Below are 55,493 nucleotides of genomic sequence, written 5' to 3' on the forward strand. Positions count from 1 at the left end.
GGAGCGGTTAAAATCGTTTTGACATCCCGGATTCGCAATGCTTCGTTCCCCGCCATGGCTAACCTCACCCTTTGCTAATTTAGTTTTCCCCAAATATTGTCGGGGTCCTGACGCGGGCTTTCCGGCATTCCCGGCAAAATCAATCCCCCGTCGACCCGTAAAGTAATGCCTGTAATATACTCCGCTTCTTCCGAGCATAAGAAGACGGCGGCCGCGCCGATGTCGGCCGGAAGCCCCATCCGTCCGATCGGTATCCGTCTGCCCAGCTTCTCGTGGTATTCTGTCGGCGGCCTGACGGTAATCGCACCCGGCGCCAGCCCGTTGACCCGGATGCCGTAAGGCGCCAGCTCCAGGGCAATCGACTGGATCGACCTGCTCAGCGCGCCCTTCAGACCGCCGTAAATGGCGTCATTAGGATAGGCGCGGGTGCCTCTTGATGAAGTGGTAAAAAGAATGCTGCCGCGAATTCCCTTCTCTATCATATGCTTGGACACCTGGCCGGTCAGCAGCATCGGCGCTCGGTAATTCAGCTGGTACAGCAGATCAATCGCATCCGGGGTCAGCTCCGCTACCTTTCCAAGCCTTGTGATTCCCGCATTGTTCACGAGGATATCGATACGGCCGAATGCCGAGATAGCGCTTTCGACCAGCTGCGAAGCCGTTTCGGCCGCACAAAGATCCCCTTGGTATACAACACACTTTCTGCCATGAAGCTGTTCAATCGTGCGGGCGACCTCACCGGCCTCCTCCGGCTCATTCAAGTGCGATAGGAAAATATCGCAGCCTTCCGCCGCCAGCTTCAAAGCGATCCCCCTCCCGATTCCCGTGCTGGCTCCCGTGACGATCGCCGTCCGTTGCGATTTCATTGCAAAACCTCCCTTATTTGCGGTGAATCCCCTTATGATTCATCTATATTCACCTTGTCCTCTTTGCATTCGAAAAGAAGAACAAGCCGGCCCGCAGCGAAGGCAATACAAGCCCTGCCCGGTCGATGATGGAATCACAAAAAAACGCCCTTGCTTTCAATTAAGAAAGCAAGGACGTCAACAGCATCCGTTTCTACACTCCGTTAGAGGAGGACTGCTTTACCGCTTCGCGGACGAAGCCGTTCGCATCCTTTAATACCTTCACCGCTTCAGCGGCGTCGAGCCCGACCAGCAGCATCACGATGGCCGTTTTGACATGGCCCCCGGATTCCTCGTACGCGCGTTCCACCGAGGCAGCGTCCGCCCCGGTCGCCATTTCGATCAACCGCTTGGCGCGGTGTACGAGCTTCCGGTTGGTCGACTGCATATCGACCATGAGATTATCATAAACCTTGCCGCTCATAATCATCGATGCCGTAGTCAGCATATTCAAAATAAGCTTTTGCGCCGTGCCGGCCTTCATCCTCGTAGACCCGAGCACCACCTCCGGCCCCACTACGGCCTCGATGATGATGGAGGCGTATCCGCGCATAGCCGATTGCTCGTTATTGGAGATGCCGACAACCGTCGCACCGAGCTCACGCGCCCGGGACATCGCTCCCAACACGTAAGGTGTCCGGCCGCTCGCCGCAATACCGACAACGACGTCCTGCGGACCTACCTGCAGCCGGTCTACATCCCCTGCGCCGAGCTCCTCGTTGTCTTCCGTTCCCTCCACAGCATTCTGGATCGCTTCCGGCCCGCCGGCGATGACGCCAACGACAAGAGCCGGATCCGTACCATAAGTCGGAGGACATTCCGACGCGTCCAATATCCCCAGCCGGCCGCTCGTTCCGGCCCCGAAGTATAACAGCCGGCCGCCGTTTTTGAAGCTCTGCACAATGGCCTCCACAGCTTGGGCGATCTGCGGAATGCAGGCTGCGACCGCATCGGGCACGAGGCGGTCTTCATTATTAATCAGCTTCAGAATTTCCACGGCCGATTTTTGGTCGATATGCCGGGTACGTTCATTGCGCTGTTCGGAAGTTAAGCCTTGTAAAGATAAATCCATTATGGTTCCTCCTCAGTCCAACATCGATGTTATTGGGCCTTTCCCTTATTCCATTCTCTTGCAGCCAGCAGCGCGGCCCCGTAAGCAGGCTTGCGCAGGGAAGGAACGATGTGCAGCCCTTCAGCCACCGTCTCCATCCGCTCCCTGTACACCCTCCCGAACAGCGCCGAGTACCGGAAGATCGAGCCGGTCACCGCGATCGGCAGACTGCTGAAAGCATCCTCCTTACGGAGCATCGCCTCAGTCAATCGGACCAGTCCGGCTGCCGCATTCTCAATAATTCCGCAGGCCGCACCATCGCCGGACTCCGCCGCTTGAATACACAGCTCTGCGAATTTGGCCACATGCTGCTTGTCGATATGAGGCTGATAAATGTACGTGCGGAGATCGACCGGAGAATCGAAACCGTAGGCATTCAGAATCAGCTCCGTCAAGGCGGTGGCCGGCAGAACGCCGTCGTAGCTCAGCATCACGGTTTGCAGCGTTTGCAACCCGATGTCGTAGCCGCTGCCGTGGTCGCCCAGCAGATGCCCCCAGCCTCCGGTACGATAGCTCTTACCGGACGGCGACAGTCCGTAAACGATCGAACCCGTGCCGGCAATGGCGATAATTCCCTGCGTGCTGCCTAATGCCGCCATCAATGCGATTTCCGCATCATTCATAATCATAATATCCGGAGCCTGCCAGCCCCGTTCCACATAATACCGGGCCAAATGCTCCTGAACCCGCCGCTTTTCCGCTTCTATATAAATTCCCGCCATACCCAGACAAATTCCCCGGCATAGATGGGGCGGAAAAGCTTCCAGCTCATGTAATGCCTCCAGCATGCTCGTTAAATGAAGTATCACCGTTTCAAAGGGGACCGACTTGGGATTGCTCGCGCCCCCAACGGAGGTCATCAGCTCTGCGCCGAGAAGATCGGTTGCGAATAATTCGGTTTTGGTGCCTCCGCCATCGAAACCAAGCACATATTCCACACGTTCACCCGCTTTTTTTGTCGAATTAACACGAATGTATCATAGCTTCATGAATACTCTTAGAATAATCGATTACGCCAATTTTGTAAAATAATATTTTAAGACGTGTCTCTTCATCAGTTAAGCATAAAAATAATTAATCTTGTAAAAATTCATTGATTTATCGCGTAAATCAAGATATTATAAGCATAACGAGCTGACATAAAGCGCTTTCTTGCTGATTACGGTACACAGCGAAGAAACTTATTTTCCTAAATTATTTCAGATAACTTTTAAAATAAAATTTTATCTTGAAATCATATTTCATGATGCTATAATGAAATATGTAAGGTATCCTAACATTTATGTATCATGATTATAAAAAAGGGGGACATACGATGCGTCAGGTAGTACAGGTCGGAGCCGATCAGCTGCCGTCCATAGGCAGCAAGCTCTTGAAGAACAAGCGCTTCGGTCTGCTGACCAATCCAACGGGGATCGATGCGAAGTTCAGATCAACCATTGATCTGTGTCATCAAATCGAGGGTGCCAAGCTGACAGCTCTGTTCGCTTGCGAGCACGGCCTGCGCAACGAGAAACAGGCCGGGATTTTGTTCGAGGATGAAATCGACCCGGTCTATGGCATTCCGGTCTACAGTCTTTATGGAAGCAATAGAAAGCCTACTGCAGATATGCTTCGTGAGATTGACGCCGTTGTGTTCGACATTCAGGATTTAGGGGTTCGGTTTTATACTTATTTAACGACATTAATTTATGTGATGCAGTCGTGCGCCGCCCATCAGGTCGAGGTCATTGTACTGGATCGCCCGAATCCTCTCGGCGGTTACCGGATTGAAGGCGGCATGCTGGAGGAAGCCTTCTTCTCCATGGTAGGCGCCTGGAAGATGCCTGCGATGACCGGAATGACGATCGGGGAATTCGCCCGTCTAGTGAACGGCCAGATGGAGAAGCCCTGCGAGCTGCAGATCGTCCCGCTGATCGGCTGGCGAACTGTTCCATGGAATTTCCCGAAACCGGGCTGCCTTGGATCATGCCTTCGCCGAACATGCCGACGATCGATACGGTACGCGTCTACGCGGCCAACTGCCTGTATGAAGGTACGAATGTATCGGAAGGACGCGGCACGACCCGCCCCTTCGAGATGATCGGCGCTCCCTGGATGCAGCATCAGAAGCTGTGTGAGGCGATGAATGATATGAAGCTGCCCGGCGTCTGGTTCCAGCCTGTGACCTTCACTCCCTCTTTCAAAAAACATACAGGCCTTCTGTGCAACGGGGTCCTGACCTATGTGACCGATAAGGAGCAGTTCCAATCGGCAGAAACCGGCCTTCGTCTGCTGCATCAGATTCAATCGATGCACCCGGACGATTTCGACTGGTACCGGGGCAACGAGGATGGGCTTCCGTTTATCGATATTTTAACCGGCAGCGACAGAGTAAGGACTACGCTCCATCAGCCGCAGGCTCTCGAAGCCATTATTGCCTCCTGGCGGGAAGACTGCGAAGCCTGGAAGCAGATCCGCAAGCCTTACCTGCTCTATGAAGAAACAGGTGACGGCCGTCATGGCTGAGCAGACGGATTACGGGCCGGCAGGGCAGCTTGAGCGGCTGGGACTTTCCCCCGCCGCACTGGATGCGATGTGGGAGCCCCTGCGGCAGGCAATGTCCGCCAAGCTGATTCCCGGCGCTTCCGCCGCCGTGCTTTATAAAGGAGCACGAATCCGGTACGCCGGGGGCCTTGCGCTCGATACGCCGGATGCCCCCATCCCGGCCGCATTCGATACGCGGTATGACTGCGCCTCGCTCACGAAGGTGACCGTCACCCTGCCGCTTCTGCTGCTGCTCCTGGATCAGAGCCGGCTGCAGCTGGATGAACCGGGCCGCCTTCTATCTTCCCGCGTTCGATCGGCCGGATAAAAGAAACATCACCATCCGCCATCTGATGGCGCATATTTCCGGGCTGCCTGCCTCCTATGATTTTTATACGCGGCCATGGAGCACGGAAGACATCGTTACCTGTCTGGCGGAGGAGCCTCTCGCTTATGAGACAGGCACGCAGTGCATTTACAGCGATCTGGGATTTATCCTGCTCGGGGAAATCGCGGTCCGGCTGTACGGCTCGACGATCGATGAGGCGGCGAGCCGGTACCTGCTCGGACCGCTGGGAATGAAGCACACCGGTTTTTGCCCCGACCCATCCGAGCGTCCGCGTATCGCAGCGACGGAATACGCGCAGGAAATCGGGACGCACTGGCACGGTGTCGTCCACGACGAGAACGCCCGGGCCAGAGGCGGCATCAGCGGCCATGCCGGACTGTTCTCCACGGCAGGCGATCTGCTGGCCTACGCGGGGATGTGGCTGGCCGCTGTCGGCCGGAGCAGCGCAAGCTCGACGCCCGCTGACGGGGCGGCACCGCGCCTGCTCTCAGCGCGTTCCGCCGAGCAGGCCGTCGCAACCCAGACGCCTCAGCTGACCGGGGTCAACCGGGGGCTCGGCTGGGTGCTCAAGGGCGACAGCGCCGACGTCTCCGGCCCCTTGTTCTCGCCGCGTTCCTTCGGCCATACCGGCTTTACCGGAACGAGCCTGTATTTAGATCCGCAGCAGGATCTAGCCGTCGTGCTGCTTACCAACCGCGTCCACTATGGACGCCAGCAAAACGTGACGCAGCTGCGCACCGATTTTCATCAAGCAGTCGCTGCTGCCGTTTCAGGAAAGTGAATCCATACCCTAAACCCATTTTGATATGATGCGGAGGAGCATACGTATGAGAAAAAAACCGATCACCTTATCTGTATTAGGTCTTTCCCTGGCGGTTGCAATGACAGGCTGTGGCGGCGACGCCGGGCAAACGAAGGATGCAGGTAACACAGCACAGCCGCAAGCCCAAACGCCTGCGGCCAATAAAGTCAAAGTCAGCATCGCTTCCTGGAGATCGGAGCAAACCGAGGTTGAATTGTACAAGAAAATTCAGGCGGAGCTCAACAAAACGAGCCCGGAGATCGAGATCGACTTCAAGCCTGTGAAATCGACGGAGTACAACACTTCCCTGAACGTAGCGCTCAAAACGGACACGGCAGCCGATATCATTCAGCTTCGCCCTTATGCGGGAGCTACCGCCTTGGCGGATGCCGGCTACCTGGAGCCGATCGACGGCTTGAAGGGACTGGAGAACTTCAGCAAGGACCAGCTGATCGCCGCACAGGGCTCGGATAAGAAGCAGTACGGCGTTCCTTACATGCTGAGCTCCACGCAAGTTTTGTACAACAAAAAAATATTCGCCAAATACAACATTCAAGAACCCAAAACATGGGATGAGCTGATCAAAGCTGCCGAGACGCTGAAGCAGAACAAAGTCACGCCGTTCGCTTTCGGTTCGAAAGAAGGCTGGGTGCTCTCCCTGATGCACGGGGCCATCGCACCGCAATTTTACGGACTGGATTTCGTAGATAAGTTCTTAAAGGGCGAAGCCAAAATCGACAGCCCTGAATTCCTGAAATCCGTTGAAGCGCTGAACAGTCTCGCTCCTTACTTCCCGGCTAACTTCGAGGGACTGGGCATGGAGGACGTCCGCACCATGTTCGCCACCGAGCAAACGGCTATGGTTATTGACGGTCACTTCGAGATTGCCTCCATCCTTGCATTGAATCCGAAGCTTGAATTGGACGCCTTCCCTGTGCCTCCGGTTGACGCAAGCGGCAAGCCGACCGTGTCCACTTGGGTAGACGGATCGTTCGGGATTAACAAAAATTCGAAAAACAAAGAAGCCGCCAAAAAAGTGCTGGAGTTCATGACTACGAAAGCTTACGGCACGCTGATCGTCAATAATACGAAGTCTCCGTCCCCGCTTGCGGGCGTAACGACGGACGATCCGGTGATCAATAAAATTGCGAAGCTGTCTACGACGAATGCAACTCCGTACTTCGCCGTAACTTATCTGAACTCGGGTAATCCGACCGGCAAGGTTACGTTCGAAGGTTTGCTGCAAGGCATGTTTTTGAAGAAAACAACACCGAAGCAAGTCGTTGAAGAACTGCAAAAGAACGTAGACACCTGGTTTAAACCCGCTGCTGCAGGCAAATAATCCTGCGCCCTGCTGCCTCACTCAGGCTGCCGCCGTTTGAAACAGGTCCCTCTCTCAAGTCCCGGGGGGCCTGCGGCGGCAGCCGTTTTTCCTATTAGCCCATCAATCATCGTGAGGTGAATTTATACTATGGAGCACGCCAATAACGTCAGTGTGAACCGGAAGAAAAAGAATGGATCCAATTGGATCATTCATGCTTTTCCGATTCCAGCCGTCGTCGTATATACACTCTTCTTCGTTTACCCTATCTTCGCCGCCTTCGCTTACAGCTTGTTCGACTGGAAAGGCATGACGATGGGCAAGTTTAATTACTTCAATAATTTCGTCAAGCTGTTTACCCAGGAGCCGTTCAACGGCATGTTCTGGAATGCGCTCAAGCACAACGTTTATTACTTTGTCGTGGAGATGATCGTTCAGAACGGCATCGCCTTCCTGCTCGCTTATATCATCTTTAAGAAAGTCAAAGGCGCGCAGTGGTTTAAAGTCGCTTATTTTATTCCTCGGCTTTTGTCGATTATTGTTGTCGGCTTTATGTGGAAGCTGATTCTTAATCCGAACACCGGTATTGTGAATGTCATCTTGAAAAAGCTCGGGCTGGACAGTTTGGCCCATGCATGGCTCGGGGACCCGAACACGGCGCTAACTTCCGTCGTGCTGGTGAACTGCTGGTTCGCCATCGGTTTCTTCATGCTGATCTTTCTTGCCGGACTGCAGTCCGTTTCTACGGAAGTGCTGGAAGCTGCAAAACTGGACGGTGCAACGGGCTTCCGCCTTATCCGTTCCGTCGTGCTTCCGATGATGTTCCAGCCGATCGTCATTGTGATCGTCATGACGTTTATTCAGGCCTTCGAGGCGTTCGAGCTTGTGTTCGCGATGCAGGGCTCGATGGGTGAGCCTTATTATTCGACAGACTTGATGGCCGTCTTCTTCTACCGTACCGCCTTCGGCAGCGGCGCCGGAGATTCGGGCGAGCTCGGGGTCGGTTCCGCGCTGGCCGTCGTCATGTTCGCTATCATCGCAACGATTTCCGCTGTCTTCATGTCTTACGTCAATAAAAAGAACGCGGAGTAGAAAGGGAGGATCGGCCGATGAAACCAAACCCAATTGTTCGCTGCCTGCTGTATATCGTATCGATCGGTTACGCGCTGCTGTCGCTCTTCCCGATTTTCCTGATGCTGATTTCGTCAGTGAAGCCGAACATCGAAATATTTACGAAGCCGCTGTCGCTCCCTTCGGAGCTGAGCTTCACTTCTTACCAAACGCTGTTTGTCAAACTGAACTATGCCGATTATATTAAAAATAGCGTGTTTGTCAGCGCCGTGACGCTGCTCATTCTGCTCGTCTTCAGCGTCATGCTTTCTTATTACATCGCCAGATTCAATTTTAAATGGAACGGCGCGCTGTTCTTTTATTTTCTGATCGGGATGATGCTTCCGATCAAGCTCGGACTCGTACCGCTGTTCCTGCTAATCAAGGATTTGCACCTGGTCAACTCGTTATGGTCCATCATCCTTATCCATGTTGGCTCCGGCATTCCGATGGCCGTACTGATTCTGACCGGATTTTTCCGCACGCTCCCTAAGGAGCTCGAAGAAGCAGGACGTATCGACGGCGCCTCCAATATGGGATTGCTGATGCAGATTCTGCTTCCGCTTATGCGCCCTGCGCTTGGAACGGTGACCATCGTCAACTTTATCGGCGTATGGAACGACTTCTTCTTCCCGATGATCTTTATTCAGGACGAAGCTAAGAAAACCATTCCTGTAGGGATGCTGAAGCTGTTCAGCGAATTTACGACCGACTGGAGCGTACTGTTCGCCGGCTTGACCTTGTCCTCGCTGCCGATGATCATTATCTTCATCTTTGCTTCACGTCAATTTATGGACGGACTTACGGCAGGGGCCGTGAAATAATATAATGAAACAATACAAGTAGAAGGAGCAAGCATATGAACGGTGGGTTAGTGAGACTCCGGGAAATTCTGGATTTGATTACTCCGTCCGAACGGAAGGTAGCGGAGTTCATTCTACAGGACCCCGAACGCATCATCGGCTTGTCCGTCGCCCAGCTCTCCCAGGAAAGCGGCGGCAGCCAGGCCGCTGTTATCCGGCTGTGCAAATCGGCCGGGTTCAAAGGCTACCAGGAGCTGATGCTGAAGGTAGCCGGCGACTTGAAGGATGAGCGCAGCGGCACAGGCTACCAGGAGATTAAAGGCGAGGATTCGATTGAGCGCATTATCGAGAACGCTTCGAACAATAACATCCAGTCGATCCGGGATACGCTGAAAATTTTGTCTCCTGCGAATGTGCAAAAGGCGGTCGAAGCGCTGCTTCGCGCCAAGCGCATTTACTTTTACGGTATCGGCGCCTCCAACCTGATCGCTACCGATGCCCAGCATAAATTTATGCGCATTAACAAAACATGCTTCTCCTTCGTCGACTCCGACCTGCAGCTGGTTTCCTCGGCGCTGCTGACCAAGGACGACACCGTTGTCGGCATCTCTTACTCAGGGGAAACACCGACCATCGTCGAATGCATGAAGCGCGCCCGCGAATCCGGGGCTACGACCATCTCTATCACACGGTACGGCAGCACGGCCGTCAGCCAGCTTGCCGATATCCCCTTATTCATCTCTTCGACGGAAACGGAAATACGCAGCGGCGCCACCTCCTCCCGGATCACCCAGCTGAATGTGATCGACATTTTGTATTTGGGCGTCGCAAGCAGAGAATTCGACGAATCCGTTCACTATTTGGAAAAAAGCCGCGGCGCGGTCAAAAAAGCCAGAAGATAACAGCCTCCCTTTCCCCGGATGGCTGTTTTTCTTTGTTTCCCCGCATCCTCCCGGGAATGGCCTCTCAAGATCAAGGGAAAGCTATGGAATAATAAGGTAACGAGGAGGCGGCAAGATGAACATGAACGCCGCAAGCGCACAGCACAAGCCGAACGGAATCATCATCGCGGGATTGCTGCTTGGCATTCTGATGGCTTCGATGGATAACACAATCGTATCTACCGCTATGGGCACGATCGTCGGCGAGCTGGGAGGTCTGGATAAGTTCGTATGGGTGACCTCCGCTTACATGATCGCGGAAATGGCCGGCATGCCGATCTTCGGTAAGCTGTCCGATATGTACGGACGCAAACGATTTTTCGTATTCGGCATCATTGTCTTCATGCTCGGCTCCATCCTGTGCGGAACCGCCGGATCGATTGTCGAGCTGAGCGCCTATCGGGCGGTGCAGGGCTTAGGAGGCGGCGCCCTGGTGCCTATCGCCTTCACGATTATGTTCGACGCCGTTCCCCTTGAGCAGCGCGGCAAGCTGGGCGGCCTGTTCGGGGCGGTTTTCGGGATGTCGAGCATCTTCGGCCCTCTGCTGGGGGCCTACATTACCGACTACATTAACTGGCAGTGGGTTTTCTACATTAACCTGCCGCTGGGGCTGATCGCTTTTATTCTCATCGCCTGCTTCTACAAGGAGTCCCACCAGCATTCGAAGCAGCCGATTGACTGGTGGGGAGCGTTCTCCCTGGTCGGCGCCGTAATCTGTCTGATGTTCGCTCTTGAATTCGGCGGCAAGCAGTACGCATGGAATTCTGGGATCATCCTCGGTCTATTCATCGCCTTCGCCGTGCTGACGGTTCTGTTCATTCTCGTGGAACGACGGGCCGAAGAGCCGATCATTACGTTCGGCATGTTCCGCAAAAGGCTGTATGCTACAAGCAATGCCATCGCCATTCTCAGCGGGGCCGCTTTCATTACCGCCTCCGTCTATATCCCGATCTTCATCCAGGGGGTGCTCGGGGGCTCGGCGACAAACTCCGGTCTGGTGCTGCTTCCGATGATGCTGGGCTCGGTCGTCACCGCGACCGGAGGCGGGATGCTGCTGTCCAGGATCGCCTACCGGTCTATCATGATCCCGACGCTGCTTATTCTCACGGCCGGACTTGCGCTGCTGACGACCTTGTCCACTGCATCGACCCGCTGGATCGTCACGATATATATGATTCTGGTCGGCCTGGGGATCGGCGCCTCGTTCTCCGTGCTCAGCAATGCCGCTATCCAATCGTTCAGCGCCCGGCAGCGGGGCTCCGCGAGCTCGACGCTCAACTTCCTGCGATCACTCGGCATGACGGTAGGCATTACGATCTTCGGGATTATCCAGAGCCATTCGTTTACGCGGCAGCTGACGGATGCCATGGCTGCTTCAGGGCTTGGCGGCAGCGGCATGCAGCTGCCGCCGGGCACGGAGCTGAGCGATCCGCATGCCCTGCTGTCCCCGGAAGCCCGGGCGCTCATTCCGAAGCCTATCCTGGACCAAATTACGGCGGCATTGGCCGATTCGATCGCCCATACGTTCATCTGGGCCATCATCCCTGCCGCCCTGGCTCTTATCGCCTCCTTCTTTATGGGAGGCGACCGCCTGGAGGAAGCCGCAGAAGAGCCCGGCGCTTCGGGAGCGGCATCGCATTAAGGCTGCGGCGCAGCGCGCGTCTGGCATTGGCCCGCGTTGACGAGAAGCGCAGCCGCGGCCGCTCCCCGGCTCGCAAAAAAGCACCCCGAGCGAGGGCACTGTGCTGCAGCAGTCAAGCTGCTGAGCGATGCCCGTTCGGAGTGCTTCTTATTGTTCTATAGAAGAAGTGCGGCGCAGCTTACCACTCGGTAACAGTGCCGTCTTCGTTGCGCCATACCGGATTGCGCCATTGATGTCCGATGGCGGCCATCTCACGGACCTTCGCTTCATTGATTTCGATGCCGAGCCCCGGCTTCGTCAACCGCTTCACATAGCCGTTCTCGTAATCGAACACGCCGGGATCGACCAAGTAATCGAGCAGATCGGAGCCCTGATTATAATGGATCCCCAGGCTTTGCTCCTGGATAAACGAATTCGGCGTGCAGAAATCAAGCTGCAGCGAGGAAGCGAGCGCAATCGGTCCAAGCGGGCAGTGCGGCGCTACCGCGACGTCGAAGGCTTCGGCCATCGCCGCGATTTTGCGCACCTCCCAGATGCCGCCGGCGTGGCTCAGGTCCGGCTGGATGATGTCCACGCCGCCCTGCGTCAGCAGGCGCTTGAAATCCCAGCGCGTATACATCCGCTCGCCGGTCGCAATCGGCACGCTGCAGCCCTTGGTAATCTCCAGCAGCGCCTCGTTGTTCTCGGAGAGCACCGGCTCTTCGATAAACATCGGCTTGAACGGCTCCATCTCCTTGATCAGCACCTTGGCCATCGTCTTGTGAACGCGGCCGTGCAGATCGACGCCGATCCCGTTGCCGTAACCGATAGCTTCACGCACGGCAGCCAGCCGCTCGACAGCCTCCTGCACCTTCAGGTGCGAGTCGATCCATTCCATCTCGGCGGTGCCGTTCATTTTGATAGCGGTATAGCCCTGCGCAATCTTCTCGCGGGCGGACTCCGCAACGTCGGACGGCTTATCTCCGCCGATCCAGGCGTACACGCGCATCTTGTCGCGAACCGGGCCGCCTAACAAATCGTACACAGGCACGCCGAGGCTTTTGCCTTTAATATCCCACAGCGCCTGCTCGATGCCCGAGATCGCGCTGGTCAGGATCGGACCCCCGCGGTAAAATCCGCCGCGGTACAGCACCTGCCACAAGTCCTCCACATGGCCTGGATCGCGGCCGATCAGAAATTCGCTCATTTCCTGCACGGCGGCAGCTACCGTATCCGCCTTGCCTTCCACGATCGGCTCGCCCCAGCCGACGATTCCGTCATCGGTCGTAATTTTCAGAAACAGCCACCGCGGCGGCACCTTAAACAGCTCCAACGATTGAATCTTCATCCTAAATCTCTCCTTCTCCCTTTTGAAATTCAACAAGCATATCCTCCAGATGGCATTTCATTAAAGCTCTGGCCTGGGTCGGATTGGACTGAACAATCGCCTGCGCGATCAGGTAGTGATAAGAAGACGCTTTCTCGTCCATCCCTTCCCATTTCATCGATTTGCGCCGGCTGTCGACCAGCAGATCGGTAATCATCTCAAGCATCCGGTACATGATTTCATTGTGCGACGCTTTCGCGATCAGCTCATGAAACCGCATATCTTCCTTGAGAAAGTCCTGTCCCTTCTCCACCTTCCGCTGCATCGCCCGGGCAGTCTCCATAATCTCGGCCGCCTCTTCGTCCGAGGCCTTCGCCGCCGCCAGAGCCGCAAGCTCCGGCTCGATAATAAGCCGGGATTCGGTTAGCTGCAGCATGGTAGCCCGCTCAAGAAAATCGATCCGCGACGCAGGAGCCGCAGACAAATCCTGCTCGACATAAGTCCCTCTCCCCTGCTCGATGCGCAGAATCTTCTGCTTGCCGAGAATCCGCACGGCTTCCCGCACGGAAGAGATACCGACTCCAAGCTCGGCCGACAGCTGTTCGAGCGGCGGAAGCTGTTCCCCCTGCTTCCATATGCCTTCTTTAATGTTCTGCTTGATCTGGTCGTAAACGGTTTCATAAGTAAGTTTCTTTCCCACTGCCTTCACCTGCTTCTTGCCTCATTGCATCTGATCGGTTCGTATATTCGCTTAAGTCATCTGATGTATATTAAATATAATACAATTCATATGATGTTTCAATTGTTTTTTATAAAGGTGCGAACCGATTTGTCCGGCTGATCGCATGCGCGCCTAAATAGATGACGATATAAATCGGGAACGAGTAATAATGATGCCATACAATAGGGGCATAGTAATCCGCCCAGGTGAACAGCGGTTCCCCTATCATCGAGACGCCTCCCCCGAACACAACCGCCTTAAGCCATGGATTGACCTGCGGCTTGACCTGAAGCAGCAGCATGACCGTAATCGGAAGGTAAGTGAAATCCCATAGCAAAAAAGAGGGCAGCGTAGGCAGTTCTACCATGTGATATCTCCACCAGCCCATAGAAACACCGAGGAAATCAAACCAGGACGCAATGACCAGCACAAATAAACCGGATAACATCAGCCTGCCGGTCGCGTCCTTTTTTCTGAATTTAAACCAGACCGTCCACAAAACGATCATCATCACCAAGGCCATCTGAAGCTGCCAGCTGTCCAGGATGCTGTTCAGCCACAAGCTCGTCAGCTCTCGATGTATATTATGGAATTGTTCGAACAGCTCGTCCATCCGCCCGCTGGTTTGGGGGTTCATTTTCATTGTTATCATCCCGTTCAAATCATCTTTCAAGCTTTAAAATAGTATATGTCCAGAATTTCATATCATACGCATACAGGTCCAAGACTGCACGCGCCGGGGGATGCGCAATAATTTCGCCCCACCCATCACATACTAACTTCAATCGATAAAGTGTTGGGGGATAAGATGAAACAACAAATCTTGGTTATTGAGGACGAGGAAAAAATCGCACGGATCTTGCAGCTGGAGCTGGAGCATGAAGGCTACGGTGTAGAGTGCGCCGATAACGGCAGAGACGGACTGGAGATGGCCTTGTCGACGGAGCGCGATCTGGTGCTGCTCGATATTATGCTGCCGGAGCTGAGCGGATTGGAGGTGCCTGCGCCGGCTGCGCCAACAGGGCAGCCAGGTGCCCGTCATCCTGCTGACCGCACGGGATGCCGTACCGGACCGGGTCAGCGGGCTCGATTTGGGCGCTAACGATTACGTCACCAAACCGTTCGCGATTGAGGAGCTGCTGGCCCGCATCCGCAATGTGCTGCGGATGTCCGTGCAGCAAACCAGCTCCGCCGCTTCGGCGCTTGCAGCCGATGACGAGGTGACCGTGGACAGTCTGTCGATGAACATCCGCACCCGGCAGGTCGTCCGGGACGGGAATCTCATCGAGCTGACTCCGAAGGAATTCGATCTGCTGTATTTCCTTGTCAGCCGCCAAGGAGAGGTGCTTTCCCGCGAGCAGATTTTATCCGAGGTCTGGGGCTACGACTTCATCGGCGACACGAATGTCGTAGACGTGTATATCCGGTATTTGCGGCAAAAGGTTGACCAGGGCTATCCATGCAAGCTTATCCATACGCTGCGCGGCGTCGGCTATCTGGTAAAGGACTGCGAAACGACGTCATGAGGCTGCGCACGCAAATTACCCTGCTTATCGTTTCCTCCCTGCTGGCCGTCCTGTTCTTTTTCAGCGTTTTTACGTATTATACCTTTGTGCGGATCACCACCAAAAGTGAAATTGGCGTGCTGTGGAACGCCACCCAGACCATTCTCGAGCTGCCCGGCATTACGACGCCGGAGCAGTGGAATTATACGGGCTGGATTCGTTCCTCGCTCATGCCTCAAGAGCTGATCCGAATTATCGACACCCAGTCTACGGTGAAGCTTCAGCTCAAAACCGACAATGAGCTGCTGCAGATTCCAGCGCAATTCAGTACGCAGACCTTTTCCAAAACGTTAAAAACGAGCGAAGCCTTGATGGTCTATGTCCAGGTGCCGATCACCGACGAGGAGCAGCATACGATCGGGGTGCTTCAGCTCGGCCGCAAGCTGGACGCGCTCGACGACTATATGAGCGTCCTGCTGGCCGTGCTGTCGTTTACAACGGCGGTAGCCGCGTTGTTGTCGCTTGTCGGGGGCATGTACTTTGCCCGCATTATTCTGAGGCCGATTCATGAGCTGGCTCAAATCATGGAGTCCATTCAGCGCAGCGGCGTCTTCAAGCGTGTGGTCATGCCGCCCTCGAAGCGGCAGGACGAGCTGGGGCGGCTCATTCATACGTTCAACGCCATGATCGGCAAGCTGGAAACGAATTTTTTTCAGCAGCGCCAATTCCTGGCGGATGCGTCGCACGAGTTGAAAACACCGCTGACGATTATCGAAAGCTATGCCAACCTGCTCAAGCGGTGGGGCGGCAATGACCCCAAGCTGCGGGAGGAGGCGATTGAAGCGATCCAATCGGAGGCTTCGCGCCTTCGCAATCTGACGCATACCCTGCTGTCGGTGGCGGACCCGAATCCCCTTCCCAGGAGGAGACGACGGACTTCGACCTGGAAGAAATGGTGCTCAGCACCGCCGCTTCCCTCCAGCATGCCTTTCAACGGGAGCTTACCTGCGAAATCCGCTTGGAGGAGCGGATGATGCACGGTAACCCGGAGCGAATCAAGCAGCTGCTCATCATATTAATGGATAACGCCATTAAATACAGCGATGAACGGGTCATCGTCACCTTGGAGCCCGATCCCCGCGACAGCCAGATTGTCGTGCTGAAGGTGATCGACCGCGGAATCGGTATCGAGGCGTCGCATATCCCCCGCTTGTTCGACCGCTTCTACCGGGTCGATCAGGCAAGGAACCGGTCCACAGGCGGAAGCGGCCTCGGACTTGCCATCGCTCAAACGATCGTCCGCGCCCATCGGGGAACGATCAGCGTGACGAGCGCCCTAGGCGTGGGAACCCAGGTGACCGTTATCCTTCCGCTGCGTTAAAAACCGGATCTCTTACATCCCCTTTCGGGGAGAGATCCGGTTTGATGCGTGCGAATTTTATCTGATCAATCCCATATTGAGCGTTTTCAGATGAACCTGCACGTCAATATCCGCCTCGGCAAACGCCTTCCCCCACTGGTCTTGGACCCGCTTCCACGTATCATATTCATGGGCTCTGGCATACATCCCGAGTCCGATCGGATCGAGCTTTATTTGCTGAAGCCGCTTAACCAGATCCCTGAGATCCTGCCCAAGCTGCTGCTCCAAAGCCTGTCGAAGCTTTCCCTCATCTTTTCTCATATCATACGGAAACAATCGCTCCGTCTGTAAAGCGGAGACCTTAAATATCATTTGAAACCGGAAACGGCCGTCCTTAAATCCGGTTTTGATGGAACGGTGTATATTTTCGACATAATAGCTGATCCGGTTACGGTGAAACCAATTGTCTTTGACGCCAGGCACGGGAAGCGTTAATGAGAGCTGGCCCTGTTTATTGTCCTGCAGTATGCGCAGCAGCTCCGTCTCTTGAAGCAGCAGCGTATCCACGTATCTGCCCCGCCTGTCTAACAGAGCGGTCCCGGCCACCTCCAGGCTGTTCTCCATTTTCAATTCCGTTACAGCAGGCGTCATTCCTTTCTCGTAAAACTGGGTGTGAAGCGTGGCTAACGACGTTTTGACCGTTAAATTCCTCCGGTCCGCCGTATCGATAAGCTTCGTCATATGAAGCGGCAGTCTCGGTTTGTCCTTAGGGTAGTAATTAATGAATTTGGAGACCGGACCGTCTACTACCGCTACTTTGGCATTCAACGTCGATTTGGCGTCGCGAAACATGACATCGAGCATCGAGAACCAATCCGGATGCTCCACTACTTTCTTGCCCAGGAGAAAAACCTGAACTTTTCCTTTACTGGTCAGCGCGGTAGTGACCGCATCGAACTCCTCTCTCGAATATCGCAAAGTAGCCGACTTGACCCCATACTCCTCCGTCTTCTTCGTAGCTTCCTTGCTGAACACCGGGCTGGAGGAATAAAATAGCAGTTGGTTATCCTCATCCAAATCAATGCCCAGCGATAAGGTTAAAGTAATATCCTCGAGGTCAATCCGGTCTCTGCAGCCTGGGAGCAGCAGGAGACTCACGGTGATAAGCAGCACCAGGACCAGCCGCCGATGTCTCATACAGCACGCCTCCGCTTGAATCGATGATAGACCCATCCGTACCCCCATAAGAATAAGGGCAGCAGGTAGGCAAAGCAGATGCCGCCGGTGCTGATCGCCTTAATTTGCCGGTCGCTGTCGTGAAAAGACGGATTGAGCCACAGCGTCACGAGAACAAAGCAAGCAATAGCTATCGAAAAGTACTGCACCGGCTTCTGCTTGCCCAGAATCAGCCCGCTGCAGTAGACCCCGATATACATAAACGGCATCCATGAGGTAGACAGGACGAATAAATAAAGCGCCAGAGCGATGACGTCGAAGCGCTCCACATATCTTAATTCGATGGTCTTCAGAACGGTTAACGGGGGATCGTTGAATTGAACAATCTCATCGGGACTGAAATGAGTAAAGCAGACCATCGTTATAAACAAATAGAGCAGCAGCGTTAAAGTATTCGCGACAATAATGCCTCTGACGGCATGCTGTTTTTGCTGCAGCGCCGGGTAGCAAAAAAACGCAACCTCAAAGCCTAAATAAGACAATACCGTGGAGGTGACCGTATTCAGTACGGGCCCCCAGCCCTCCTTGAGCACAGGAAGCAGATAAATAAATTTCCCTTCGATCAATGGAAAAACCAATATCAGCACAATCATGATCTTCATCAGATAAGCGAGCTCGGTATACCTGCCCAAAATCTTGAACCCGCCCGGCACGATAAAGATGGCAGGCAGCAGAAGCAGCAGCATGATCGTGTATTGGGGCGTCTCCTGCAGCATCCAGCTTTTAATGTACAGCACGGTTTTGGTAAGCATGATAAAAGCGAACACGACAAAATAACTGCCGCTTAGAACGATGCCAAGCCACCTGGCCCACCGGCCGAAAAACCGCCCCAGCAAATCCCCCAGATGATCGTTAGGGTAAGACTTCATCGTGTTGATAATGAGCAGGCTGGCCGTCACAGAAGCCATCCAACCGAAAAAAAGTGCGATCCACCCGTCCGTGCCCGCCCCTTCCGCCAGCTGCCGCGGCAAAGAGAGCACTCCTACCGCCACCTGTGTGCCGTGGATCAGAAATATGTACTGCAGCAGCGTCAAATGCCGCGAATCGGGCTGTCTCATCAGCTCAAGAGCTCCCCCCTTCCGGCGGCTTCGTCGCCATCCGCTGCTCATCGAGCGGCAGAACGCCCTTAGGACGGGTCTGCATCTTCCATAACGGCAGACGCATAATCGTGTCCTTCCAGTCGGCATATCGGATGGGCGCGAACGGAGAGCCGTAAGGCGTCCCCAGCGACTCCAATGAAATAATGTGCCCCAGCAGCGCCATGGCTCCAACGACGATCCCGACAATGCCGAACATGGAGGACAGCAGCATGATGGGGAAACGGACAAGCCGGATTGCCGAGGCCAGATCGTAGTTCGGTAAAATAAAGGAAGCGATAGCCGTAGAAGCCACGACAACCACCATGACGTTGCTGACCAGTCCTGCCTGAACCGCCGCCTGCCCGATAACGATACCGCCCACGATGCCAACCGTCTGCCCGATAGGCGTGGGCAGGCGCACTCCGGCCTCTCGCAGCATTTCGAGCGTAATTTCCATAATCATCGCTTCGACCAGAGGCGAGAACGGTACGCGTCCCCTGTATTCGCCGATCGATAGGATCAAATAGAGCGGAATGACTTCATGGTTAAAGGAAATCAATGCAATATAGATGGCGGGCAGGAACGCCGCGATGAAAAAACCCGCGCAGCGCAGCAGCCGGATAAACGAAGCGACAGGCCAGCGGGTGCTGTAATCGTCGATATTCTGGAAGAACGACACGATTGAAGCCGGACCGATCAAGACGCTTGGAGAACGGTCCAGAACGACGCAGATACGCCCCTGCAATATTTGGGAAGCCGCCCCGTCCGGACGCTCCGTCAGAATAAACTGCGGGAATGGCGAATATGGGTTGTCCTCAATGTATTCCGCGAGCTCCCCTGTGTTTAATATGCAATCCACGTTCACCTGCTGGAGTCTGTTTTCCATTTCTCCGACAAGCTCCGGATTCGCAATATCTCTAAGGTAGACGATGCTGCACTTCACAGGCGCCCGCTTCCCTACCATCATTTCTTTAATAACGAGCTCCCGGTTCGGAATATACCGGCGGATCATCGCGATATTCTGCCCGAGGGTTTCGATAAAGCCTTGATGCGCGCCCTTCAAGGAAGCTTCCAGCTGCGGGTCCTCAAGCCCGCGCTGGGGCCATCCCTGCGTGTCGTACATTTGTGCGGCTGCCATACCGTCCAGCATCAATACACTGCGCCCATGCAGGAGGGCATGCTCCAGATGATTCCATTGGTAGATCTCTCTGACACTGCCTACATTTACCTGCACATTAGGCTGCGTTTCCAAATCAGGAGCTTGATCCCCGCCGTCTGTCGGAAACATCAGCGGACGCAGCACGTTATTATTCACGGCATTTTTATCCGTCATGCCTTCCAAATAAGCCAGCGCTGCCGTACGACCGCTCTGGGCATGAAGAAACGAACGTATGACCAGATCCGGGGCATGTAGAAACCGGCTGCGCAGCTCCGCAAGATTATCTGCGAGCAGCGGACCGATGGCAGCCTCCTGATTCCCGGACTCAGGGGCTGCTTGTTGTATAGACGCTTGTTGTTTCGCCGACTTGTATTTATTAAATCGTAACCATTTTCGGATCAACGGCATACGCCTCATTCCTCGTACGGATTACACGGTTGGATTCGTATATTTTTGCAGAAAATACCGGAAATTATACTACTGCAGGGGCATCGGACTTTGGAGAATTGACGCGTTCGCAGAAGCTTTACGGAAGCACAACAAGAAGACAGCGCTTTCGCTGTCTTCTGTATCAGGAGCTATGAGGGGTTGTATATACGGGGATGAGACTACTACAGTACACGGCGTGCTGTTTTGTAGCTTTTCTTCCAAGTGCTTGCGTTCATATCGGAGATTCTTACGCCGCCTTTGCCGTACGTATTGATCATTTTACCGTTACCGATATAAATGCCGACATGGTGAATCGGGGAATAGAAGAATACCAGATCGCCCGGCTTCAAGTCGCTTTTGCTTACATATTTACCGACCTTAGCCTGATCGTCGGATTGGCGAGGCAGGTTAATGCCGTATTTTTTAAACACGTATTGTGTAAAAGAAGAGCAATCGAAATAACGGCTCGACCCGGACGGCGCACCAAATTTATATGGCGTTCCCAAATATTTCTTGGCAGTTTTAATTACACTCTGCGCCTTCGATGAGCTGTACGCGTAAGCCGTGTTCGATGGAATCAAGGCTGTTCCAGAGAATAGCATTGAAAGAGTGACAGTGGCGACCATCATTGTTTTACCCAACTGCTTATTTTTCAAAAATTTCATAGATGCCTCCCATGATGTAAAAAATTTTTTTGGTACTGAAGATGATGCAACGCTCCTACCAGGTATGTCTCTATCGAATGCTGCTGCATGCGATGTTGTCTCCCTGACCACATTTCGAGTATAGCACAAGAAAAAAAACCAACATGTACCAGGCAGGGCGGAACCTGCTGGTTTGGCTGGTTTTCTTGCTGTTTATTAGAAGAAAATAAGAAAATTTTAATCTTTACAGGGTTGACAAGCCCATTTCTCTAAGAAAGCAGCAAAAATGCTGTATTATCAAGGGTTTTTAGTATATACCAAGTGATATACTCATAGATATAACCGATGATATACCGGTCTATTCCCCCTTGGCGGCCGGCTCGGTCTGCGGTCCATATTTCTTCTGCAGCCCGCGGATATCGTTCATAATTTCCTTTCCGATCAGCCCCTCATACTGCTTATAAAGAGGCTGCCAGGCCCGCATCCATTCTTCCCTTTGCTCCGGAGTCAGCGAAATCACATTCATATGCGCGCTCTGCCGGATTTCGTTCAGCTGCTCCTCATTCATGCGGATGGCATTCTGATTCGCCCATTGCGTCGTCTCTTCCATCGCAGCGGTAATCTCGTTCTGAAGCTCCTTCGGGATGCTGCGCCAATAGTCTTTGTTCATTAATACCGCATAGCCCAGATAAGAATGATTGCTTAACGTCATATACCGCTGCACCTGATACAATTTCTTCGAGTTAATGTTGGAGACGGAATTCTCCTCTCCGTCCACCGTTCCCGCTTCCAGAGCTCTATACACCTCATTAAACGGAATCGGCACCGTCTTCACGCCAATCGTGTGGAAATACAGCTCGATCACCTGGCTGGGCAAAATCCGGAACCTCAAGCCCTGGAAGTCCGCGGGATGAAGCAGCGGTCCTTATTGCTCGTAATCTGCCTGAAACCGTTGCCCCAATAGGCCATGCCGACCATATGCTCCTTGTCCAGCTTGGCAAACAGCCGTCTGCCGATATCTCCGTCAAACGCCTCCTGCAGCGCTTCATTGCTTAGAAAGGCGAACGGCACGTCCCACGCCGCAAAGGCGGGAACGACCTCCGATACATTCGAAAACGCCGGGGCAATCATCTGCACATCCCCCCGGTTTAATGCCTCGAACTCATCGCTTTCATTGTACAGCACGCCGTTAGGAAACACCTCTACCTTCACCCGTCCGTTCGTCTTCTCCTTCACCAATTGAGCGAACCGCTGCGCGGCAAGTCCCTTGGGCGTATTCTCCGCCACCACGTGACTGAATTTAATGACCAGCTCCTGGTCGAAGCCCTGCTGCTCGTCGTCCCTCACAACCGGAGTAAAGGTAAACGAAGGGTAAAAGCCGATCCCGGCCGCGGCCGCCAATCCGAGGCAGACGAACAACAGAATACTTAGAATCGGTTTCATGGCCGTAAGCCCCCTCTTTCCTGCCTGCACTTAAAATGTAAGCCTATCTTAACATAAAGCGGTTCGCGGAAAATACGGCGTCAGGTTGAGTTCGCCGCCGTTTTCACTTATTGTAGGAGTTAAATCGTTCGAAGGAGCCGTGGAACCGTATGCTGTCGCGTCTGAAAATCAACTGGAAAATCGCGCTGCTTTCCTTCGGCATCGTTCTTTTCTCGCTGTGCATCGGCGGCACGATCCTCCTCGGCGGCATTGTCCGCCTCAAGGAGGAGGAGCTCGGGCGCCGGCTGCTCGTCACGGCGCGCACGGTTGCGCAGATGCCGGAGGTCATCGCCGGCATCGAAAGACCCGATGCGCGGGACGGCGTCCAGACGGCCGCCGAGCGCATCCGCATCATCAACGACGCCACCTACGTCGTTGTTATGGACATGCACCGGGTGCGGCTGTCGCACCCGGTGGAGTCCGTCATCGGCACCGTATCCGAAGGGGCCGATGAAGGCTCCGCCTTTGCCGAGCACACTTACGTGTCCAAGGCAAAGGGGGAGCTGGGCACGGCGCTGCGCGCCTTCGTGCCCATTATGAACGCCGACCACGTACAGGTCGGCGTAGCGCTCGTCGGCCGGATTCAGCCGACGGTCGGACAGGTGCTGCTTGACCTGAGCGGTCAAGCTTACATCGTGCTGCTCCTCTCGCTGCTGTTCGGCATCTGGGGCTCCTGGAAGCTCGCACAGCATATCAAGAAGCAGATGTTCGAGCTGGAGCCTCACGAAATCGCCCGGCTGCTCGTCGAGCGCACGGCCACCTTCCACGCCCTCCACGAAGGCGTGATCGCGATTGACAAGGAGGAGCGCATCACGATTTTCAACGACCGCGCCAAGGAAATGATGCGCATCTCCGGCGACGTGATCGGCAAACCGATCCGGGAAGTGCTTCCCGATACGCGCCTCCCTGAAATTCTCGATCTGAACGCCCCTGTCTATAATCAGGAGCTGTTCGTCGGGGGAGCCCAGATTATGAGCAACCGGATCCCGATCAAGGTCAGCCATCAGACGATCGGTGCCGTTGCCGTCTTCCAGGACCTGGACCGAGGTCACACGGATCGCCGAAGAGCTGACCGGCGTCAAAGCTTTCGTCGACGCGCTTCGGGTGCAGAACCATGAATATATGAACAAGCTCCATACGATCGGCGGGCTGATCCAGCTCGACCGCAAGGACAAGGCGCTGCAATATTTGTTCGAAATTACAGAGCAGAAGGAAGAGCTGACCCGTTTCTTAAGCCAGGCGGTACGTAACGACAGCTTAAGCGGGCTGCTGCTCGGCAAAATCAGCCGCGGCCGCGAGCTCGGCATCGAAGTAACGGTAGACCGTCAAAGCCGGCTGAAACGGTTCCCGCCAAGGCTCGACCAGCATGACTTCGTCGTCCTGCTCGGCAACTTGATCGAGAACGCGTTCGACGCGCTGCATCAGACGCCCCGCGGCCAGCAGGACCGGCGGATCTTCGTCAGCATCGAGCAGGACGACGATATCATCTCCGTGCTGGTCGAGGACAACGGCTGCGGCATGGATGAAGCGACGAAGGCCCGCATCTTCGAGCGGGGCTTTACGACCAAAGCCCCCTCCGAAGCGGATAGCGGCCGGGGCATCGGACTGTATTTGATCGCGTCGATCGTTAACAAGGGCGGCGGTTCCGTACAGGTGGAATCGGCTCCCGGCGAGGGCACGTCGTTCCTGGTTTCGTTCCCGATGCAGCAGGCAGAAACGTGACCTTTGCGGGGTAAAGATACCCGGCATGGGATCCTTCCTTTGGATGCATAGATGCGTTGGATGCTTTGGATTCCATTGCGCTTACCGGCATGTCCGCTCAATGGCTTGACCGGTACCGGTGGCGGTGCCTGTGCCCATACTCTTGCTCGCCCCGCTGCCCTGGCTCGGGTCCGTTTACGGTCCCCGCATGCCTGCAATAGCAGCTCATAGCATCGTTCGCCAGCTCGCAGGGATTCGAGTGCTCCATGCTGAACTTTAGTCTTAGCTTCGTATGCCTTCTTTATAGAGATAAAAATTTCACATGATCAAAGCTTTGACATGATAATATTCCTTACGGAGGTGCTGCCCTATGTCTCAGGCCAATAATGATATGGCCAAGCCCGTCTACCGTGTGCTTCTGGTCGAAGACGATCCGATGGTCCGCGAGGTGAACCGGCAGTTTGTCGAGCAGGTCGACGGCTTCCGGATTATCGGGACGGCCTCGAATGGAGAGGAAGGTCTTGACCTCGTCCGGACGCTGCAGCCCGACTTGCTCATCCTCGACATCTTCATACCGATGCTGGACGGGATGCAGACGCTGACGGCGATCCGCTCGGAAGGCTTGCCGGTGGATGTCATCGTGATCAGTGCCGCCAACGACAGGCAGACGATCGAGCATATGCTGCAAAACGGCGCCATCGATTACATCATGAAGCCGTTCAAATTCGAACGCGTCCAGCAGGCGCTGGAGCAGTTTCGGCAGAAGAAGCAGTCGCTGCAGGCGATTCAAAATATTTCCCAGCAGCAGCTGGATTATATTTTGTTCGGGCATGCTCTCTCCGATTCGCCTGCCGCCGGTGCTTCCGGCAGCGCCCCCTCCCACGCTCCCGCAGGAGCGGCAGAAAGCCTTCTGGAGGAGCTGCCCAAGGGGCTGCAGGCGCTCACGCTGAAGCAGATCGTCCAATTTCTGTCCGTCTGCAGCACACCGCTGTCGGCAGAGGAAGTAGCCGAAGGCGTAGGTATTGCCCGCGTCACCGCCCGGCGCTATCTCGATTATCTGGAGAAGCACGGCCAAGTACGGCTCGACCTGCAATACGGTATCGGCAGACCGGTGAACAAATATATTTTGTCCTCCAGATAGAATTTGGTCTTTTCCTTTGACAAACCTGCCGGTCGTTCCCTAAGATAAAGACGTACGCTTTCATTCCAAATAGTGGAGGTAATGTGATGTCGCAGACGTCTTTGCAAGAAGGCTATTTTGGTGAATTCGGAGGAAGCTTCGTTCCCCCCGAGCTGCAGGAAGTGCTGGATTATTTAAGCTCCCAGTTCCAACGGTACAAGGACGATCCCGAATTCAATGAAGAGTTCCGTTATTATCTCAAGGAATATGTCGGCCGCGAGAATCCGCTCACCTTCGCCAAGCAGCTGACCGAAAAGTGGGACGGAGCCAAAATTTATTTGAAGCGCGAAGACTTGAATCATACCGGCGCGCACAAAATCAATAATGTGGTCGGCCAAATTTTACTCGCCAAGCGAATGGGCGCCAAACGGATCATTGCCGAAACCGGCGCAGGTCAGCATGGTGTCGCAACGGCAACCGCCTGCGCCATGTTCAATATGGACTGCATTATTTACATGGGCGCCGAAGATACCCGGCGGCAGGCGTTAAATGTATTCCGCATGGAGCTGCTTGGGGCTAAGGTCGTCCCGGTATCCAAAGGACAAGCCCGCTTGAAGGACGCCGTTGATGAAGCGTTGAACGATTTGGTGCAAAACTATAAAAATACTTTTTACTTGTTGGGCTCTGCCGTAGGCCCTCATCCGTTCCCGACGATGGTCAAGCATTTCCAGTCCGTCGTAAGCGAGGAGTCGAAGCGGCAGATTCTTGAGAAGGAAGGCCGTCTCCCCGATGCCGTGCTGGCCTGCGTTGGTGGCGGAAGCAATGCCATCGGCGCCTTCGCGCATTATCTGGACGAGCCGTCGGTTCGCCTGATCGGCGTCGAGCCGGACCAAGCGGCAACGTTGACTCACGGCGTTCCCAGCGTGATTCATGGCTTCAAATGTCTGGTGCTGCTGGACGAGCAGGGGAACCCGCAGCCTACTTATTCGATCGCGGCAGGCTTGGATTACCCGGGGATCGGACCGGAGCACAGTCATTTGAAGGTGACGGGACGCGCCGAGTATGTGACGGTGACGAACCAGGAGGTGCTGGAGGCGTTCCAGGAGCTGTCGCGCACCGAAGGTATTATTCCCGCGTTGGAAAGCGCCCATGCGGTGGCCTACGCCAAAAAGCTTGCCCCGACGATGAGCAAGGATCAAATTATTATCATTAATTTATCCGGGCGCGGGGACAAGGACGTCGAACAAGTATTCCATATGCTGAAGTCCTAGTTCGTTTTTCACGGGCACGAGGCTTGAATTAATAAAATCGTTAGCTCTTAAAAAATGACTTTCAGACTGATCCATTAAAAAGAAACAGCGGCAGACCCAGACTTAGAAATAAAGTCGGGGTCTGCCGCTGTTGTTATTCAATTAACGTTTTCCTTTAGATTCATCTATGTAATGAACATCGCATGACCAAACTACCTCGAACAGTCCCTTCGCCATAGATTGATCTATCGTTCCCGCTCAGTTAACAGCAGACCTTGCTATTTATTACTTTGAATTGACTAGGAACCCTACCCATGTGAAGAGTAGAGAAATAGCTATTATAAACACAAATAGCTTTAGCCCTGTTTCTATAGATTCTATTGCAAGATTCATAAGCACCTCCGCCTAGAGAAGTTAATATCTTCAATATACCATATATTGGAACCGGCTATAAAAAAGAGACCGATGGATCGTTCCATTTCCTCATGCCTCTCGCCCCCTCTCTCCCATGACCAAAAAGACCAAAACAACCATTATGGTCAAATCATTCCCATGAAAGCATGTAAGCGATATCATATGGGCATATCATTTTGCTCATTGAACGCAAAGGAAGAGAGGGACTTCATGGCCATTCCGTCAGGTGCCAGCACCAGTATTATTCTCCGTTTGGAGATGAATAAAGAAACCAGCTCGTTCGCTCAAGTTGCCGCAGCTGTTGGCGACGCCGGAGGAGATATTATAGCAATTGACGTCAGCCGTTCCGACAAAACGATTACCGTCCGGGATATTACGGTCAACGTGTACGACCAAAAGCAGACCGACCTGATCGTTCAAGCCGTTAACGCTGTGGACGGAGTCAAAGTACTCCATGTCTCCGACCAGACGTTCCTGCTTCACATCGGCGGCAAAATCGAAACGACGCCGAAAACGCCGATCAAAAACCGCGACGACCTGTCGCGCGTCTATACGCCGGGCGTCGCAAGAGTATGTATGGCAATACACGAGAAGCCATCGCGGGCCCATTCGCTTACGATCAAGCGCAATACCATCGCCGTAGTATCCGACGGCTCCGCCGTTCTCGGACTCGGCAACATCGGACCGGAAGCCGCGATGCCTGTCATGGAGGGAAAGGCCGTGCTGTTCAAGCAGTTCGCCGGCGTCGACGCCTTCCCGATCTGCCTGGATACGCAGGATACGGAAGAAATCATCCGGATCGTCAAAGCGATCGCCCCTTCGTTCGGCGGCATCAACCTGGAAGACATCTCTTCCCCCCGCTGCTTCGAAATCGAGCAGCGGCTGATCGAGGAGCTGGACATTCCCGTGTTCCACGATGACCAGCACGGCACCGCCGTCGTCCTGCTTGCCGGATTGCTTAATGCCGTTAAGCTTGTCGGCAAACGGATGGAGGATCTGAAGATCGTCGTCTGCGGCATCGGCGCCGCCGGTATCGCCTGCTCCAAAATGCTGCTCGCTGCCGGCGTTACCAACATCATCGGCGTCGACCGCGCCGGGGCCATCGTCCGCGGCGAATCGTACGAGAACCGCGCGTGGCAGTGGTACGCGGAGAATACGAATCCCGACGGCTTGAGCGGGGCGCTCTCCGAGGTCATCCGCGGCGCGGACGTATTCATCGGCGTATCCGGCCCGGGCGTGCTGAAGGTGACCGACCTGCAGCAAATGGCCCAGGACCCGATCGTGTTTGCGATGGCGAATCCGACGCCGGAAATTTCGCCGGAAGAGGCCGAGCCTTATGTCCGCGTTATGGCGACAGGCCGTTCGGATTATCCGAACCAGATCAACAACGTGCTGTGCTTCCCCGGCATCTTCCGCGGGATTCTCGACTGCCGCGCTTCCCGCGTGACCGAAGAGATGAAGCTCGCCGCCGCCAAAGCGATCGCTTCCGTCGTCAGCGACGAGGAGCTGAACGAGCACTATATTATTCCGAGCGTGTTTAACGCTTCGGTTGTGGAATCCGTACGTGAAGCGGTCATTCAAGCCGCATATGCATCCGGCGTAGCCCGCAAGGCGGCACCGGCCCTGCCGAAGCCAGTAACCGTTTAAAGAAATTCCAGCCCCCTGAAGCCAGTGCTGCATCAGGCTGACGGGGGAGTCCTATTTCATCCATGTGTTCTCCATTCCTGCCGACCTAACTTACGAAAAGAGGGATTGCTATGAGAATCAATCTGAAAAACCTGACCGTGCAGGTGCTGCTCGCTATCGTGCTCGGTATTGCCATCGGTCAATTTTTTCCGGGCTTCGGCGTACAGCTGAAGGTGCTCGGAGATATTTTCGTCAAAATGATCAAAATGGTTATCGCACCGATCGTTTTCTTCACCATCGTCATTGGCTTTGCCAACATGGGCGATATGAAAAAAATCGGCCGCATCGGCGGTAAAGCGCTGCTCTACTTTGAAATCGTAACCACCTTCGCCATGGCGATCGGGGTTGCCGTCATGTACGTGATCCGCCCAGGAACCGGCATGGATGTCAGCAAAGTCGGCAACAGCGCTGCCGAGGTCGCCAAATATGCGAAGCAGGCTGCCGAAACGCCGCACGGCTTCATGGATTTTCTCCTTAGCGTTATTCCTGACAGTATGGTCGGCGCCTTCGCCAAAGGCGAAATGCTGCCGGTGCTCTTTTTCTCCGTGATGTTCGGTCTGGCCATGTCTATGCTCGGCGACCGTGTGAAACCGGTTACTTCGTTTTTTGAAAAGATGAATGAAATTTTCTTCAAGCTCGTTGCCCTGATCATGCGCTTCTCGCCATTCGCCGCAGGCGGCGCCATGGCTTATAGCATCGGTAAATTCGGAATCGGCTCGCTGTTCTCGCTGGGTAAAATGATGGGTTCCGTGTACATTACGATGCTTTTGTTCGTGCTGCTTGTATTGGGCGGCATTGCCCGGATGTACGGCTTCCGCATTATGAATCTGCTTAAATTTATTAAAGAAGAGATTTTGCTCGTGCTCGGCACCTCCTCCTCCGAGTCCGCCCTGCCCCGACTGATGCAGCGGCTCGAGAAATATGGCTGTTCCAAGTCCGTCGTCGGTCTGGTAGTTCCTACAGGCTATTCGTTCAATCTGGATGGCACGTCGATTTATTTGTCCATGGCTGCGCTGTTCATCGCTCAAGCTTATGGCGTGGAAATGTCCTGGGTGCAGATCCTTACGCTGCTCGGCGTACTGATGCTTACCTCCAAAGGCGCCGCAGGCGTTACCGGCTCCGGCTTCGTTACTTTGGCCGCGACGCTCGCCGCCATTCCGGGCAACGTTATTCCGATGGAAGGCATGGCCCTGCTGCTTGGCGTGAACCGCTTCATGTCCGAAGCCCGCGCCATTACGAACCTGGTCGGCAACAGCGTCGCAACCGTCGTTATCGCGAAGATGGAAGGCCAATTCGATCCGAACCAAGTCATCGAAACAACGGAGGAAGCTGCCATCGACGGAGCTTACGCCGCAGAACCGAAGCTGCTCGGGTAGTTATCACCAAAAAAACAAAAGGCAAACGGACAGAAGCAGCTGATCCGTTTGCCTTTTTCTTTTGTGCGCCTTGGCCTTGCCTCTTACGTCCTCTTGCCTTAGGCTTGCTCCGCTGCGCCGGGCTCCATATAAAACAATTCCCACAAATGGCCGTCCACGTCTTGAAAGCTCCGGCTGTACATGAAACCGTGATCGGCCGGTTCCTTGGAGGGCTTACCGCCGGCCGCAAGCGCCTTGTTTACAATGTCGTCTACCTGTGCCCGGCTGTCCGCCGAAATCGCTACAATGACTTCCGTGCTTTTGGAAGCGTCCGCCACTTCCTTGGTCAGGAAGGTTTGAAAGAAATCTTCTACCAGAAGCATCACAAACGTGTTGGCGTTAATTATCATGCAAGTCGCCTTATCGTCGGTAAATTGGGGATTGAACTCAAAGCCTAGCGCGGAATAAAAATCGATCGATCGCTTCAAATATTTGACCGGTAAATTTACGAAGGTTTGCTGAGCCTGAAATGCCATCTCGATCACCTCTTCATTAGAATTAGGGTTGTTCACCTTCCCTGCACTTCTCTATTATAAATTTAAACAGCAGGACACATTTCTTATGGATTGCTGGATGCAGCGAGTCGTTTGTCTTTTGTTTTTGTTCATATCGCTCGTTATTTAGGGTAATAATTGTCCATACTGGTTACAAGCAACCAGTTCATCTTATCGGTCGGAGAGGATAATGTAACGATGCGTACAACGGGGCTTTGGTCGGAGCGGTTCAAGCTGCTGCTGTTTAACAACAAATTTATAAGCTTTTTGTTCATCTTACTGCTCGTGGGACTCAATATTTTCGTGCTGACCAAGATTAAATTTATTTTTACGCCGCTGCTTATTCTGCTCAAGACGGTTCTGCTTCCGCTCATTCTGACCGGGGTGCTCTACTACCTGCTAAACCCGATCGTCGATTTTCTTGAAGCCAGAAAAGTCCGGCGCGCTTATTCCATCCTTGTGCTCTATATTGTCATTCTGGGCATCCTTGCGCTGGCAATCGGCACGGTCATTCCGCTGATCAAGGAACAAGTGCTTGGCCTCGTGGAGAATATCCCCGACTATACCCGCACCTTGAACCTGCAGATGGAGCAGCTGATCGGAAGCAACTTTGTGAACCAGCTGACCAGCACGATCGATATCCATACGGACGAGCTGGTCGACACGATCTCATCCCGTCTGACAGCCATGCTGAACCATACCTGGTCCAGCTTGAGCGGCTTTCTCGGTGCGCTGACCGAAACGATTCTGGCCATAGCGACCGTTCCTTTAATCTTGTTCTATCTGCTTATCGACGGAAGATTGCTTCCGCCTTATATTTTATCGTTTCTGCCGATCGCCTTACGCAATACGACCTACCGGGTCATGGAGGAAATGAGCCATCAGATCAGCTCCTACATCCGCGGGCAAATCATCGTGAGCTTCTGCATCGGATTTCTGCTCTTTATCGGTTATAACGTAATCGGCCTGGATTACTCGCTTGTCCTTGCCGTCATTGCCGCTTGCACCAGCATCGTCCCCTATCTGGGCCCGGCTATCGCCATCACCCCCGCCTTGATTGTGGCAAGCGTCACCTCGCCGGTCATGCTGCTCAAGATGGTGGTCATCTGGACGCTCGTCCAGCTGATTGAAGGCAAATTTATCTCGCCGCAAATTATGGGCAAATCGCTGCACATCCATCCGGTCACGATCATTTTCGTCATTCTGACCGCGGGCAATCTGTTCGGGCTTGTGGGCATCATTCTCGCCGTCCCCGGCTATGCCGTGCTGAAGGTAGTCGTCTCTCATTTGTTTCAATGGTTCAAAAAGCGGTCCGGCTTGTACGAAATCAGCCCGGATCGTTGAGTCTTTTGTTGATGCCGTGAACATTTCACAGTATAAAATAGTCCAGCAGCCGCGCCGCCATCCCGCTCGAGCCATCTGACCTTTCGCATAAAGACGCCTCCAAAACCACGATGGACGTGGGTATGGAAGCGTCTTTTTCAGGAAAATCACTAGAGGGCCATCCGCCCATCCAGATTAAATTCTAACCACACGGCCTTCCAGCCGCGAACGCTCAGCGGCAAAACCGATCCGGTGGCCGGAGATGGACTTCTCCAGCGTCGTCGAGCTTGAGGACGCCTCGTCTCCCCGCAGCGTCAGAACAAAATCCTCGGCCAGCCTGAGGTCGCCCCCGCCATGCCCGTCTTCGCTTGCTTCCAGATGAACATGCTCCTCGGTATAGCCTTGCCCGGGAGTCGGATCAAAATGGCGGACGATGAAATGCCCGTCCTCCATCACTCCTTGAATTTCCCCCTTCGTTCCGATGATATGAAGGATTCTACAGGGCTTGGCCGTCGCTCCGATCATATTGTGGCTGGCCGTGCTGCCGTTATCGAATTCGATAATGACGGACTGATGATCGACGACGTCGTTGTCGCAGTGCCATACGCAGCGCCCGTACGGATTATCCGTTCGCAGCGATTCCAGCTTCTCCTCCAGGCTCGGCGATGCTCCGAGATGATAATTGTTCCATACATAAAAGCCCCATCGGCCTTGATCGATGTAATTTTTGCGTGCCGAGTACGGACAGGACTCTTCAATCCCGCAGTCCGACAGACAGCGGGTTCCCGCTCCTGCCGGCGCTTTATCCGCTCGGAACTGCATCAGACTGCCGAAGCTGGAAACCGATACCGGACGCGCGCTGCCGTTGAGCCAGGTAAGCAAGTCGAGATCATGGCAGCATTTAGCCATCAGCATCGAGGATTTGCATTTGGCCTCGGAGCCCCATTTGCCACGGATGAAGGAGACGGCCATATGGTGGTAGCTCACGTGCTCCGACGTCTGGATGTTGACGATGTCCCCAATTTCCCCAGCCGCAAGACGCTTATAGATCGCCGTGTAGAAAGGCGCGTACCGCAGCACATGGCATATCATCACCGTACGCCCGTACTGCTCCGCCTTCCGCTCCAGCTCCAGCACTTCCTCCTCCGTGACGCCGATCGGCTTCTCCAGCAGCACATCATAGCCCGCTTCGAGCAGCGGAATCGTCGTCGGCACGTGCAGTTCATCCATCGTGCCGTTAATCGCCGCATCGGCGATGCGCGGGATGGAAACCAGAGCTTCCAACGTATCGAAGCAGCGGTCCTCGGCGATGCCGAAACGGGCTGCGGCAAGCCGCCTCCGCTCGGCATCGGGCTCCACCACCCCGACGATTCGAAGCGCATCGGGCTTCTTCTCCGAATAAGAAGCATAAATCGTACTGCGTTGTCCCGCTCCGATCAAAACCGCCGTCAGCGGGGCTGAAGCTGTAGCTGTCAACTGAATCCTCTCCTTTATAGCGATATATTGAAATCATATCGCACCATTATGACTGATTCAATCATTTTTTATGATTTTATCAATCATTTTATAAAGAACCTATTCAGTCTGGACGCCATAGCCTTCCGGAATGACTTGAATCCAGGTCTGCCCCGGGAGCATCTCGGCCTCCTGACCGTTGATGTAACCGCGAATCACGCCGTTCTTCAGCTCCCAGGTGACCTCCTGCATCCGGCCTGCCTGGATCAGATAGCCTTTGCCCTGGCCCCGGACATCCACGGCGCGTCTGCCTGCGTTGTCGAGCACCTGATGCTTGCTCTCGCAGACGAGAATGTTAGCCGCCGTCAGCTGCTTCCCCGTTTCCTTGTCAAGATGGGGTTCACCCTCCATGAAGCGTTGGTACAGGCCGGTAACCGCATCGTATACGTACGAGACGTTATAGCCCAGCAAGTAGTTCATGGTCACCTTATTCGCGGCCGTCCCTGCTTTGGCGGCAGTGCCGGCTCCAGCTTGCGGCGGTGCCGACGCTCCGGCAGGAACCGAGGCCGCAGCTGCCGTTCCAGCGAAGGTGAAGGCCGCCTCCGGCGCCCGCCACTGCTCGCGGAACTTTTTATTCACTGCGCCTTCGCGGATCTTCTCCAGGCTCGTATACAAATTATGCGGCATTTTCCGCTCGCTGGACCGCCAATAATAAGCGCCGTCCCCGTACACCTCGTCCAGATGGTTGAGCTTGTGCTCCGCCATCAGGTCCATCGCGTCCTGGCTCCAGCCCGCATGGACGATCACGGCGTCGAGCGCTTCGCCCAGCTCGACGAAGTACGGCCGAATGCTGCGCACCGGCCCAATCACCTTCGGCGCCTGCGCCTGGTATACCGCCACAAAGCGCGTCACCTCGCCTTCGGCCAGGATCTCGTAAACGAGATCGGCCTGGTCGAGCCCGCTTTGCGGCCGCGCCTGCGGCGCGTTCTCTACCATGACCGCCACCGGCCGGTCATGAACGGGCTTTGCGCTGACCTGGCCCGTCAGCGGGAAGCGGTACGCCGGCTGCTGCACTGCCGCCGGCGTGGATGGCGCGCCCCCTCCCTGCGGGGCAGCCGCGGGGGCGGGAGGCTCCTGGACGCCCGTGGCAGGGGCGTCGCCGCTTTGGCAGCCGGCCGCGGTGCAGGCCAGCAGAGCGCCCGCCAGCGCGAGCGCCCAGCCGCGCCGGGCGATGCCGCGCAGAGCCGGGCGGCGTTGTTGTAATCTCATAACCATCTCTCCTCTCTGCTTGGAAGTAGTCTATTAAACTATATTTTACCAGTACTTGGAATAGAATAGAAATGCTGCCGCTTCTCAAATAAACCACCCTTCCATCCAGAAGCCCGCCACATTCCAGATGCAAGACGGCTTCACTACGTTCCTAATAACCTGTGTATCCTGCATTGCAAATCGATTCCGTCCCAAAGCTCCTCGACTTTTGCAAACTACACCATCGCAAGGCATGCCGAAAAGCCGGGTCTCAAAGTGACCCGGCTCAGCTGCCACCGTCAGCGGCTTATTTCATAAACAAACGGATGACATACATAATCCCCGACAGTACGATACTGACGACAATACAAGTCACCACAGGAAAATAAAACTTGACGTGCTCCTTCTCCACCACAATATCGCCCGGCAGTCTGCCGAGCGGAAGAAGCTTGCTTCCCGCCGCCCACAAAAGGCCCAGCACAATCATGACGGCGCCCCCGACAATAAGCAGCTTGGCTATCGGATTCATCGGTTCAAGAGGCCTCCTTTCCATCTATGGAAGTATCCGTCTGTAGAATGTATCTAGCTCTAGTATACCTGCCCGCATCCGAAAGATAACCCTCCATTTTGGAAAAGCACCGCCGAAGAACGGGGCCTAAGCGGCATCCGTATTGTGCAAAAGAACGCCTGGCATGGCACTCCCGTGCATGCAGCCCCGTCTGAGGCAACCGTACCGCTCCATTGCCGCTATATAGCTGCTTTAAGCGGCACGAACGAGGTTCGTCCTGCGCAGGATGTATAAGCAGTTCCACAGCGAATATTGGCCCTGCAGCCCCTGCTCCGGCCTGGCAGCGATCGTTACCAGCAGAATAATATGGAACGCCAAAGCCCCCGTCCGTCGGAGAAATCCGATGAACAGGGGCTTTGGGCCTTTAGATCGAATAATTCGATTAGATCGAAGCCAAGATCGCGCGCACTTCTTTGCCGTACTGCACGAGCAGCTCTTTGGACTCGTATTTGCAGCTGAAATCCTCGACGCCCAGGTAGCCGTCGTAGCCGATTTCCTTCAAGTCCTTCAATACTTGCTTCCAATTCACGATACCTTCCAGGTTCGGCTCCCAGTAGGAAGTCCAGGCTTGCGAGCCATCCTCGCGAACCTCTGTCTTTTTCCAGCCTGTATTTTTGATGTGCACATGAGCCAGGTAAGGACCAAGCAGCTCCATGCCCATACGATAGTTCTCATAGCCTTCATGAACCATGTTGCCCGGATCGAACAGCACGCCGATATGGTTCGGATCGAATTTGCTGACCAGACGGTAAGCCGCGGATGCGCTGGCCGCAATCGTATTATGGTGCGTTTCCACCAGACATTTGATGCCGTACTGCTTGGCCAGCTTCTCAACGCCTTCCAGGTATTGAATCTCAAGCTCGAACAGCTCGTTAAAATGCTTCGAGCCATCATAGTTCGGCACTCCTACGCGAATCATGCTTGCACCCAGCTTCTGGGCTACCTGCAGCACGCGCTCCGTAGCGGCCAGATCGCCCGCTTGCAAATATGGCGTTACGCTAACCGCCTGCAAACCGTTCGTTTGAGCGGCTTGGACGAATTTCTCCAGCTCGGCATCCGTTGCGGAAGGATCGATGGAGCAGAGATTGTTGCGCCAGAAGGACGGCTTCTCATCTTTAAGCTCAGGTGCGACTTCTTTAAAACGCCATTCGATTCCGTCAATCCCCGCTTCTTTGGCGGCAGCCGCCAGCTCTTCAGGGGTCAGATCAGGTGTAACTACAGTAAACACGGATAGTTTCATGGTTGAACCTCCAGCCTATTTTTAAACTTCATATTAGCTTGTCGTTTCTACTTAAAAGTATAACAGGGGTTCGATTTTTTATCTATGTTAACGTGAACATTCGCAATTTTCAGATTATTTAAAAGGGGACAGCGCTGCTTTTCCATGAGCCTGCCAGCAAAAAAATCCCCCCTGCTTGTCCTGCAAAGCAGCCCTCGCCGGGCAGCCGAACAGCCGCAGTACCTGCGCTCTGCCGCTCTCAGCACGCACCCAAGCGTAGGGTTCGGCCGGCTCGACCGGCCGCCACGCAGAGCCGCAGCAGCGCTCGGGATTCGCTCCCCGTGAAGAACCTTCGCTCTTCCTGCTTCTCCCGTTTCTTTTCACCAGCATGCCGGCCGCTCCAGAGCTGCCGGTTATTGTCGCAATCTCTGCAATGGCTACTTCTCATTACATGGCCATTAACATTCCACACCAGCGCCCTTTCCACTTTTGCCGCGTATGGCCTTCGCCTGCTCCGCCTTCAGCTTCACTGTCATTGAAACATCCATGCCGCAAGGCTTAGCGTCCGGTTCTGATATTCCTGATGCAGCCGCCGCGCCTTGCGTTTGCCATCCGCCGCTCCCATAGCGATAAATAACGGCAGCAAGTGTTCCCCGCTCGGTACGGCGTCCGAGACATAAGGCGCTCTGCGCTCATAATCGAACAGCGCCTCCAGATTCCAGACCTGGATATGCTCAGCGAGCCATCTGTCGAAAGCGATCGCCCAGGCTTCTCCGCCTGTCGTTTCCCACTTCAGCTTGGCCAGATTGTGCACGGTTCCTCCGCTGCTCAGGATCATGACGCCCCTTTCCCGCATCGGCAATAAAGCTCTGCCGATCCGGTACTGCTCCTCCGGAACCCGATTCGGATTGACCGACAGTGCGATAATCGGCACGTCCGCATTCGGATAAAGAAAACGGAGAACCGACCAGGCCCCGTGATCCAATCCGCGCTTTTCATTCAGCTCGCAGCGAATGCCTTCAGCCGTCAGCAGCTCTTGAATCTCCAGACTAATCGGGAGACAGCCCTCCGCGGGATAAACGATCTCGTACAAAGGCTCCTCGAAGCCGAAAAAATCATACATCGTTTCCGGCCGCGGCGCACTCGAGATGAGCTGCACGGCGCTTTCCCAATGCGCGCTGACGACGACGACGGCCTGCGGCTTTGGCAGCAGGATCCCTATATTGCGCAGAAATCGGGTATATGCATTGTTTTCCAATGCCAGAGAAGGCGTGCCATGGGCGACAAACAAGGTGGGGTACATGAATAGGCCGGCTCCTTTTCAAACGAATTTCGGTCATTTACGAATATGCTATCTACATACTTATACGCGCGCGGGTCGATCCATGCCTGTTTCGACCCGAACCGGCGTTGACAGCCGCTGCCTCTTGCCGGAAAGTTTAGCCGGAAAAGCTGCCCCGCCGTACGGGCAGCCAAGCCTGAAGTAACCCTCACGGCGCCTGCCTGCAGCCAAGTCTGCATTCCCGTCAACGTTATCCTTTTATTTTACTCTAAAAAAAGCTCCAGCGCGGCTAAAGCGCCGAAAATAAACGAAGAGTATGGACCGCTTCTATAATCAACAAAGCATTGATTAGAGGCGCAAGCCAGTCGGTCGAACTCCACATACCGGCTTTGATCCGCTTTTATTTGCCCGCGCTGCCATATGGCCTGCGCCTGTTTTTGATACAATAACAGCAGGGAAGCCGAACATCCGGCATGAAAAATTCGCCAATCTGTCGCCCCGTGCTATAAAAACCGGGCGGCCTCCGTCTTATGTATAGCTGCAGCTGAAAGGAGGATAAATCCATTGGAACCAACCGCAACAACCGATTTTTTTCGCGAAACGTTTTATATACATTACCCAACGGTGCGCCGCAAGCTGATCGGGCTTATCCGTGATGAGGCGGCCGCCGAGGATTTGGCACAGGAGGTGTTTTTACGCCTGTACCGCAATCCGCCGGAGGAGCCTGCCACGATGGGCGCTTGGCTGCACCGGGTGCTGACACGCATTGCTTACGACTATTTAGAGAAAAAAGGCCGCGAGCGAGCGCTGCAGGAAAAGCAGACGCTTAACCTGCTCAGCGTAGGCGACGGCGGGCAGCAGCCCTCCAACGAGCAGCTGCTGATGCGGCAGCTCGATCAAGAAGAGGTGCGCGAATGGCTCGACGAGCTGCCGGAGCGCGACCGCAAAGTGCTGCTGCTCCGCTATTCCGGCTACAGCTACGCGGAAATCGCCGAGCAGCTGCAGGTGAAGCCGCCGCTCGTCGGCACGCTGCTGCATCGTGCGACCGCCCGCCTTCGGCGTCATGTCGAGACGCAGGCGCAGGCCCAGCTGGATTAGCCTGGAGCCTGCCGGCCCGGCCGAAGCTATACAAGCCGGAGAAGCAAGGCAGGCAATCGAAGATGCCCGGAAAGCCTGCTCCTTGATTTGCTGTTCATTATCTTCGAGCAGCCGAACACTTTACTGGTGAAGCAGGCTATTGCAAACGCAAACTTTAGGAGGAAACAAACGATGAGCGAATATAACAAGACCGACCGGGAGCTGACCGACGACGCTTGGTCCCGATTACAAAATAAGCTGGCGCAGGAGCCGAAAGCGGAGCAGTGGTCCCGCTGGTCGGAAGAGCGCCCTGCAGAACAGCCCCCGCTGGCAGCAATGGCTTCCGCGACGGCTCTGCCGCTGCTGAACGCGGCCGCGGAACCTTCTGCCGCAAGCGGCCCGGCCTTGCATGGGCTGACCGCCGAGCCGAATACGGCGGCGGTAGGCGATTCCGCCAAGAAGAGCCGCCCGGCCCTCGGCTGGATGCAAAAGCATAAAAAATGGATCGGCGGTGCCGCAGCCGCTATCGTACTGACCGTCGTCATCGCTACCCCTTCGGGGAACGAGGCGCTGGCCGCTATCCTGAACAAATTCCGGATGCAGCAGGTCACCGTAGTGCAGGAGAACGATTTGACGGCGATTCTGAACGGGGCCTTCGAAGACGGCAAGTCACGGGAAGCCGTCAACAAATTCGGCACGTTTACTCATGCTTCTGGTACAGCCTACGGAGAAATGAGTATTGAGGAAGCCTCCAAGAAGCTCGGACATAAGGTATTCATCCCGAAGGAATACGATGCCGCAAACCGCTCCCTTTATGTCTCGCCGTCCAGTTCGATTACTTTCAAAATGAATGTGGATGAGGTCAACAAGGCGATGAGCCGTCTCGGCGCGACAAAGCTTCTTCCCGTTTCGGTAAACGGAAAGCCGATTACGCTGGAAACCGGGGAAGCCGTTCATCTGTATGTACAGAACGATGCCGCGGATAAGCGGTCCCTGGCTACTCTCTGTCCCAGCAGCCTGTACCGACCCTTACGGTGGATCCTTCCATCCCGGTTTCCGAAGCGCTGGATGCGTTACTGCAGTTCCCGATGCTTCCGGAATCGTTGAAGGAAAGCTTGCAGAACGCGAATGTGCTGAACGGCGGCGCCATTCCGATGCCGGTTATCGCAAACGGACAAACCAAGAAAACGAGCGTCGACGGCCGTGACGTCATTATTATCACTTCCAGGTACGGCAAAGAAACGGCCTACAGCGCCACCTGGGTAGACCGCGGCCAGCTGCTGCGGCTGGACGGCGGCAACGCCCTGCCTACCCGCCAAGCGCTGCTGGATAAAGTATCGGAGCTGATCCGCTCGTGAAAATGAACACTCCCGTGATTGAGGCTCAAGGATTAAGCAAGGATTACGGCAACGGCCGCGGCTGCCGCGGCATTACGCTCTCGATCGGCACAGGGGAAGCCTTCGGCTTCCTCGGCCCGAACGGGGCCGGCAAGAGCACGTTCGTCAAAATGCTCGTCGGCTTGATCCGTCCTACGGGCGGCCAGGCTTCGATCATGGGCCATACCATCGGCACGCTGGAGGCACGCCGCCACTTCGGCTACCTGCCCGAGCTGTACCGGTATCAGGAATGGCTGAGCGGCGAGGAAGTGCTCGAGCTGCATGCCAAGCTTTGCGGCCTGGACCGTACCGCTGCCAAGAAGCGCATACGCGAGCTGCTCGATCAGGTAGGGATCGGGCTTCGGGGACGGGACCGCGTCAAGCATTACTCCAAGGGCATGCAGCAGCGTCTCGGGCTGGCCTGCGCGCTTCTGAACGATCCGCAGCTTGTCTTCCTGGACGAGCCCTCCTCCGCCCTCGATCCGATCGGACGCATGGAGGTGCGCCAGCTGCTGCAGCAGCTGCGCCGGCAGGGGAAGACGATCTTCTTGAACTCGCACCTGCTGGAGGATGTGGAGCTGCTCTGCGACCGCGTCGCTCTTTTGAATAACGGACAAATCCTGCACACCGGCACTGTGGCCGAGGTGCTGCAGGAGAAAACCCGCTGGCACCTTCGTGTCGGCGGGTTCACGCCGTTTGTGCTTCCCTGGCTGACGCAAATGACGGGAATCCCGATCGGCCTTGCCGCGGACATGCCCCTTCCGCCATACAGCGACGCCGTATGGCTTGAAGCGGAGTTGACGGACGACGAGCAGGCCGGCTGGCTGAACAGCCTTATTGTGGAGCAGGGAATGACCTTGTATGAAGTGAAGAAATCGAAAACAAGGCTCGACGAATGGTTTAAAAACACCTTATCCGGTCTTAGCCACAGGGGGGAACGCGCATGATGACGATCATCGGAATGACCTGGAAAGAATTGCTGCGCAAGCGCGTTCTGCTTCTGACGTTTTTTATGACGCTTGTTTTTCTGCTGGCCTTCTGGTTTGTTGCCGACACGCTCGGCGAAAGATTGGGCCGGGGCGAGCCGGCGGACCCCACCAGCATGAGCCATCTGATTGAGCTATACCAGATCGGGGCCATTACGCTGAGCCTCGGCTTCTTTTTCGGCGCTTTCGTCATCGCCTTCCTGTCCATCTTCAGCTCGTTCTCGACCGTTGCCGGCGAAGCGGAGCAGGGAGTACTGCAAGCGATGCTTCCGCGCCCGCTCGCCCGCTGGCGCTGGTATATGGGCCGCTGGATCGGCTATGTCAGCCTCGGCGCCGGCTATGCCGCCTTTTTGTTTATCGCCATACTGCTGATTACTAAAATTCATTCCAGCATTCCCGGGGATTTCGTTTCCCTGCTCAAATCGTTCCTGCTGTTCGCTTCCGTCGTACCCATGCTGGTGTCGGTATCCATGCTCGGCTCCTGCGTTTTTTCAGCAATCGGCAACGGCGTATTTATGACCATGCTGTTCGGTGCAGGCTGGCTCGGAGGCATGATCGAGAAAGTAACCTCCACTATGCAGCTGGAAAATAACACGACGCTGAAGCCGCTGCATCTGATTGCCGGTCTCATGTCCCTGGCCATGCCCGCCGATTCCATTCAGCAGCGGATGCTGGCGGAGATGTTCTCCCTGGCCGAGCTGCAGAGTCTCGTCCGGATCAATAACCTGGGTCCGCTTGGACTGGGCGAGATCCCCTCCAACGCTTTCTTGATCTACGCCGCATGCTATACAGCGGCTGCCTTGGCCGCGGGATTGCTCTTATTCCGGCGCAAAGATTTTTAACTGCGTCAGCAAAACGGTTGAGCAGAAGAAACAGAAAACAGCCGCAGTCACCGCCTCCAATGGAGGAGACGTGACTGCGGCTGTTTATCGTGATGCTCGGATACCTTTTACAGGTCCTTGCAATTAATTCAAATGCGGCTGCACCCAAGCCATCATATCCGCAAGCGGCTTGAAGCCTACGACGGAAGAAACCTCGACGCCGTTTTTGTATAGTTTCAACGTAGGAATACTCATGACGCCAAGCGATCCCGGAGTTTCCGGATTGTCGTCCACGTTCATTTTGGCAATGGTCAGCTTATCGCCCAATTGGCCGCTCATTTCCTCCAGTACCGGCCCAATCATTTTGCAAGTGACCGCACCAAGGGGCCCAGAAATCGACCAGCACGACACCTTCCTGCGAGATGGTTTCTTTGAAGTTTTGGTCTTCCACTTTGATCAATGCCATCGTAAACACTCCTTTTTGTAGGTCATAAAATATATATGTGAATCATGTTAGATCCGGTTAATCAATCGTCACTCGGCGTCCGCCTGTACCGAAGGAGGTTCCTCTATCCTTGCCGGTATGCGGCTTCGACTGGAACTGAACCATCCGAAGTGCGGAGTACAAGTCTTCGAACCAGGCTTTGTCGCGGGTCATCAGCGCCAGATCCATCATCGCTTTTAAATCCGCTTCGTCCATCTGGATTTCCTCGCTCATTTTCTCCAGCCGGGCCAGGGAGCTTTCGACGATCTCACCGACCGCTTCGGTATGATCGCATTGCGTCACGCGAACCTTCACCGTTCCGTAAGCGTCAACCGACTCTACGTAACCGATGAAACGTTCATCCTCCTTGGAGGTTCCGCTAACCCAATCGCCGTTGTGAATCCACATATTCATGGAATGTGCCATGCCTTCCACTCTCCTCTCTCTTATGCTTCTCCGTTACCGGATCAGCAGGCCCAACTGAAACTTTATCGATAACAGTTTGGGAACCACGAAGTGCAGCTGCACCTGCCGTTCTTAAGCTGCTACCTGCTGCTTATTACCCGCAACCGCCCATTTCAAAACATGGTTGTCATACTGAAACAAAAACAAGTACAGTTTGTCTGGAAAATCAGCAGCGGCTACTTGCTCTGCTGCTCCTTGCGGACTTGCTCCAGTACATCCCGTATCGTCCACTGACCGAAATAATCGATCAGCTGTTTCTCGGCTCCGGAAAAAATATGATCCATCACCGTGGCCATATTGCACGCGATCATACAATCCTGCTCCTCGTCGCCCGAGCACCAGCCCGGCTTGACGGAGCCCATGGAGGTCAGCCGGTAAATCTCGGCCAGCGTTACCTCATCAGGGTTACAGTGAAGCAGAAATCCCCCGCCGATCCCTTCCTTCGCAGCCACATAGCCCTGCTTGCGAAGCGTGGCCATCACTTTGCGAACGCGAGCGGGATGGGTACAGACATTATGGGCGATCATGTCGCTAGTTGCCATATGGTCAGGCCGATAAGCGAGGAGCACCAAACTATGAACCGCTATGGTAAACTCGCTATTCACTTGAATGACCTCCTGACGCAATCGCTAAAGGATCCGTGTTGTTCCCCTGCTTACTGTTATTATATTAATTACAGTTAATATTGTCAATAGGCGCACCGTAACCGCAGACGTAATGGATCCACGCTATATGCCGCGCGGCAGGCTTGCTACTGCAGCCATCCGTTCTTTTCGGCGATGCTGATCGCTTCAATCCGGTTCTTGGCCTCCAGCTTCTGCATAATTTCCGATACGTAATTGCGCACCGTACCTCCCGACAAAAAAAGCTTGCCTGCAATTTCATTCGCGCTCAAGCCTTGCGCCACCAGCTGCAGCACCTCCTGCTCCCGCTCCGTCAGCGGATTCTCCGCTTCCCAGAACGACAAGGACAGCTCCGGACTGATGGCTCTGCCCCCGGTCTGCACCTTGCGCAGCGCATTCCCCAGCTCATCGATAGGCGAATCCTTCAACAAATAGCCGTGGATACCCGCTTTCATCGCCCTTTGGAAGTAGCCTGTTCGGGAGAAGGTTGTCAGAATAACAACCTTGCACGGATGGTTCAGCTCTTTCAGCTTCTCCGCCACATCCAATCCGGTCAGCTTCGGCATTTCGATATCCATAATGCATACATCCGGACTTAGCTCCAGAATCAGCTGCAGCGCCTGTTCCCCGTCCTCGGCCTGCCCGACGACCTCCACATCGTCCTCCAAATCCAGCAGCGCGCTCAGCGCCCCGCGCAGCATCCCTTGATCCTCCGCAACGATCACCCTCATCTCCCGGTATCTCCCTTCCTGATTCTTGGTATAGTCATATGCAGCGTCGTTCCTGTCGGCTCCCGTCCGTCATGGTCAGAGTCATGAACCGAGTGAAATTCCAGCTTCCCTTCGATCAGCTCCAAACGCTCCTTCATTCCGAGCAGCCCTCGGCCCGAGGAGGAGGCATGCGCCGTTTCTTTGCCGCAGCAGCTGCCGACGCCGTCATCGCTGATCGTCAGCCCGATCCTCTCGGGCATTGCGGTCAACTCAATCCTGCAGTGCTTTGCCTTGCTGTGCTTTACCACATTCGTAACGGCCTCACGCAGACACATTCCCAAAATATTTTGGATCAGCGGCGGTGCGTCCAGGCTTTCTACCGTGCCGCGAACCGTAAGACCGATCCCTGCCGCCGTCAGTAGCTGTTCCGCATGGCGAAGCTCCTGATCGACCGAGATCGCGTTCATCCCGGAGACAAGCTCCCTCACCTGCTTCAGTGCCGCCCTCGATGTGGCTTGAATGTCCTTAACCTCCTGGACGGCGCGCTCCGGATTTTTAGCGATCAGCTTTTCGGCCAGCTCGCTTTTCAGCGTGATGAGCGACAAGGTGTGTCCGAGCGTATCGTGCAGGTCGCGGGAAATGCGCTGCCGCTCCTCGTTCTTGATCAGCCTGGCTATTTCCTCATTGGCTGTGTTCAGCTTCTTCCTCAGCTCTTTCGCACGCATCCCCCAGCGCATAAGCATGGGGAGCGCGAACATCAGAATAGCAGAGGGCAGGAAGATGACCATTTCATCCGCGCTAAATTTATTCAAATGGTAGCCGACCACCCAAGCAAACAGTCCCAGCATGCTGCCCATCCCTACATAAAACTGCGTCAGTGAAGGGAGCAGGGCGATCAGCGGAGCGCAATAGAAGCCCAGGAACCAAAAATTCAAATCATAGTAGATGCAGAAATAAATGATAATAGCCATCATCAGCAGTACATATGCCAGCCGGCGCTTTACATCCCAATAGGCGATAAGCGTCGCCGCTATAAATACGGAGAGAACCGCAAGACCGACCCACATCTGGTGAGCCGGCTGCTGTAAAATGCTATAGATCGGCGAAATCAAATAAACAAGCCACACCATTTGGAAGATGCTGGAGCCTTTCTCGAACGGCCGCATCTTTTTCTCTTGTTTCATGCTCAAACCGCTTCCTGTCGTTTCATGATATACGATGATAGTACCATAAAAAGAAGCACGTATGCCGCAAGTACCGTGACTCCTATCCAATCGACCGCTCCGCCGCCGATGATGTTCCAGGCGCCTTGGCCGTAACGGTAAGACGGAAGCCAGAGCGCTATTTTTTGCATCAGCACCGGCATCGTCTGCATCGGCATCCACAGGCCCCCGAGCGCCGACATCGCCATAAACAGTATTTGCGAAATGACCTGAACGGCCTCTACGCTGCGAATCGTCCCTATGAGCGTCCCGAGCGCCAGAAAGGGCATCACCCCGAGCCAGATCCAAAGTCCGCTGCCAATCCACTGCCACGCCGTTAAATGAACGCCCCGAAACAGCGCCCCGATCAGGAACATCAGCACGATCGTGCCGAGATTAAGCACGAGCTGGGCGGCTATTTTTGAAAAAATATACGTTGCCGTCGGCAGCGGCGTAATTCGGAGCAGCTGCACCCAGCCCTGCCTTCGTTCCTGTGCGAAACGAATGCCGATCGTATTCAGGCTGCCGCCAATAACTCCGAACACCGTCATGGACATCAAATAGTACGCCTTCCACTCCACACCGCCTATATCTGTATCGGCATCAATCGTGCTGGTAAAAATAAAGTAAAAAATAATCGGCATCAGCAAAGCCATCACGACAAATTTGCGATTGCGGACCGTTCTCAGCAGCTCCGCTTTGCATTGAGCCAGCATTGCTTGCATGGATATCCCTCCTTAGTATGGATCGGCATGGATGAATCATTCCATCCGGTAGGCTTGTAAAAGCTCAGGAACCGCTTCAGCTGCGGATCAGCGACTGAAACGCATCCTCCAGCCCGCCGCTGTATACCTCGATATCCTTCACATCCAGACCGGATTCGACGATAGCCCAAAGGATACGGTCCGTATCTCCGCTCCACAGCTTTACCCGATTCCCCGTCCATTCGGCTTGAATTACGCCGGGAAGCAGCTCGACTTCTTCCTTGCTTACCTGCGGCGAAGCCGTAAACGAGACCATTCTCCTGTTCGTCGAAGCTTTAATCTCCGTCGGCGTACCGTCAGCAATCAGCTTGCCTTTGTTCATCACGATCACCCGATCTGCGATCGCATCCGCTTCTTCAAGATAATGCGTGGTCAAAATAATCGTCCGTCCGCTGCCTGCCATGGCCCTGGACCGTGTCCCAGAACAGCTGACGCGATGTGACGTCCATCCCGACGGTCGGCTCATCGAGAAAAAGCACCGCCGGGTCCCCTGCCAGCGCCAAGGCAAAGTTCAGTCTCCTTTTCTGACCGCCGGATAAGGCCGACGCCATCTTGCTCCGCTCTGCTTCCAGACCCGAAACCTTGAGCAGCGTATCCAGCGGCAGCGGGTTCGTATAATAGCTTTGGAATAGCCCGATCGTTTCTTCCGCCTTCAGCCCGTCGATCACATTCACCTCCTGAAGCATAGCGCCCAGCCGGTTGCGCACTTCACGATCCTGCGGACTTCCGCCCAGCAGCCGGATTGCTCCTGAGGTCGGCTGCTGCAGGCCGAGCATCATCGAGACGGTTGTCGTTTTGCCGGCCCCGTTAGGTCCGAGCAGTGCAATGACGCTGCCCTCATCTATCGTCAGAGAAAGATCCTCTACCGCCGTCTTTCCTTTAAACAGCTTGCTCACACGGTCTAACTGAATTACTGGCTTCATAGGATAATCACCTCGTTATCGTTGATAGATTCAGCTTACCTTTTTCGCAGCGGCGGCGGTATGCAACAATGTCATTTCTTTCATATGACGTTTGTCATCCGGGGCTTGTCCGCAGGCTCAACATGGCCTGGCCATGCAACTTTTGCAGAAAATGGTTCGTCTATAGTACGATAAGTAAGCTATGCAATTCAGTGGAAATCAAGATAGAGAGGATCCTGCATCATCATGACACAAAAGAAATCCATCGTAACCGCACTGCTGTTGGCTTCATCCCTGCTTCTGTTTACCGCTTGCGAAGACAAACCCGCTCCGGCCGGCGGTACGGCAGGCTCCACGCCTGAGGCGCAGAGCTCGTCCACCCCGGGAGCCGCGAGTGGAACCGCCGCTACTGGCACGAACGGCTCCACTGACGGCTCAAACGGCAGCACAGGCGCCGCTACGTCCAATACGCCTGCAGGAGACAAATCCGCCGCTTCTGGCAGCGGAACCGGCAGCGATAAAGGCAAGACCGGAGCCGATTCCGCAAAGGGCGGCGCGGAGCAAGTCGTGGCGAACCCGGAAAGCGTCACGGTGCTCGTGAACAAGCAGTACTCGCTCCCTTCGAGCTACGAGCCGAAGGATCTCGTGTACCCGAACGTGCCGTTCACGTTCAAGGAGCAGATCGAGAAGCGCAAAATGCGCAAGGAAGCCGCGCAGGCATTGGAGAAATTGTTCGCCGGAGCGAAAAAGGACGGCATCTTCCTAGCCGGCGTATCCGCCTATCGCTCCCACGCCACGCAGACGAGCGTGTATAACAACTACGTCAAAAAGGACGGCGAAGAGAAGGCCCGCACCTACAGCGCCGTTCCCGGTCACAGCGAGCATGAGACCGGACTCGCCATCGACGTGTCCGGCAGCGACGGCAAGTGTGCCGCGGAGGACTGCTTCGGCAGCACGAAGGAAGCAAGCTGGCTCGCCAAGCACGCATCCGAGTATGGCTTCATTATCCGTTACTTGAAAGGCAAGGAATCAATTACAGGCTATCAATACGAGCCTTGGCATATTCGCTATGTCGGCACGGAAATAGCAAAAGAAATCACAGCTAAAGGCATTACACTCGAAGAATATTTAAATGCCGTTCCGGTATCCAAATAAATCGCCATTACCCGGTAAAATTTAAACAGCCGGTTCAAACAAAAAAGCCCGGAACCCTCAGGGGCGTTCCGGACTGCACATTCCCTCCGTTCGCAGAGGCCACTGAAAAAGGTATCGCTCCGAGTACGGAACATTCTTCCGATCGCTGTTGTCCCTGGATTTCTTTGATTATATCCCGCTTGTAGCGGTTGAAATCCAAGGACAAAGGCGAACGCTTTCGCTTCTACAGAACGATTCCGCACGCTCCGCTAGTTTTTCAGTGGCCTCCGTTCGAGGCCACTGAAGAACTTACGTTTTTTCGGTGAGTCCAGGCGTTAGGCGAAAAAAATGCGGCACCTGTTCCGATTTTCTCGGAGGGTACCGCATTTTTCATAGGGCTTTACGCTATTTTTTAGTCAGCCAGTTTCAATATCCGCTTTAAGTTTACTGCGAATATGGCCATAGCTCCTTGTATCTGCATGCCTAACAGACCCGAGGACGTGGCTACGTCGTACCCGTGCCGGTGCTTAAGTTCGCTGTTTTTGGCCTCGATCTTGTACCGTTCTTTCGCCTTCTCTTTGAAATACTCCGTTTCCTGGAATGCCATCTGCTCGGCGTGCTCCCCGGATTTAATGCTCACCGAGTACGTTTTACTTTTAGAGCCCTCCTTGTAGCATCCTTCTTTGAAGGGGCATCGTTTGCATAGCTCCACATCGAAATAGTAAGTGTCCTTTTGGTTTTTGCTGATTCCCTTTTTTCCTGTCCGCGCTTTCCGAATCGCCATATGGCCTGCCTTGCATACATACATGCCTGCATCTTTATTGAATTCGAATTCATCTTCCTTTTTGCGCATACCCTGGGTGATTTGTGGGTTAAGCCGGGAGACGAGTTCAATCTGATTTTCCTTGCTGTATGCGATGTTTTCTTTTTCCGAATAGGCCATATCGCCAATTACCGTCTTTACATCCATGCCCGCAGCCTTGCTTTTCTCGATGAGCGATTGCAACTGCTTGCCATCGTTCTTCTCTCCGGTCGTTACAATTGCCGCCGTAATGATTCGTTCCTCACTCATGGCAATATGCGTCTTATAGCCAAAAAACGAGGAATCTGCACTCTTGTGGCCGACGCGCGCATCCTGATCTTGCGAGATGCGCAGTTGTTCTATGTCATCCTCGACGGTCTCTTTTAGCAGATTCAACGGTTCTGTAATCTTAGGCAGTTGGGCGATACCAAGCCCGGTTTCGGTAACCTCGATGAGCTTCTGGCAATAGTCGATCTCGGCCTCGAGCGTATCCACGGCGTTCTTGGCAGGTAGCTTCCCCTTCAGCGATTCGTCGATAGAGTAGATGGCTTTTCGCAATTTGCGGGAACGGTCCTGTAAAATCTCCCTCGGTGATTTCTGGTTATAACGGGCTTTTGTATGCGTCGCGTCCACGATGATGGAGGTGCTCGTTAAAATCCCTTGCGCAGTAGCTAGTTCAACTGTCTTGCCGATGAGCAGATCCAGCAGATCCATGTTTTTTAACCGCAACTTGCGGAACTTCGTAAGGGAGCTCGGGTCGATGACGGCTTCTTCCGGAGCCATCTGAAGGAAGTATTTAAAAGACATATCGTACCGGGAGCGCTCGACCAGATCCACGTCCGACACCTCGAAAATAGCTTTCAGAAGCAGATATTTAAACATCCGCAACGGATCGATGGCGTTACGGCCGTTGTCCAAACAGTAGTTAGCTTTCAATTCGTCGTAGACGAAGGAGAAGTCAACCAGCTCATTTATCTGGCGTAGCATGTTGTCTTTCGGCACGATGAGGTCATATAGCGCTGTGTATGGGCTTAATGCAAAAGAAAGTTGAGGCTGGAACATGGTCTTCACCCTTCCGACGTATTACTTTAAAGTATACAAGAAAAAAGGCACAGCGCCCTCAAAATATTGAGAGTCTGTACCTTTTCATTAACGGACTTTTTCAGTGGCCTCGCCGTTGGGTAATGGTGTTCTTCTGGCCTTATGACTTCACGTATGTATGCCCGACGGAAATTATCGCATTCAGCGACAACGTAGATAAGTTCAAGGAGCTTGGCTGCGATATCGTAGGCATCTCGGTGGACAGCGTCTATACCCACCGTGCTTGGATCAATACGCCGCGCGACCAGCAGGGCATCGGCCCGATCAACTACCCGCTGGCGTCCGACTTCAAGAAAGAAACAGCCAAAGCATACGGCGTGCTTGACGACGCTTCGGGCGCGGCGCACCGCGGTCTGTTCATTATCGACCCCGAAGGCGCAGTTCGCTACCAGGTAGTTACCGATATGAACGTCGGCCGCAGTGTCGAAGAAACGCTGCGCATTCTTGAGGCGCTTCAATCCGGCGGCTTGTGCCCGGTGAATTGGAAAAAAGGCGATAAAACACTCGGATAATTGCAGTGTCAAAAAAACCGGCATCCTAAGCGGAGGCCACTGAAAAACTAGCGGAGAGCACGGAATCGTTCTGTAGAAGCGAAAGCGTTCGCCTTTGTCCTTGGATTTCAACCGCTACAAGCGGAAGATAATCAAAGAAATCCAGGGACAACAGCGATCGGAAGAATGTTCCGTACTCGTAGCGATGACTTTTTCAGTGGCCTCCCTCCGTTCGCGAGGGGATTTTTTTCTTTAAATTTAGCCAGAGCGGAGTCTGTGACGCCCAGCGAGCGGAAACGGAGGTACAAGTACGGCGGCGGCGCGTTTTCTTTCTAACACAACTCACGCCGTGTAGTTGGATACCTCCAGCAAGTTTCCGTCCGGATCGCGGAAATAAACTGACCGAATCGGTCCCATCGCCCCTGTCCGGGTTACCGGTCCTTCTTCGACCTTCACTCCGCACGAGGCCAGATGGGCAATCACCTGCTCTACAGGCGTATCTGAGATAAAGCACAGATCGGCCGATCCCGCAAGCGGCGCGGCGGCTTTGGGCTCGAATTCACGCCCCTGCTGATGCAGATTGATTTTGCAGCTGCCGAACTGCAGCGCTTTCCTGTCGTCCCCGAATGTCACCACTTCCATTCCAAGCACTCGCGAATAAAAGAGACATGCTGCCGGGACATCGCGAACCGTAAGCACCAAATGATCCAAACGATCGATCTTCATCGTTATCACTCCCTGTATCTAACTTAGCTCTATTTCAGCCTAATGCTCTCCGCCTTAACTCTACTCCAGCTTGATGTTCTCACCTTAAGTCTATTTCAGCTTGATACTCTCCGCTTCCTGGGCTATTTCATCGTAAACGGCCAGCTTCTCTTTGGTAAGCGCAATAATGCCGTCCAGCTCGCGCCGTTTGGCCTCCAGCTCCGCCAAATGCTTTGTCAGGATAGCCGTCCGTTTATTTAAAGAGGGGGTCAGCTTGGTGATGTCTTCTCCCTGCTGAATTTTCTCCATCACGCATCCGTCCCGAAAAAACTCCGTGATTTCCTCAAGCGACATCCCAAGCTTTTTCAGCCCGTTCAAGCACTGGATGAAGGAGACCTCACTTTCCGTGTAGCGGCGGGCTAAGCCGTTTCTGTGCATCGGTCCCTTCAGCACCCCGATTTTTTCATAATAACGCAGTGTATAAGGGGTCAGTCCCGTCTTCTCCGATACCTGACTTATGGTGAGCATCGCTTCTTCACTCCTTCTCCTCTGCTGATCTCAACTCATCATACACCTTAGAGCTGGCTCGAAGTCAACTCTTTGTTCTGCAAAAAGAGTGCTTATTCCCCTCTTGACTTCGACTCGGCTCTAATTTGTAAGCTGGTGCTACTACCGAATCAGGAGGGATTTATTATGCGATTGAAAATGTACGCGATGCTGCTGCTGGTTTCCATTTTCATTGGCGCTTCGTTTAATCTGGCCGCCTATGCGGTCAACTATTTCTCTGCGCCGGCGGCTGCGGCTTGGAGATTCGGCTTGGCGGCCTGTATTGTGCTTCTTTTGCTATTGCTGAGGGAACGGATGAATCTTTCCGCCCTAAGGTCGAATTGGATTCTGTTTGTACTGCTCGGCATTCTCGGCGTCTTCGGCTTTAATATGCTTTTCTTCGAAGGGATGAAGTCCGCCTCGCCGCTCAACGGTTCCCTCATTATGGCTGCCAATCCGATGCTGTCAGCTCTGCTGGCCCGCTGGATTCTGAAAGAATCCTTGACCGTCCTTCAGGGAACGGGCATCTTCTGCTCGCTGCTCGGCGTGCTGCTCGTAATTACTCACGGCTCATGGCAGGTCATCAGCACGCTGTCCTTTACGACAGGCGATCTTCTTATTGCCGGAGGCAATTTGTGCTGGGCGCTTTACGGAGTGCTGAACCGGCGTTTCGTCCGGGGCTCCAGCAGCTTGGCAACCACCTCCTACACTATGGCTATCGGGGCCGCCTGTATGATTGTATTTGCTTCCGGGACACCGAATCCGCTGCCTGTAACGGCTATTCCGGCCGCCGCTTGGGGCGCTATCGTCTTCATGGCCTTGTTCACCAGCGTGCTCGGCTACTTATGGTGGAATGACGGCATCCACCTGCTCGGAATTAGCCGGACATCGATTTTCTTCAATCTTGTGCCGCTCGTCACTATGCTGATCTCGTTGGCTTCCGGCACCCCGATTACCGGTATCCAGCTGCTGGTGACCGTACTGGTCATCCTGGGCGTCATTATCGCGACCGTTTTAGCGCGGAATGCCGTTCGGGCGCCTGCTTCGTCTTTATCCGGACGTACAGCCAAATAGTCCTCCGTTTCCAGAGGCCGCCTGTGCCGCTCCTGCCGCCGGATCTGCGCGCCGGATTTGCGGTTGCATTTCCAACGCGCGCCAATCCCAGGGGCGCGTTGCGGCGCTGCGTGGCGGTCGGTCGAACCCCAAGCGGTCGTCGCGAAGCGCTCTCAGAACCACCCAACGCATCGGCTTGAAATAAGCCCGATCAAGCCGATGCCCCTCCGCCTTCGGCTTCTTTTTTGGGGGGCATGCTGCGGCTGCCCGACTTAAGTCCAGTGGAAGTCTGGACTCCCGCCCATTCTTGTGAGCAGCCCTCCCCCGTACAATGGAAGCAGAACATCCCCATAAGGAGACCTGCAATGAATAAATGGATGAATATCTCCGTCGCTGCCGCGGTGCTGGCCGTCAGCATGCTCGGCAGCGGCGATACTCGCGCCTTCGCAGCCAAGACTGCCGCGGCCGAATCAGCCTCCTTAACCCCTGCCCCGCTTCCGCCGCTCGATTTGCAGAAGATCCGTGATACGCTCTCAGGACTGCCCAACGAGCAGGCTACGGCAGCGCTGGTGTATGTAGGCACGCCTACAGATAGCTGGCTGGGGGCTTCAGGCGTCTCGGATATTCGCTCCGGGCAGCCGGCACGAGCGGACGGACGCTTTCGGATCGGCAGTATTACCAAAGTATTCACTGCAACCGTGGTGCTGCAGCTCGCCGCAGAGCACAAGATGGATTTGGAGCAGCCCGTTCAGCGCTACCTGCCGGATCTGTTTCCATCCGATTTTCCTCCCGTTACCGTAGGGCAGCTGCTGAATCACACCAGCGGGCTTCCGAGTCCCGTCCTGCCGGAAGAAGTCACGGAGGAAGACCTGCAGGAAATGAATTGGACTCCCGAGCAGGTCGTTCGCCTGGCCTTCAACAATAAGATGGAGTTTGAACCTGGCACCCGTCAGCACTACGTCAATATCAACTATTTTCTCGCCGGACTGTTAATTGAGCGGATCACGGGCAATCCGTATGAGCTGGAGGTTCAGCAGCGCATTGTGCAGCCTCTGCAGATGACGAATACATATATGCCCGGAAGCGATATTCGGATGACAGGCGTTTATACGCATGGCTATCAAGCGGTTGAACAGGAAGGGCATACCACGCTGGCGGATGCAACCGAAGGAAGCCCGTCGTTTACATGGGCAGCAGGCCAGATCATATCGACGACCTCCGATCTGAATACTTTTATGACAGCTCTATTCTCGGGGCAGCTTCTTCCGTCCGGCATGCTGGAGCTTATGTTCACCGTGCCCGAAGCACGAATGTGGACTGCCGACGGCAGCGATGCCGGAATGGCTAACCTGAGCATGGGGCTGATGCGGACGACGGTCCAGGGGATTACCTTCTGGGGAAAGACGGGAGCTCGTCCCGGCTACGGCAACGGTATGTTTGCTACCCGGGATTTGCAGCGCCGTCTAATTTACTCCGTTAATTCAACGGACGCCAAAGGCCCCGGCCAGAATCAGCTGGGCAGCCGAATCGGGATGGCAGCCTTCGGATTGAAGCAGCCTTAAGCCTTAATGCCGGAGAGCTGCATCGGCAGCAGCAAAAAAGGGAGCCGATCCGGCTCCCTCACGAAATGAGTTTATTTCATCAGCACCGGCGCATAACGCCGAAGCATATCCTCACAAATCCGATGATAATGATAAGTCCCGCTCTTGCTGATTTCAACAACGCCGCAGTCTGTCAGCTGCTTCAAATGATGGGACAGCGTAGATCCGGCCGTATGATTCAGCCGCTCTCCGATTTCCGTACAGCTTAATTGCTTTTCGTGGCACAAAAGCTGAACAATCTGCAGACGAGTCGGTTCCCCCAGCGCTTTATACACTTTTACCGCTTCTTGTAAAGAAGGGTTGTCCATTGACCCCGTCATGTTCATGTCCTCCGTTACTTGAATTAAAGATCCCTAATCAAAACGTATCATAACCGTCTTTACCTGTAAAGTAAACCGCTATGCGGTCTCTCTCCATTTTATGCCGCTGCACGCCGTTTGGCATCGTTTTTTCGTATGGAACCCCGCACGCAAGGAAATCCTAACCGGTAAAGCCATCTAACGTTCGGGGGGATCGGTATGGAGCGTTTTGCCTATTACTTTCACCATTACTGGTTATCTGCGGCCTTGATTGCAGGTATCATAGCAGCCATCATTCTCGTCTGCTTCTATTGGGACCATATTGTCATTAAAGGCAGCGGCCGCAAATAACCGGCGGGAAGAAGCCGACCGCGTCTACTCGGCATGCATAGAGCAGGGACCGCAAAGAGGCTTGAATTGACCAAGTCCCGCGGTCCCTACGCACTTTCAATAAAGCTAGATTACCGGTTGTCCACTTTCTCCGGATACAGATCATGATTCAGCAGGCGGTGCTCCGCCATCTGCTCATACTTCGTGCCCGGCCGCCCGTAATTGCAGTACGGATCGATCGAAATGCCGCCGCGCGGCGTAAACTTGCCCCATACCTCGATATATTTCGGGTCCATCAGCTTAATCAAATCGTTCATGATAATATTCATGCAGTCCTCGTGAAAATCCCCATGATTGCGGAAGCTGAACAAATACAGCTTGAGCGACTTGCTCTCGACCATTTTCTGGTCCGGCA

57 protein-coding genes and 4 pseudogenes (2 of these 61 running past the window's edge) are annotated in these 55,493 nt (G+C 54.5%); 28 read left to right on the forward strand and 33 right to left on the reverse strand.

Translation table 11 applies throughout. The features are described from left to right. The 4 genes from ACHHV8_RS29375 to ACHHV8_RS29390 form a co-directional block, all read right to left on the reverse strand. Positions 1–56, reverse strand: partial view of an enolase C-terminal domain-like protein gene (locus ACHHV8_RS29375; protein ID WP_395162829.1) — the beginning only. The gene continues 1,156 nt to the left of window position 1, outside the view; 56 of the gene's 1,212 nt are visible here — the first part of the coding sequence; it begins with the start codon at positions 54–56; its stop codon lies beyond the left edge, outside the window. Positions 57–74: 18 nt separating this feature from the next. After that, a complete protein-coding gene (locus ACHHV8_RS29380; protein WP_395162830.1) occupies positions 75–866 on the reverse strand; it encodes an SDR family NAD(P)-dependent oxidoreductase in 792 nt (263 codons plus the stop codon). Positions 867–1,059: 193 nt separating this feature from the next. Next, positions 1,060–1,977: an N-acetylmuramic acid 6-phosphate etherase gene (gene murQ / locus ACHHV8_RS29385; protein WP_395162831.1), complete on the reverse strand. Its 918-nt coding sequence runs from the start codon at positions 1,975–1,977 to the stop codon at positions 1,060–1,062. 29 nt (positions 1,978–2,006) lie between these two features. Continuing rightward, positions 2,007–2,954 (reverse strand): BadF/BadG/BcrA/BcrD ATPase family protein, encoded by a 948-nt coding sequence (locus ACHHV8_RS29390; RefSeq protein WP_395162832.1) that lies wholly within the window; start codon positions 2,952–2,954, stop codon positions 2,007–2,009. 377 nt (positions 2,955–3,331) lie between these two features. On the opposite strand from ACHHV8_RS29390, the gene ACHHV8_RS29395 reads away from it, so the two are divergent. From ACHHV8_RS29395 to ACHHV8_RS29435, 9 genes are all read left to right on the forward strand, one after another. Then, the gene (locus ACHHV8_RS29395) at positions 3,332–4,099 is read left to right on the forward strand and encodes an exo-beta-N-acetylmuramidase NamZ family protein (protein ID WP_395162833.1); all 768 of its coding nucleotides are present in this window, start codon (positions 3,332–3,334) and stop codon (positions 4,097–4,099) included. Further along, positions 4,000–4,524, forward strand: a complete 525-nt coding sequence (locus ACHHV8_RS29400) for a DUF1343 domain-containing protein (protein WP_395163657.1) — start codon at positions 4,000–4,002, stop codon at positions 4,522–4,524. The genes ACHHV8_RS29395 and ACHHV8_RS29400 overlap by 100 nt, the downstream gene beginning before the upstream one ends. Continuing rightward, on the forward strand, positions 4,517–4,870 hold the full coding sequence (locus tag ACHHV8_RS29405) for a serine hydrolase (RefSeq protein ID WP_395162834.1): 354 nt from the start codon (positions 4,517–4,519) through the stop codon (positions 4,868–4,870). The genes ACHHV8_RS29400 and ACHHV8_RS29405 overlap by 8 nt, the downstream gene beginning before the upstream one ends. Further along, entirely contained in the window at positions 4,824–5,672 is an 849-nt protein-coding gene (locus tag ACHHV8_RS29410; protein WP_395162835.1) for a serine hydrolase domain-containing protein, read from the forward strand. The genes ACHHV8_RS29405 and ACHHV8_RS29410 overlap by 47 nt, the downstream gene beginning before the upstream one ends. Positions 5,673–5,718: 46 nt before the next feature. Beyond that, a complete protein-coding gene (locus tag ACHHV8_RS29415; protein WP_395162836.1) occupies positions 5,719–7,035 on the forward strand; it encodes an ABC transporter substrate-binding protein in 1,317 nt (438 codons plus the stop codon). Positions 7,036–7,164: 129 nt separating this feature from the next. After that, entirely contained in the window at positions 7,165–8,106 is a 942-nt protein-coding gene (locus ACHHV8_RS29420) for a carbohydrate ABC transporter permease (protein ID WP_395162837.1), read from the forward strand. Positions 8,107–8,123: 17 nt separating this feature from the next. Then, positions 8,124–8,948, forward strand: a complete 825-nt coding sequence (locus tag ACHHV8_RS29425) for a carbohydrate ABC transporter permease (protein ID WP_395162838.1) — start codon at positions 8,124–8,126, stop codon at positions 8,946–8,948. Between the two features lie 35 nt (positions 8,949–8,983). Then, complete coding sequence (locus ACHHV8_RS29430; RefSeq protein ID WP_395162839.1) at positions 8,984–9,829, forward strand: MurR/RpiR family transcriptional regulator; 846 nt, start codon at positions 8,984–8,986, stop codon at positions 9,827–9,829. Positions 9,830–9,950: 121 nt separating this feature from the next. Then, complete coding sequence (locus ACHHV8_RS29435; protein ID WP_395163658.1) at positions 9,951–11,510, forward strand: MFS transporter; 1,560 nt, start codon at positions 9,951–9,953, stop codon at positions 11,508–11,510. Positions 11,511–11,688: 178 nt separating this feature from the next. On the opposite strand, the gene dgoD is transcribed toward ACHHV8_RS29435, so the two are convergent. The 3 genes from dgoD to ACHHV8_RS29450 all read right to left on the reverse strand — a co-directional run bounded on the left by dgoD (position 11,689) and on the right by ACHHV8_RS29450 (position 14,180). Then, the gene (gene dgoD, locus ACHHV8_RS29440) at positions 11,689–12,837 is read right to left on the reverse strand and encodes a galactonate dehydratase (RefSeq protein WP_395162840.1); all 1,149 of its coding nucleotides are present in this window, start codon (positions 12,835–12,837) and stop codon (positions 11,689–11,691) included. A 1-nt stretch (position 12,838) separates the two neighbouring features. After that, positions 12,839–13,516: a FadR/GntR family transcriptional regulator gene (locus ACHHV8_RS29445; RefSeq protein WP_395162841.1), complete on the reverse strand. Its 678-nt coding sequence runs from the start codon at positions 13,514–13,516 to the stop codon at positions 12,839–12,841. A 109-nt stretch (positions 13,517–13,625) separates the two neighbouring features. Next, entirely contained in the window at positions 13,626–14,180 is a 555-nt protein-coding gene (locus ACHHV8_RS29450) for a CBO0543 family protein (protein WP_395162842.1), read from the reverse strand. Between the two features lie 165 nt (positions 14,181–14,345). Here ACHHV8_RS29450 and ACHHV8_RS29455 point away from each other — a divergent pair. The 3 genes and pseudogenes from ACHHV8_RS29455 (at position 14,346) to ACHHV8_RS29465 (ending at position 16,423) form a co-directional block, all read left to right on the forward strand. After that, positions 14,346–15,063 (forward strand): annotated as a pseudogene (locus ACHHV8_RS29455) (response regulator transcription factor). Next, positions 15,060–16,076, forward strand: a complete 1,017-nt coding sequence (locus ACHHV8_RS29460; RefSeq protein ID WP_395162843.1) for a histidine kinase dimerization/phospho-acceptor domain-containing protein — start codon at positions 15,060–15,062, stop codon at positions 16,074–16,076. Before ACHHV8_RS29455 ends, ACHHV8_RS29460 begins: the two are co-directional and overlap by 4 nt. Continuing rightward, complete coding sequence (locus ACHHV8_RS29465) at positions 16,073–16,423, forward strand: sensor histidine kinase (protein WP_395162844.1); 351 nt, start codon at positions 16,073–16,075, stop codon at positions 16,421–16,423. The genes ACHHV8_RS29460 and ACHHV8_RS29465 overlap by 4 nt, the downstream gene beginning before the upstream one ends. A gap of 57 nt (positions 16,424–16,480) precedes the next feature. On the opposite strand, the gene ACHHV8_RS29470 is transcribed toward ACHHV8_RS29465, so the two are convergent. The 6 genes from ACHHV8_RS29470 to dctP (ACHHV8_RS29495) all read right to left on the reverse strand — a co-directional run bounded on the left by ACHHV8_RS29470 (position 16,481) and on the right by dctP (ACHHV8_RS29495) (position 22,392). Next, the gene (locus ACHHV8_RS29470; protein ID WP_395162845.1) at positions 16,481–17,599 is read right to left on the reverse strand and encodes a Ger(x)C family spore germination protein; all 1,119 of its coding nucleotides are present in this window, start codon (positions 17,597–17,599) and stop codon (positions 16,481–16,483) included. After that, positions 17,596–18,696 carry a GerAB/ArcD/ProY family transporter gene (locus tag ACHHV8_RS29475; RefSeq protein WP_395162846.1) on the reverse strand — a complete coding sequence of 367 codons (1,101 nt, stop codon included), beginning with the start codon at positions 18,694–18,696 and terminating at the stop codon, positions 17,596–17,598. Before ACHHV8_RS29475 ends, ACHHV8_RS29470 begins: the two co-directional genes overlap by 4 nt. Positions 18,697–18,700: 4 nt before the next feature. Beyond that, positions 18,701–20,275: a spore germination protein gene (locus ACHHV8_RS29480; protein ID WP_395163659.1), complete on the reverse strand. Its 1,575-nt coding sequence runs from the start codon at positions 20,273–20,275 to the stop codon at positions 18,701–18,703. 212 nt (positions 20,276–20,487) lie between these two features. Then, a complete protein-coding gene (locus ACHHV8_RS29485) occupies positions 20,488–20,970 on the reverse strand; it encodes a C40 family peptidase (protein ID WP_395162847.1) in 483 nt (160 codons plus the stop codon). A 337-nt stretch (positions 20,971–21,307) separates the two neighbouring features. Further along, positions 21,308–21,826: a TRAP transporter substrate-binding protein DctP gene (gene dctP / locus ACHHV8_RS29490; protein WP_395162848.1), complete on the reverse strand. Its 519-nt coding sequence runs from the start codon at positions 21,824–21,826 to the stop codon at positions 21,308–21,310. 11 nt (positions 21,827–21,837) lie between these two features. Beyond that, positions 21,838–22,392: a TRAP transporter substrate-binding protein DctP gene (gene dctP / locus ACHHV8_RS29495; protein ID WP_395162849.1), complete on the reverse strand. Its 555-nt coding sequence runs from the start codon at positions 22,390–22,392 to the stop codon at positions 21,838–21,840. Between the two features lie 149 nt (positions 22,393–22,541). On the opposite strand from dctP (ACHHV8_RS29495), the pseudogene ACHHV8_RS29500 reads away from it, so the two are divergent. The 5 genes and pseudogenes from ACHHV8_RS29500 (at position 22,542) to dctA (ending at position 29,978) form a co-directional block, all read left to right on the forward strand. Continuing rightward, positions 22,542–24,153 (forward strand): annotated as a pseudogene (locus ACHHV8_RS29500) (ATP-binding protein). 349 nt (positions 24,154–24,502) lie between these two features. Next, positions 24,503–25,273: a response regulator gene (locus tag ACHHV8_RS29505; protein ID WP_395162850.1), complete on the forward strand. Its 771-nt coding sequence runs from the start codon at positions 24,503–24,505 to the stop codon at positions 25,271–25,273. A gap of 86 nt (positions 25,274–25,359) precedes the next feature. Beyond that, entirely contained in the window at positions 25,360–26,523 is a 1,164-nt protein-coding gene (gene trpB / locus ACHHV8_RS29510) for a tryptophan synthase subunit beta (RefSeq protein ID WP_395162851.1), read from the forward strand. A 603-nt stretch (positions 26,524–27,126) separates the two neighbouring features. Next, entirely contained in the window at positions 27,127–28,563 is a 1,437-nt protein-coding gene (locus ACHHV8_RS29515; protein WP_395162852.1) for an NAD-dependent malic enzyme, read from the forward strand. Positions 28,564–28,673: 110 nt separating this feature from the next. Next, positions 28,674–29,978 carry a C4-dicarboxylate transporter DctA gene (gene dctA, locus ACHHV8_RS29520; protein WP_395162853.1) on the forward strand — a complete coding sequence of 435 codons (1,305 nt, stop codon included), beginning with the start codon at positions 28,674–28,676 and terminating at the stop codon, positions 29,976–29,978. 98 nt (positions 29,979–30,076) lie between these two features. Here dctA and ACHHV8_RS29525 read toward each other — a convergent pair whose 3' ends face one another. Continuing rightward, the gene (locus tag ACHHV8_RS29525) at positions 30,077–30,493 is read right to left on the reverse strand and encodes a VOC family protein (RefSeq protein WP_395163660.1); all 417 of its coding nucleotides are present in this window, start codon (positions 30,491–30,493) and stop codon (positions 30,077–30,079) included. Positions 30,494–30,709: 216 nt separating this feature from the next. Between ACHHV8_RS29525 and ACHHV8_RS29530 the strand changes: the two genes are divergently transcribed. After that, the gene (locus ACHHV8_RS29530) at positions 30,710–31,855 is read left to right on the forward strand and encodes an AI-2E family transporter (protein ID WP_395162854.1); all 1,146 of its coding nucleotides are present in this window, start codon (positions 30,710–30,712) and stop codon (positions 31,853–31,855) included. 174 nt (positions 31,856–32,029) lie between these two features. On the opposite strand, the gene ACHHV8_RS29535 is transcribed toward ACHHV8_RS29530, so the two are convergent. From ACHHV8_RS29535 to ACHHV8_RS29565, 7 genes are all read right to left on the reverse strand, one after another. After that, positions 32,030–33,310, reverse strand: coding sequence for a Gfo/Idh/MocA family protein (locus ACHHV8_RS29535; RefSeq protein ID WP_395162855.1), 1,281 nt, complete (start codon positions 33,308–33,310; stop codon positions 32,030–32,032). Between the two features lie 99 nt (positions 33,311–33,409). Next, positions 33,410–34,564, reverse strand: a complete 1,155-nt coding sequence (locus ACHHV8_RS29540; protein WP_395162856.1) for a DUF3048 domain-containing protein — start codon at positions 34,562–34,564, stop codon at positions 33,410–33,412. 280 nt (positions 34,565–34,844) lie between these two features. Beyond that, positions 34,845–35,066, reverse strand: a complete 222-nt coding sequence (locus ACHHV8_RS29545; RefSeq protein WP_395162857.1) for a DUF2905 domain-containing protein — start codon at positions 35,064–35,066, stop codon at positions 34,845–34,847. Between the two features lie 231 nt (positions 35,067–35,297). Beyond that, positions 35,298–35,423: a hypothetical protein gene (locus tag ACHHV8_RS29550; protein WP_395162858.1), complete on the reverse strand. Its 126-nt coding sequence runs from the start codon at positions 35,421–35,423 to the stop codon at positions 35,298–35,300. A gap of 64 nt (positions 35,424–35,487) precedes the next feature. Next, on the reverse strand, positions 35,488–36,345 hold the full coding sequence (locus tag ACHHV8_RS29555; protein ID WP_395162859.1) for a sugar phosphate isomerase/epimerase family protein: 858 nt from the start codon (positions 36,343–36,345) through the stop codon (positions 35,488–35,490). A 114-nt stretch (positions 36,346–36,459) separates the two neighbouring features. Beyond that, the gene (locus ACHHV8_RS29560) at positions 36,460–36,714 is read right to left on the reverse strand and encodes a hypothetical protein (RefSeq protein WP_395162860.1); all 255 of its coding nucleotides are present in this window, start codon (positions 36,712–36,714) and stop codon (positions 36,460–36,462) included. Between the two features lie 142 nt (positions 36,715–36,856). Continuing rightward, positions 36,857–37,627 (reverse strand): DODA-type extradiol aromatic ring-opening family dioxygenase, encoded by a 771-nt coding sequence (locus ACHHV8_RS29565; RefSeq protein WP_395162861.1) that lies wholly within the window; start codon positions 37,625–37,627, stop codon positions 36,857–36,859. Positions 37,628–38,170: 543 nt separating this feature from the next. On the opposite strand from ACHHV8_RS29565, the gene ACHHV8_RS29570 reads away from it, so the two are divergent. From ACHHV8_RS29570 to ACHHV8_RS29590, 5 genes are all read left to right on the forward strand, one after another. Next, on the forward strand, positions 38,171–38,704 hold the full coding sequence (locus ACHHV8_RS29570) for a sigma-70 family RNA polymerase sigma factor (RefSeq protein ID WP_395162862.1): 534 nt from the start codon (positions 38,171–38,173) through the stop codon (positions 38,702–38,704). A 171-nt stretch (positions 38,705–38,875) separates the two neighbouring features. Continuing rightward, complete coding sequence (locus tag ACHHV8_RS29575) at positions 38,876–39,790, forward strand: hypothetical protein (RefSeq protein WP_395162863.1); 915 nt, start codon at positions 38,876–38,878, stop codon at positions 39,788–39,790. Beyond that, positions 39,772–40,041 (forward strand): hypothetical protein, encoded by a 270-nt coding sequence (locus ACHHV8_RS29580; protein ID WP_395162864.1) that lies wholly within the window; start codon positions 39,772–39,774, stop codon positions 40,039–40,041. The genes ACHHV8_RS29575 and ACHHV8_RS29580 overlap by 19 nt, the downstream gene beginning before the upstream one ends. A gap of 2 nt (positions 40,042–40,043) precedes the next feature. After that, positions 40,044–41,006, forward strand: a complete 963-nt coding sequence (locus ACHHV8_RS29585) for an ABC transporter ATP-binding protein (RefSeq protein ID WP_395163661.1) — start codon at positions 40,044–40,046, stop codon at positions 41,004–41,006. Then, positions 41,003–41,887 (forward strand): ABC transporter permease, encoded by an 885-nt coding sequence (locus tag ACHHV8_RS29590; RefSeq protein WP_395162865.1) that lies wholly within the window; start codon positions 41,003–41,005, stop codon positions 41,885–41,887. The genes ACHHV8_RS29585 and ACHHV8_RS29590 overlap by 4 nt, the downstream gene beginning before the upstream one ends. A 123-nt stretch (positions 41,888–42,010) precedes the next feature. On the opposite strand, the pseudogene trxA reads toward ACHHV8_RS29590, so the two are convergent. The 7 genes and pseudogenes from trxA to ACHHV8_RS29625 form a co-directional block, all read right to left on the reverse strand. Next, positions 42,011–42,332, reverse strand: a pseudogene (gene trxA, locus ACHHV8_RS29595) (thioredoxin). Between the two features lie 57 nt (positions 42,333–42,389). Beyond that, the gene (locus tag ACHHV8_RS29600) at positions 42,390–42,776 is read right to left on the reverse strand and encodes a hypothetical protein (RefSeq protein WP_395162866.1); all 387 of its coding nucleotides are present in this window, start codon (positions 42,774–42,776) and stop codon (positions 42,390–42,392) included. 215 nt (positions 42,777–42,991) lie between these two features. Continuing rightward, a complete protein-coding gene (locus ACHHV8_RS29605) occupies positions 42,992–43,420 on the reverse strand; it encodes an RrF2 family transcriptional regulator (RefSeq protein ID WP_395162867.1) in 429 nt (142 codons plus the stop codon). Between the two features lie 146 nt (positions 43,421–43,566). Next, a complete protein-coding gene (locus tag ACHHV8_RS29610) occupies positions 43,567–44,169 on the reverse strand; it encodes a response regulator transcription factor (RefSeq protein WP_395162868.1) in 603 nt (200 codons plus the stop codon). Continuing rightward, entirely contained in the window at positions 44,166–45,332 is a 1,167-nt protein-coding gene (locus ACHHV8_RS29615; protein ID WP_395162869.1) for a sensor histidine kinase, read from the reverse strand. The genes ACHHV8_RS29610 and ACHHV8_RS29615 overlap by 4 nt, the downstream gene beginning before the upstream one ends. 2 nt (positions 45,333–45,334) lie before the next feature. Continuing rightward, complete coding sequence (locus tag ACHHV8_RS29620; protein ID WP_395162870.1) at positions 45,335–46,075, reverse strand: ABC transporter permease; 741 nt, start codon at positions 46,073–46,075, stop codon at positions 45,335–45,337. A gap of 76 nt (positions 46,076–46,151) precedes the next feature. Continuing rightward, positions 46,152–47,037, reverse strand: a pseudogene (locus tag ACHHV8_RS29625) (ABC transporter ATP-binding protein). Positions 47,038–47,262: 225 nt separating this feature from the next. Here ACHHV8_RS29625 and ACHHV8_RS29630 point away from each other — a divergent pair. Continuing rightward, positions 47,263–48,171, forward strand: a complete 909-nt coding sequence (locus ACHHV8_RS29630) for a M15 family metallopeptidase (RefSeq protein ID WP_395162871.1) — start codon at positions 47,263–47,265, stop codon at positions 48,169–48,171. 391 nt (positions 48,172–48,562) lie between these two features. Here ACHHV8_RS29630 and ACHHV8_RS29635 read toward each other — a convergent pair whose 3' ends face one another. Beyond that, entirely contained in the window at positions 48,563–50,014 is a 1,452-nt protein-coding gene (locus ACHHV8_RS29635; RefSeq protein WP_395155790.1) for an IS1182 family transposase, read from the reverse strand. Here ACHHV8_RS29635 and ACHHV8_RS29640 point away from each other — a divergent pair. Next, positions 49,978–50,565, forward strand: a complete 588-nt coding sequence (locus tag ACHHV8_RS29640; RefSeq protein ID WP_395162872.1) for a peroxiredoxin — start codon at positions 49,978–49,980, stop codon at positions 50,563–50,565. The genes ACHHV8_RS29635 and ACHHV8_RS29640 overlap by 37 nt on opposite strands. 321 nt (positions 50,566–50,886) lie before the next feature. On the opposite strand, the gene ACHHV8_RS29645 is transcribed toward ACHHV8_RS29640, so the two are convergent. Together ACHHV8_RS29645 and ACHHV8_RS29650 are read right to left on the reverse strand one after the other, a co-directional pair. Then, a complete protein-coding gene (locus tag ACHHV8_RS29645) occupies positions 50,887–51,270 on the reverse strand; it encodes a VOC family protein (protein ID WP_395162873.1) in 384 nt (127 codons plus the stop codon). Positions 51,271–51,360: 90 nt separating this feature from the next. Next, positions 51,361–51,777, reverse strand: a complete 417-nt coding sequence (locus tag ACHHV8_RS29650) for a MerR family transcriptional regulator (protein ID WP_395162874.1) — start codon at positions 51,775–51,777, stop codon at positions 51,361–51,363. Between the two features lie 165 nt (positions 51,778–51,942). Between ACHHV8_RS29650 and ACHHV8_RS29655 the strand changes: the two genes are divergently transcribed. Both ACHHV8_RS29655 and ACHHV8_RS29660 read left to right on the forward strand, forming a co-directional pair. Then, positions 51,943–52,869, forward strand: a complete 927-nt coding sequence (locus ACHHV8_RS29655; protein ID WP_395162875.1) for a DMT family transporter — start codon at positions 51,943–51,945, stop codon at positions 52,867–52,869. A gap of 344 nt (positions 52,870–53,213) precedes the next feature. Then, entirely contained in the window at positions 53,214–54,410 is a 1,197-nt protein-coding gene (locus tag ACHHV8_RS29660; protein WP_395162876.1) for a serine hydrolase domain-containing protein, read from the forward strand. A 71-nt stretch (positions 54,411–54,481) separates the two neighbouring features. Here ACHHV8_RS29660 and ACHHV8_RS29665 read toward each other — a convergent pair whose 3' ends face one another. Next, positions 54,482–54,769: an ArsR/SmtB family transcription factor gene (locus ACHHV8_RS29665; RefSeq protein WP_395162877.1), complete on the reverse strand. Its 288-nt coding sequence runs from the start codon at positions 54,767–54,769 to the stop codon at positions 54,482–54,484. 198 nt (positions 54,770–54,967) lie between these two features. Here ACHHV8_RS29665 and ACHHV8_RS29670 point away from each other — a divergent pair, with 198 nt between their 5' ends. Continuing rightward, complete coding sequence (locus ACHHV8_RS29670; protein ID WP_395162878.1) at positions 54,968–55,099, forward strand: hypothetical protein; 132 nt, start codon at positions 54,968–54,970, stop codon at positions 55,097–55,099. A gap of 110 nt (positions 55,100–55,209) precedes the next feature. On the opposite strand, the gene queF is transcribed toward ACHHV8_RS29670, so the two are convergent. Further along, positions 55,210–55,493 carry the 3' portion of a preQ(1) synthase gene (gene queF, locus ACHHV8_RS29675; protein ID WP_395163662.1) on the reverse strand. 211 nt of this gene lie beyond the right edge of the window, so 284 of the gene's 495 nt are visible here — the last part of the coding sequence; the start codon falls outside the window, past its right edge; it ends in the stop codon at positions 55,210–55,212.

Source organism: Paenibacillus sp. TAB_01 (assembly GCF_043945595.1).
In the GTDB taxonomy this organism is placed as follows: domain Bacteria; phylum Bacillota; class Bacilli; order Paenibacillales; family NBRC-103111; genus Paenibacillus_S.

What these genes read in the sequence shown, in the direction of transcription:
- ACHHV8_RS29560 (WP_395162860.1), bottom strand. Translation starts at nt 36,714, where the DNA reads ATGCTGGTGAAAAGAAACGGGAGAAGCAGGAAGAGCGAAGGTTCTTCA.
- ACHHV8_RS29400 (WP_395163657.1), top strand. Translation starts at nt 4,000, where the DNA reads ATGCCGACGATCGATACGGTACGCGTCTACGCGGCCAACTGCCTGTAT.
- ACHHV8_RS29610 (WP_395162868.1), bottom strand. Translation starts at nt 44,169, where the DNA reads ATGAGGGTGATCGTTGCGGAGGATCAAGGGATGCTGCGCGGGGCGCTG.
- ACHHV8_RS29525 (WP_395163660.1), bottom strand. Translation starts at nt 30,493, where the DNA reads ATGGCATTTCAGGCTCAGCAAACCTTCGTAAATTTACCGGTCAAATAT.
- ACHHV8_RS29575 (WP_395162863.1), top strand. Translation starts at nt 38,876, where the DNA reads ATGAGCGAATATAACAAGACCGACCGGGAGCTGACCGACGACGCTTGG.
- ACHHV8_RS29585 (WP_395163661.1), top strand. Translation starts at nt 40,044, where the DNA reads ATGAACACTCCCGTGATTGAGGCTCAAGGATTAAGCAAGGATTACGGC.
- ACHHV8_RS29425 (WP_395162838.1), top strand. Translation starts at nt 8,124, where the DNA reads ATGAAACCAAACCCAATTGTTCGCTGCCTGCTGTATATCGTATCGATC.
- dgoD (WP_395162840.1), bottom strand. Translation starts at nt 12,837, where the DNA reads ATGAAGATTCAATCGTTGGAGCTGTTTAAGGTGCCGCCGCGGTGGCTG.
- ACHHV8_RS29465 (WP_395162844.1), top strand. Translation starts at nt 16,073, where the DNA reads ATGATGCACGGTAACCCGGAGCGAATCAAGCAGCTGCTCATCATATTA.
- ACHHV8_RS29620 (WP_395162870.1), bottom strand. Translation starts at nt 46,075, where the DNA reads ATGCAAGCAATGCTGGCTCAATGCAAAGCGGAGCTGCTGAGAACGGTC.
- ACHHV8_RS29665 (WP_395162877.1), bottom strand. Translation starts at nt 54,769, where the DNA reads ATGACGGGGTCAATGGACAACCCTTCTTTACAAGAAGCGGTAAAAGTG.
- ACHHV8_RS29420 (WP_395162837.1), top strand. Translation starts at nt 7,165, where the DNA reads ATGGAGCACGCCAATAACGTCAGTGTGAACCGGAAGAAAAAGAATGGA.
- ACHHV8_RS29470 (WP_395162845.1), bottom strand. Translation starts at nt 17,599, where the DNA reads ATGAGACATCGGCGGCTGGTCCTGGTGCTGCTTATCACCGTGAGTCTC.
- ACHHV8_RS29415 (WP_395162836.1), top strand. Translation starts at nt 5,719, where the DNA reads ATGAGAAAAAAACCGATCACCTTATCTGTATTAGGTCTTTCCCTGGCG.
- ACHHV8_RS29530 (WP_395162854.1), top strand. Translation starts at nt 30,710, where the DNA reads ATGCGTACAACGGGGCTTTGGTCGGAGCGGTTCAAGCTGCTGCTGTTT.
- ACHHV8_RS29645 (WP_395162873.1), bottom strand. Translation starts at nt 51,270, where the DNA reads ATGAAGATCGATCGTTTGGATCATTTGGTGCTTACGGTTCGCGATGTC.
- ACHHV8_RS29630 (WP_395162871.1), top strand. Translation starts at nt 47,263, where the DNA reads ATGACACAAAAGAAATCCATCGTAACCGCACTGCTGTTGGCTTCATCC.
- ACHHV8_RS29485 (WP_395162847.1), bottom strand. Translation starts at nt 20,970, where the DNA reads ATGAAATTTTTGAAAAATAAGCAGTTGGGTAAAACAATGATGGTCGCC.
- murQ (WP_395162831.1), bottom strand. Translation starts at nt 1,977, where the DNA reads ATGGATTTATCTTTACAAGGCTTAACTTCCGAACAGCGCAATGAACGT.
- ACHHV8_RS29600 (WP_395162866.1), bottom strand. Translation starts at nt 42,776, where the DNA reads ATGGCACATTCCATGAATATGTGGATTCACAACGGCGATTGGGTTAGC.
- ACHHV8_RS29590 (WP_395162865.1), top strand. Translation starts at nt 41,003, where the DNA reads ATGATGACGATCATCGGAATGACCTGGAAAGAATTGCTGCGCAAGCGC.
- ACHHV8_RS29380 (WP_395162830.1), bottom strand. Translation starts at nt 866, where the DNA reads ATGAAATCGCAACGGACGGCGATCGTCACGGGAGCCAGCACGGGAATC.
- ACHHV8_RS29565 (WP_395162861.1), bottom strand. Translation starts at nt 37,627, where the DNA reads ATGTACCCCACCTTGTTTGTCGCCCATGGCACGCCTTCTCTGGCATTG.
- ACHHV8_RS29435 (WP_395163658.1), top strand. Translation starts at nt 9,951, where the DNA reads ATGAACGCCGCAAGCGCACAGCACAAGCCGAACGGAATCATCATCGCG.
- ACHHV8_RS29640 (WP_395162872.1), top strand. Translation starts at nt 49,978, where the DNA reads ATGGGCTTAATGCAAAAGAAAGTTGAGGCTGGAACATGGTCTTCACCC.
- ACHHV8_RS29650 (WP_395162874.1), bottom strand. Translation starts at nt 51,777, where the DNA reads ATGCTCACCATAAGTCAGGTATCGGAGAAGACGGGACTGACCCCTTAT.
- ACHHV8_RS29395 (WP_395162833.1), top strand. Translation starts at nt 3,332, where the DNA reads ATGCGTCAGGTAGTACAGGTCGGAGCCGATCAGCTGCCGTCCATAGGC.
- ACHHV8_RS29450 (WP_395162842.1), bottom strand. Translation starts at nt 14,180, where the DNA reads ATGAAAATGAACCCCCAAACCAGCGGGCGGATGGACGAGCTGTTCGAA.
- dctP (WP_395162849.1), bottom strand. Translation starts at nt 22,392, where the DNA reads ATGAAACCGATTCTAAGTATTCTGTTGTTCGTCTGCCTCGGATTGGCG.
- dctA (WP_395162853.1), top strand. Translation starts at nt 28,674, where the DNA reads ATGAGAATCAATCTGAAAAACCTGACCGTGCAGGTGCTGCTCGCTATC.
- ACHHV8_RS29635 (WP_395155790.1), bottom strand. Translation starts at nt 50,014, where the DNA reads ATGTTCCAGCCTCAACTTTCTTTTGCATTAAGCCCATACACAGCGCTA.
- ACHHV8_RS29430 (WP_395162839.1), top strand. Translation starts at nt 8,984, where the DNA reads ATGAACGGTGGGTTAGTGAGACTCCGGGAAATTCTGGATTTGATTACT.
- ACHHV8_RS29505 (WP_395162850.1), top strand. Translation starts at nt 24,503, where the DNA reads ATGTCTCAGGCCAATAATGATATGGCCAAGCCCGTCTACCGTGTGCTT.
- ACHHV8_RS29660 (WP_395162876.1), top strand. Translation starts at nt 53,214, where the DNA reads ATGAATAAATGGATGAATATCTCCGTCGCTGCCGCGGTGCTGGCCGTC.
- trpB (WP_395162851.1), top strand. Translation starts at nt 25,360, where the DNA reads ATGTCGCAGACGTCTTTGCAAGAAGGCTATTTTGGTGAATTCGGAGGA.
- ACHHV8_RS29580 (WP_395162864.1), top strand. Translation starts at nt 39,772, where the DNA reads ATGCTTCCGGAATCGTTGAAGGAAAGCTTGCAGAACGCGAATGTGCTG.
- ACHHV8_RS29540 (WP_395162856.1), bottom strand. Translation starts at nt 34,564, where the DNA reads ATGGTTATGAGATTACAACAACGCCGCCCGGCTCTGCGCGGCATCGCC.
- ACHHV8_RS29515 (WP_395162852.1), top strand. Translation starts at nt 27,127, where the DNA reads ATGGCCATTCCGTCAGGTGCCAGCACCAGTATTATTCTCCGTTTGGAG.
- ACHHV8_RS29670 (WP_395162878.1), top strand. Translation starts at nt 54,968, where the DNA reads ATGGAGCGTTTTGCCTATTACTTTCACCATTACTGGTTATCTGCGGCC.
- ACHHV8_RS29405 (WP_395162834.1), top strand. Translation starts at nt 4,517, where the DNA reads ATGGCTGAGCAGACGGATTACGGGCCGGCAGGGCAGCTTGAGCGGCTG.
- ACHHV8_RS29460 (WP_395162843.1), top strand. Translation starts at nt 15,060, where the DNA reads ATGAGGCTGCGCACGCAAATTACCCTGCTTATCGTTTCCTCCCTGCTG.
- ACHHV8_RS29615 (WP_395162869.1), bottom strand. Translation starts at nt 45,332, where the DNA reads ATGAAACAAGAGAAAAAGATGCGGCCGTTCGAGAAAGGCTCCAGCATC.
- ACHHV8_RS29545 (WP_395162857.1), bottom strand. Translation starts at nt 35,066, where the DNA reads ATGAATCCGATAGCCAAGCTGCTTATTGTCGGGGGCGCCGTCATGATT.
- ACHHV8_RS29655 (WP_395162875.1), top strand. Translation starts at nt 51,943, where the DNA reads ATGCGATTGAAAATGTACGCGATGCTGCTGCTGGTTTCCATTTTCATT.
- ACHHV8_RS29475 (WP_395162846.1), bottom strand. Translation starts at nt 18,696, where the DNA reads ATGAGACAGCCCGATTCGCGGCATTTGACGCTGCTGCAGTACATATTT.
- ACHHV8_RS29555 (WP_395162859.1), bottom strand. Translation starts at nt 36,345, where the DNA reads ATGAAACTATCCGTGTTTACTGTAGTTACACCTGATCTGACCCCTGAA.
- ACHHV8_RS29410 (WP_395162835.1), top strand. Translation starts at nt 4,824, where the DNA reads ATGAACCGGGCCGCCTTCTATCTTCCCGCGTTCGATCGGCCGGATAAA.